Annotated in this window: 60 protein-coding genes and 1 other annotated feature (2 of these 61 running past the window's edge); of the genes, 11 read left to right on the top strand and 49 right to left on the bottom strand. The window is 27.6% G+C overall.

Translation table 11 applies throughout. The features are described 5' to 3' along the window. The 8 genes from J2Z25_RS06275 to J2Z25_RS06240 all read right to left on the bottom strand — a co-directional run. Positions 1 to 91, bottom strand: the beginning of a protein-coding gene (locus J2Z25_RS06275; protein WP_008677058.1) for a hypothetical protein. The gene continues 107 nt to the left of window position 1, outside the view; 91 of the gene's 198 nt are visible here — the first part of the coding sequence; its start codon is at positions 89 to 91; the stop codon falls past the left edge of the window. A gap of 242 nt (positions 92 to 333) precedes the next feature. Continuing rightward, complete coding sequence (locus tag J2Z25_RS06270; RefSeq protein WP_008677056.1) at positions 334 to 507, bottom strand: (2Fe-2S)-binding protein; 174 nt, start codon at positions 505 to 507, stop codon at positions 334 to 336. A gap of 285 nt (positions 508 to 792) precedes the next feature. Further along, positions 793 to 1323, bottom strand: coding sequence for a 2-oxoacid:ferredoxin oxidoreductase subunit gamma family protein (locus J2Z25_RS06265; RefSeq protein ID WP_209739167.1), 531 nt, complete (start codon positions 1321 to 1323; stop codon positions 793 to 795). A 1-nt stretch (position 1324) separates the two neighbouring features. Further along, positions 1325 to 2074, bottom strand: coding sequence for a thiamine pyrophosphate-dependent enzyme (locus J2Z25_RS06260; protein ID WP_209739165.1), 750 nt, complete (start codon positions 2072 to 2074; stop codon positions 1325 to 1327). Position 2075: 1 nt separating this feature from the next. Then, entirely contained in the window at positions 2076 to 3143 is a 1068-nt protein-coding gene (vorB, locus tag J2Z25_RS06255) for a 3-methyl-2-oxobutanoate dehydrogenase subunit VorB (protein WP_209739163.1), read from the bottom strand. A gap of 10 nt (positions 3144 to 3153) precedes the next feature. After that, positions 3154 to 3363 (bottom strand): 4Fe-4S dicluster domain-containing protein, encoded by a 210-nt coding sequence (locus J2Z25_RS06250; RefSeq protein ID WP_209739161.1) that lies wholly within the window; start codon positions 3361 to 3363, stop codon positions 3154 to 3156. A 14-nt stretch (positions 3364 to 3377) separates the two neighbouring features. Then, positions 3378 to 4043 (bottom strand): nucleotide-binding protein, encoded by a 666-nt coding sequence (locus J2Z25_RS06245; protein ID WP_097034424.1) that lies wholly within the window; start codon positions 4041 to 4043, stop codon positions 3378 to 3380. A gap of 114 nt (positions 4044 to 4157) precedes the next feature. Next, positions 4158 to 5072, bottom strand: a complete 915-nt coding sequence (locus J2Z25_RS06240) for an AEC family transporter (protein WP_209739159.1) — start codon at positions 5070 to 5072, stop codon at positions 4158 to 4160. A gap of 511 nt (positions 5073 to 5583) precedes the next feature. On the opposite strand from J2Z25_RS06240, the gene J2Z25_RS06235 reads away from it, so the two are divergent. Then, a complete protein-coding gene (locus tag J2Z25_RS06235) occupies positions 5584 to 6162 on the top strand; it encodes a manganese efflux pump MntP (protein ID WP_008677042.1) in 579 nt (192 codons plus the stop codon). A gap of 175 nt (positions 6163 to 6337) precedes the next feature. On the opposite strand, the gene J2Z25_RS06230 is transcribed toward J2Z25_RS06235, so the two are convergent. From J2Z25_RS06230 to treC, 5 genes are all read right to left on the bottom strand, one after another. After that, a complete protein-coding gene (locus tag J2Z25_RS06230; protein WP_209739157.1) occupies positions 6338 to 6865 on the bottom strand; it encodes a putative immunity protein in 528 nt (175 codons plus the stop codon). Between the two features lie 62 nt (positions 6866 to 6927). Beyond that, the gene (locus J2Z25_RS06225; protein WP_008677038.1) at positions 6928 to 7338 is read right to left on the bottom strand and encodes a peptide deformylase; all 411 of its coding nucleotides are present in this window, start codon (positions 7336 to 7338) and stop codon (positions 6928 to 6930) included. Positions 7339 to 7498: 160 nt separating this feature from the next. Continuing rightward, the gene (locus J2Z25_RS06220) at positions 7499 to 7789 is read right to left on the bottom strand and encodes a DUF3784 domain-containing protein (protein WP_342451342.1); all 291 of its coding nucleotides are present in this window, start codon (positions 7787 to 7789) and stop codon (positions 7499 to 7501) included. Positions 7790 to 8067: 278 nt separating this feature from the next. After that, the gene (locus J2Z25_RS06215; protein WP_111928102.1) at positions 8068 to 9003 is read right to left on the bottom strand and encodes an ROK family glucokinase; all 936 of its coding nucleotides are present in this window, start codon (positions 9001 to 9003) and stop codon (positions 8068 to 8070) included. Positions 9004 to 9036: 33 nt separating this feature from the next. Continuing rightward, positions 9037 to 10686: an alpha,alpha-phosphotrehalase gene (gene treC / locus J2Z25_RS06210; RefSeq protein ID WP_008677032.1), complete on the bottom strand. Its 1650-nt coding sequence runs from the start codon at positions 10684 to 10686 to the stop codon at positions 9037 to 9039. A gap of 424 nt (positions 10687 to 11110) precedes the next feature. Between treC and J2Z25_RS06205 the strand changes: the two genes are divergently transcribed. Then, a complete protein-coding gene (locus J2Z25_RS06205; RefSeq protein WP_235840769.1) occupies positions 11111 to 12802 on the top strand; it encodes an amylo-alpha-1,6-glucosidase in 1692 nt (563 codons plus the stop codon). A gap of 99 nt (positions 12803 to 12901) precedes the next feature. Here the strand turns inward: J2Z25_RS06205 and J2Z25_RS06200 are convergent, their stop codons facing one another. The 3 genes from J2Z25_RS06200 to J2Z25_RS18780 all read right to left on the bottom strand — a co-directional run bounded on the left by J2Z25_RS06200 (position 12902) and on the right by J2Z25_RS18780 (position 15566). Next, a complete protein-coding gene (locus tag J2Z25_RS06200; RefSeq protein WP_008677027.1) occupies positions 12902 to 13627 on the bottom strand; it encodes a UTRA domain-containing protein in 726 nt (241 codons plus the stop codon). Between the two features lie 98 nt (positions 13628 to 13725). Next, entirely contained in the window at positions 13726 to 15144 is a 1419-nt protein-coding gene (locus J2Z25_RS06195) for a PTS transporter subunit EIIC (RefSeq protein WP_235840770.1), read from the bottom strand. 287 nt (positions 15145 to 15431) lie between these two features. After that, on the bottom strand, positions 15432 to 15566 hold the full coding sequence (locus tag J2Z25_RS18780) for a hypothetical protein (RefSeq protein ID WP_280915884.1): 135 nt from the start codon (positions 15564 to 15566) through the stop codon (positions 15432 to 15434). A gap of 125 nt (positions 15567 to 15691) precedes the next feature. Here J2Z25_RS18780 and J2Z25_RS06190 point away from each other — a divergent pair, with 125 nt between their 5' ends. Further along, the gene (locus J2Z25_RS06190; RefSeq protein WP_097034417.1) at positions 15692 to 16267 is read left to right on the top strand and encodes a hypothetical protein; all 576 of its coding nucleotides are present in this window, start codon (positions 15692 to 15694) and stop codon (positions 16265 to 16267) included. 369 nt (positions 16268 to 16636) lie between these two features. Here J2Z25_RS06190 and J2Z25_RS06185 read toward each other — a convergent pair whose 3' ends face one another. The 10 genes from J2Z25_RS06185 to J2Z25_RS06140 all read right to left on the bottom strand — a co-directional run bounded on the left by J2Z25_RS06185 (position 16637) and on the right by J2Z25_RS06140 (position 24559). Next, positions 16637 to 16933, bottom strand: coding sequence for a UbiA prenyltransferase family protein (locus J2Z25_RS06185; protein WP_008677021.1), 297 nt, complete (start codon positions 16931 to 16933; stop codon positions 16637 to 16639). Between the two features lie 323 nt (positions 16934 to 17256). Beyond that, positions 17257 to 17409, bottom strand: a complete 153-nt coding sequence (locus J2Z25_RS18965) for a DUF3784 domain-containing protein (RefSeq protein ID WP_366934909.1) — start codon at positions 17407 to 17409, stop codon at positions 17257 to 17259. Between the two features lie 391 nt (positions 17410 to 17800). Then, positions 17801 to 18694, bottom strand: a complete 894-nt coding sequence (locus J2Z25_RS06175; protein WP_008677018.1) for an AraC family transcriptional regulator — start codon at positions 18692 to 18694, stop codon at positions 17801 to 17803. A gap of 217 nt (positions 18695 to 18911) precedes the next feature. Continuing rightward, positions 18912 to 19754 (bottom strand): aldo/keto reductase, encoded by an 843-nt coding sequence (locus J2Z25_RS06170; protein WP_209739155.1) that lies wholly within the window; start codon positions 19752 to 19754, stop codon positions 18912 to 18914. A 427-nt stretch (positions 19755 to 20181) separates the two neighbouring features. Further along, positions 20182 to 21039 (bottom strand): GNAT family N-acetyltransferase, encoded by an 858-nt coding sequence (locus tag J2Z25_RS06165; RefSeq protein WP_209739152.1) that lies wholly within the window; start codon positions 21037 to 21039, stop codon positions 20182 to 20184. Next, positions 21039 to 21800: a DUF2087 domain-containing protein gene (locus J2Z25_RS06160; protein ID WP_209739150.1), complete on the bottom strand. Its 762-nt coding sequence runs from the start codon at positions 21798 to 21800 to the stop codon at positions 21039 to 21041. Before J2Z25_RS06160 ends, J2Z25_RS06165 begins: the two co-directional genes overlap by 1 nt. Before the next feature lie 164 nt (positions 21801 to 21964). Further along, on the bottom strand, positions 21965 to 22783 hold the full coding sequence (locus tag J2Z25_RS06155; RefSeq protein WP_209739148.1) for an ABC transporter permease subunit: 819 nt from the start codon (positions 22781 to 22783) through the stop codon (positions 21965 to 21967). Continuing rightward, positions 22783 to 23664, bottom strand: a complete 882-nt coding sequence (locus tag J2Z25_RS06150; RefSeq protein ID WP_008677007.1) for an ABC transporter ATP-binding protein — start codon at positions 23662 to 23664, stop codon at positions 22783 to 22785. Before J2Z25_RS06150 ends, J2Z25_RS06155 begins: the two co-directional genes overlap by 1 nt. A gap of 11 nt (positions 23665 to 23675) precedes the next feature. Beyond that, on the bottom strand, positions 23676 to 24107 hold the full coding sequence (locus J2Z25_RS06145) for a DUF3021 family protein (protein ID WP_097034412.1): 432 nt from the start codon (positions 24105 to 24107) through the stop codon (positions 23676 to 23678). 14 nt (positions 24108 to 24121) lie between these two features. After that, entirely contained in the window at positions 24122 to 24559 is a 438-nt protein-coding gene (locus J2Z25_RS06140) for a LytTR family DNA-binding domain-containing protein (protein WP_209739146.1), read from the bottom strand. A 236-nt stretch (positions 24560 to 24795) separates the two neighbouring features. On the opposite strand from J2Z25_RS06140, the gene J2Z25_RS06135 reads away from it, so the two are divergent. Both J2Z25_RS06135 and J2Z25_RS06130 read left to right on the top strand, forming a co-directional pair. After that, entirely contained in the window at positions 24796 to 26148 is a 1353-nt protein-coding gene (locus J2Z25_RS06135) for a [Fe-Fe] hydrogenase large subunit C-terminal domain-containing protein (RefSeq protein ID WP_209739144.1), read from the top strand. A gap of 111 nt (positions 26149 to 26259) precedes the next feature. Then, on the top strand, positions 26260 to 26739 hold the full coding sequence (locus tag J2Z25_RS06130; protein WP_209739142.1) for a flavodoxin family protein: 480 nt from the start codon (positions 26260 to 26262) through the stop codon (positions 26737 to 26739). Positions 26740 to 26862: 123 nt separating this feature from the next. On the opposite strand, the gene J2Z25_RS06125 is transcribed toward J2Z25_RS06130, so the two are convergent. Further along, a complete protein-coding gene (locus tag J2Z25_RS06125) occupies positions 26863 to 28788 on the bottom strand; it encodes a glycosyltransferase (RefSeq protein ID WP_209739139.1) in 1926 nt (641 codons plus the stop codon). A 197-nt stretch (positions 28789 to 28985) separates the two neighbouring features. Between J2Z25_RS06125 and J2Z25_RS06120 the strand changes: the two genes are divergently transcribed. After that, positions 28986 to 29987, top strand: a complete 1002-nt coding sequence (locus J2Z25_RS06120) for a glycosyltransferase (RefSeq protein ID WP_099345986.1) — start codon at positions 28986 to 28988, stop codon at positions 29985 to 29987. Positions 29988 to 30115: 128 nt separating this feature from the next. Here J2Z25_RS06120 and J2Z25_RS06115 read toward each other — a convergent pair whose 3' ends face one another. Further along, positions 30116 to 30364, bottom strand: a complete 249-nt coding sequence (locus J2Z25_RS06115; protein ID WP_008676993.1) for a TIGR04540 family protein — start codon at positions 30362 to 30364, stop codon at positions 30116 to 30118. A 286-nt stretch (positions 30365 to 30650) separates the two neighbouring features. Between J2Z25_RS06115 and ahpC the strand changes: the two genes are divergently transcribed. Further along, complete coding sequence (gene ahpC / locus J2Z25_RS06110) at positions 30651 to 31214, top strand: alkyl hydroperoxide reductase subunit C (RefSeq protein ID WP_209739137.1); 564 nt, start codon at positions 30651 to 30653, stop codon at positions 31212 to 31214. A gap of 145 nt (positions 31215 to 31359) precedes the next feature. Beyond that, positions 31360 to 33030: a thioredoxin-disulfide reductase gene (gene trxB, locus J2Z25_RS06105; RefSeq protein WP_209739135.1), complete on the top strand. Its 1671-nt coding sequence runs from the start codon at positions 31360 to 31362 to the stop codon at positions 33028 to 33030. A gap of 222 nt (positions 33031 to 33252) precedes the next feature. On the opposite strand, the gene J2Z25_RS06100 is transcribed toward trxB, so the two are convergent. From J2Z25_RS06100 to J2Z25_RS06060, 9 genes are all read right to left on the bottom strand, one after another. After that, on the bottom strand, positions 33253 to 34554 hold the full coding sequence (locus J2Z25_RS06100; RefSeq protein WP_008676990.1) for a dicarboxylate/amino acid:cation symporter: 1302 nt from the start codon (positions 34552 to 34554) through the stop codon (positions 33253 to 33255). A gap of 249 nt (positions 34555 to 34803) precedes the next feature. After that, positions 34804 to 35044: a binding site (T-box leader), on the bottom strand. 141 nt (positions 35045 to 35185) lie between these two features. Next, positions 35186 to 36235 (bottom strand): galactose ABC transporter substrate-binding protein, encoded by a 1050-nt coding sequence (locus tag J2Z25_RS06095; protein ID WP_008676988.1) that lies wholly within the window; start codon positions 36233 to 36235, stop codon positions 35186 to 35188. 28 nt (positions 36236 to 36263) lie between these two features. Continuing rightward, entirely contained in the window at positions 36264 to 37235 is a 972-nt protein-coding gene (locus tag J2Z25_RS06090; protein WP_008676985.1) for a substrate-binding domain-containing protein, read from the bottom strand. After that, on the bottom strand, positions 37232 to 39025 hold the full coding sequence (locus tag J2Z25_RS06085) for a sensor histidine kinase (protein ID WP_008676982.1): 1794 nt from the start codon (positions 39023 to 39025) through the stop codon (positions 37232 to 37234). Before J2Z25_RS06085 ends, J2Z25_RS06090 begins: the two co-directional genes overlap by 4 nt. A gap of 10 nt (positions 39026 to 39035) precedes the next feature. Beyond that, positions 39036 to 40646, bottom strand: coding sequence for a response regulator (locus tag J2Z25_RS06080; RefSeq protein WP_209739132.1), 1611 nt, complete (start codon positions 40644 to 40646; stop codon positions 39036 to 39038). A 381-nt stretch (positions 40647 to 41027) separates the two neighbouring features. After that, positions 41028 to 41192 carry a hypothetical protein gene (locus J2Z25_RS06075; protein ID WP_008676978.1) on the bottom strand — a complete coding sequence of 55 codons (165 nt, stop codon included), beginning with the start codon at positions 41190 to 41192 and terminating at the stop codon, positions 41028 to 41030. A gap of 22 nt (positions 41193 to 41214) precedes the next feature. Then, on the bottom strand, positions 41215 to 42237 hold the full coding sequence (gene mglC / locus J2Z25_RS06070) for a galactose/methyl galactoside ABC transporter permease MglC (RefSeq protein WP_008676977.1): 1023 nt from the start codon (positions 42235 to 42237) through the stop codon (positions 41215 to 41217). A gap of 16 nt (positions 42238 to 42253) precedes the next feature. Then, entirely contained in the window at positions 42254 to 43753 is a 1500-nt protein-coding gene (gene mglA, locus J2Z25_RS06065) for a galactose/methyl galactoside ABC transporter ATP-binding protein MglA (protein ID WP_008676975.1), read from the bottom strand. Positions 43754 to 43838: 85 nt separating this feature from the next. Next, entirely contained in the window at positions 43839 to 44885 is a 1047-nt protein-coding gene (locus J2Z25_RS06060) for a galactose ABC transporter substrate-binding protein (RefSeq protein ID WP_097033615.1), read from the bottom strand. A 214-nt stretch (positions 44886 to 45099) separates the two neighbouring features. Here J2Z25_RS06060 and J2Z25_RS06055 point away from each other — a divergent pair, with 214 nt between their 5' ends. From J2Z25_RS06055 to J2Z25_RS06045, 3 genes are all read left to right on the top strand, one after another. Then, positions 45100 to 46002 (top strand): prenyltransferase, encoded by a 903-nt coding sequence (locus J2Z25_RS06055; RefSeq protein ID WP_008676971.1) that lies wholly within the window; start codon positions 45100 to 45102, stop codon positions 46000 to 46002. 93 nt (positions 46003 to 46095) lie between these two features. Beyond that, a complete protein-coding gene (locus J2Z25_RS06050; protein ID WP_008676968.1) occupies positions 46096 to 46665 on the top strand; it encodes a LemA family protein in 570 nt (189 codons plus the stop codon). A gap of 2 nt (positions 46666 to 46667) precedes the next feature. Continuing rightward, positions 46668 to 47471: a TPM domain-containing protein gene (locus J2Z25_RS06045; protein WP_209739130.1), complete on the top strand. Its 804-nt coding sequence runs from the start codon at positions 46668 to 46670 to the stop codon at positions 47469 to 47471. A 94-nt stretch (positions 47472 to 47565) separates the two neighbouring features. Here the strand turns inward: J2Z25_RS06045 and J2Z25_RS06040 are convergent, their stop codons facing one another. The 12 genes from J2Z25_RS06040 to sufB all read right to left on the bottom strand — a co-directional run. Further along, positions 47566 to 48732: an AI-2E family transporter gene (locus tag J2Z25_RS06040; protein ID WP_097033618.1), complete on the bottom strand. Its 1167-nt coding sequence runs from the start codon at positions 48730 to 48732 to the stop codon at positions 47566 to 47568. A 252-nt stretch (positions 48733 to 48984) separates the two neighbouring features. Next, entirely contained in the window at positions 48985 to 49785 is an 801-nt protein-coding gene (zupT, locus tag J2Z25_RS06035; protein ID WP_008676963.1) for a zinc transporter ZupT, read from the bottom strand. Positions 49786 to 49846: 61 nt separating this feature from the next. Next, entirely contained in the window at positions 49847 to 50614 is a 768-nt protein-coding gene (locus J2Z25_RS06030; RefSeq protein WP_209739128.1) for a YwaF family protein, read from the bottom strand. Positions 50615 to 50737: 123 nt separating this feature from the next. Then, positions 50738 to 51439, bottom strand: a complete 702-nt coding sequence (locus tag J2Z25_RS06025; RefSeq protein ID WP_209739126.1) for a FliH/SctL family protein — start codon at positions 51437 to 51439, stop codon at positions 50738 to 50740. A 122-nt stretch (positions 51440 to 51561) separates the two neighbouring features. After that, positions 51562 to 51792: a hypothetical protein gene (locus J2Z25_RS06020; RefSeq protein ID WP_008676960.1), complete on the bottom strand. Its 231-nt coding sequence runs from the start codon at positions 51790 to 51792 to the stop codon at positions 51562 to 51564. Between the two features lie 120 nt (positions 51793 to 51912). Next, positions 51913 to 52149 (bottom strand): DUF1292 domain-containing protein, encoded by a 237-nt coding sequence (locus J2Z25_RS06015; RefSeq protein WP_207747181.1) that lies wholly within the window; start codon positions 52147 to 52149, stop codon positions 51913 to 51915. A gap of 77 nt (positions 52150 to 52226) precedes the next feature. Continuing rightward, positions 52227 to 52667 carry a hypothetical protein gene (locus J2Z25_RS06010; RefSeq protein WP_209739123.1) on the bottom strand — a complete coding sequence of 147 codons (441 nt, stop codon included), beginning with the start codon at positions 52665 to 52667 and terminating at the stop codon, positions 52227 to 52229. A gap of 79 nt (positions 52668 to 52746) precedes the next feature. Then, entirely contained in the window at positions 52747 to 54075 is a 1329-nt protein-coding gene (locus J2Z25_RS06005; RefSeq protein WP_209739120.1) for a hemolysin family protein, read from the bottom strand. A gap of 220 nt (positions 54076 to 54295) precedes the next feature. Beyond that, the gene (sufU, locus tag J2Z25_RS06000) at positions 54296 to 54727 is read right to left on the bottom strand and encodes a Fe-S cluster assembly sulfur transfer protein SufU (protein ID WP_008676955.1); all 432 of its coding nucleotides are present in this window, start codon (positions 54725 to 54727) and stop codon (positions 54296 to 54298) included. Positions 54728 to 54732: 5 nt separating this feature from the next. Continuing rightward, a complete protein-coding gene (locus J2Z25_RS05995) occupies positions 54733 to 55962 on the bottom strand; it encodes a cysteine desulfurase (RefSeq protein WP_209739118.1) in 1230 nt (409 codons plus the stop codon). Next, positions 55955 to 57061 (bottom strand): Fe-S cluster assembly protein SufD, encoded by a 1107-nt coding sequence (gene sufD, locus J2Z25_RS05990; protein ID WP_209739115.1) that lies wholly within the window; start codon positions 57059 to 57061, stop codon positions 55955 to 55957. Before sufD ends, J2Z25_RS05995 begins: the two co-directional genes overlap by 8 nt. Then, a protein-coding gene (sufB, locus tag J2Z25_RS05985) for a Fe-S cluster assembly protein SufB (protein ID WP_280915854.1) crosses the window boundary here: on the bottom strand, positions 57061 to 57671 show its end. 799 nt of this gene lie beyond the right edge of the window; the window shows 611 of its 1410 coding nt (coding positions 800–1410); its start codon lies off the right edge, out of view — the gene reads right to left on this strand; the stop codon is at positions 57061 to 57063. Before sufB ends, sufD begins: the two co-directional genes overlap by 1 nt.

The raw sequence follows: 57671 nt of genomic DNA, 5'->3' as shown, positions 1-57671 counted from the left end.
TTGAATTGTTTATGTTTTGCTTTTTATAAAATAAGTTTCTTATTGACTTATTCAAGCTACAATGTTTATTTATGTCTATACTAGCAACCATATTCTCACCTCCTTAAATTATATTCTACTACTATCATAAGATGATTTATTGTCAATTTCGTTACAAATTATTCTAACTTTAGCATATTTAATGAAATCTTAAGAATTACAGTAAGGATATACCATTTTATAAGTCAATTATTTTAATTTCTAATCTAAAATGATGTATCATACAATTTTATATTTTAAATTAAAGGAGCTGTTCACTAATTAATTAGTGTGACAGCTCCTTTAAATATATTTTTATTTATTTTCCTCTATTAGTGCTTCTATTTTACCTCTGCATCTACTTGCACCGCAAAATCCTGTTCCTGCACCTGTTGCTTCTTGAATTTTTTCAAATGTATCAGCACCATCTTTAATAGCTTGAACTATTACGTCCTTTGATACACCCTTACAAAGACAAATTATATCCATATTATCCACCTCTTTATAACTATATATGTTTCAATTAATAATCTACATAATTAAACCTAATAGTATTAAATATTTATCATACTTATTTAATTAAAATGCCGAAATTGAAATCATATATTATTTTTTATATAAGCTACCAAAATAATAACTTTGATTATATAATAACAATTATTCTCGTATTATACAATTATAATTTTTATTGTAACCTATATATTATCATTAATATTATCTTCAAAAGTTGGATTTTTATTATAAAATCAACGCCTTTGTAGTATTTACCATTATCTATAAATGCATCTTTGCACCTAATTCTATTGCTGATTTATTTAATTCATAATATTCTTTTTTACCATGAATTCTAATAGAGTTTAAAACATCTTCTATAGTAATAATCTTTAATTTTTTAATTAAGAAACCAAGTAATATCATATTTGCATTTCTTTTATCTCCAAGCTCTTCTGCTTTTGATTCAGCATTTATCTTATATACTTCTATATCACCAAAATCAGTTTCATCTTTTACCATATCTGAATCTATTATTAAAGTACCATTATCCTTCATTGATTTACTGAATTTATCTAAAGATGGCTTATTCATAACAACAACTATATCTGCTTCTGATATAATAGGAGATCCAACTTCTTCATCAGAAATTATAACTGAACAATTTGCTGTTCCACCTCTCATTTCAGGACCATAAGATGGTAGCCATGAAACATTTAATCCCTTATCCATTGCTGCATAAGCTAGAAACTTACCCACAGTTAATATTCCTTGCCCACCAAAACCTGCAAATATAATTTCTTTTTTTATCATTCTAATTATCCTCCTTCTTTAAATCCTTTTTAACACCTAAAGGATAATATGGAATCATATTATCTCTAAGCCACTTTAAAGAATCAATTGGAGATAAGCCCCAATTAGTTGGACATGTAGATAAAACTTCTATAAATGAATATCCTAATCCTTTTATTGAATTATCAAAAGATTTTTTAATTGCTTTTTTAGCTTTTGTTAAATTTGCTATATTATCTACACTTACCCTTTCAACATAACATGCACCATCTAAAGTAGATATCATTTCTGATACTCTTATTGGGTAACCCTGAACCTTAACATCTCTTCCATATGGAGATGTCTCTGTAATTTGTCCTTCCAAACTTGTAGGTGCCATTTGCCCACCTGTCATACCATATATGCAATTGTTTACAAAAATAGTTACAATATTTTCTCCTCTTGCTGCTGCATGAACAACTTCTCCGGTTCCTATTGCTATTAAGTCTCCATCTCCTTGATAAGTAAAAACTGCTTTATCTGGGTTAGCTCTTTTAATACCTGTAGCAACTGCTGGAGCTCTTCCATGTGCTGCTTGAAACATATCACAAGCAAAATAATCATATGCAAGTACAGAGCATCCAACTGATGCAACTCCTATAGTTTTATCTAATATTCCTAATTCCTCTATTACTTCTCCAACTAGCTTATGAATTATTCCATGAGTACACCCCGGACAATAATGTGTAGGTACATCTAAAAGCACCTTTGTTGGCTGATAAACAATTCCCATATTACATACCTCCAATAATAGATTTTATATATTTGTATATCTCATCTACTGTTGGTATCATTCCGCCTGTCCTACCATAAAATCTAACTTCTTCTTTTCCATTTACAGAAAGCTTAACGTCTTCAACCATTTGTCCACAATTCATTTCTACAGATAAATATCCATGTTTACTTTTCCCTAAAGTCTTAGTAAAGGCTTCATTAGGAAATGGCCAAGTAGTTATAGGTCTTATTAACCCTAAGTTTATCCCTTCCTTTTTTGCAAGGCTTATAACACTTTTGCATATTCTTGCTGTTATACCATAAGAAACTAATATTAAATCACAAGATTCTTCACAATTATATAATTCATATTTAACTTCATTTTCTTTTATTATCTTATATTTTTCTTGAAACTCCATATTAAGTCCTTCAAGTCTTTCTGGATTTAACTCTAATGAATTTATTATATTATGTTTACTTCTCTTTCCTAAACCGTTGGCAGCCCAAGTTTTTTCTGGTAATTCTCTTTTTTTATTTTCTTTAAATTCAACACCTTCCATCATTTGTCCAATCATTCCATCAGCCATTATCATTACAGGTGTTCGATATAAATCGCTTACATCAAATGCTTCGCAAATTAAATCTATCATTTCTTGAATAGATGCTGGAGCATAAACTGGCACATTAAAATCTCCATGACCTAAACCCTTATTTACAAATAAATAATCCGATTGAGCAGGTTGTATTCCACCAAGTCCTGGCCCACATCTAACTACATCAACTATCACACAAGGTACTTGTGCTGCTGCTAAATATGAAATTCCTTCTGTCATTAAGCTTATTCCAGGGCTAGATGATGAAGTCATACACCTAACTCCAGTTCCTCCACAGCCATATACCATATTAATAGCTGCAATTTCACTTTCTGCTTGCAAAAAGACTCCATTAACCTTTTGCATATTCTTTGCCATATATGCTATTAATTCAGTTTGAGGAGTTATAGGATATCCAAAAAAGCATTTACATCCAGCTCTAATAGCTGCTTCTGCTATAGCTTCATTACCTTTCATTAAGAACTTTTCACCCATAGTTATTCTCCTACCTTTCAATTGTTATTACACAATCAGGACAAATTTTTCCACAAGATGCACAAGCTATACATTGTGCTATAAGATCTTCCTCTATTCCAGCTGGATGATATCCCTTACTATTAAAATTTTCTTTAAAGCTTATAATTTTTTTAGGACATATATTTATACAATGACCACACCCTTTACACCTTTCCTCTTTAAATATAACCTTAGCCATTTAATTCCTCCTCATTATTCCCAAGGCATGTCCATATATAATTCTATAGGTAATATTTCTCCATTAACTTTATCCTTTATTACCTTTTCAAATTTTTTGGTACACACAGTGTATTTGTAAGGAATGCTTAAAAACTTAGATAACTCCAAAGATTCAATATCTCCTTTCAATATATGTTTAGATTCTGTTTCCTTCATCATGTGAGTATTTGATATTATATCAGTAACTTTTAATCTACTTGCTGATTCTATGGATTTTAGATATTTACTTGCCATTCTACAACTTAAGGTTTCTGATCTTGAATTATTTAAAACATAATACATTGAATAGTCTTCATCTTCAAAATACTTATTATATACTCCCAGAACCTTTGCCCCTACATCATCTCCACCAATATCCAATATAACTTCATATGATTTATCATTAAATACAGATAAAATTTCTCCTGATAGCACCATTAGCTCCGCATTAACTAAATCCTTTCTTGTGCTTATAACTCTTATCTTGTAATCACTTTCTAAAGTTTCTTTAATATCTCTTACACAAAAATAAGGATTTATTGTATCCATATCAACTAATGCTACCTTTTTACCTTCCTTAGCCATTTTAATAGCATAATTAATTGCAACTTCTGTCTTACCACTACCAAAGTGTCCAGTAAATATCTTAATCCTACTCACACTAACACTCCCCATTAAACATTCTTACTAAAAGTATACTTTATATTGCATTTATTATGCAATTAAAAGTGCTATAACAAAATTGACATTTTCAAATTTGTTGTAGCACTCTTTTTATAATCCTATTACTTTTACTATTACAGGAATAGTTATTATTGATAATAACGTTGTTACAAACACTACTATCGCCCCATATTCCTTTTCTTTATCAAAATCAGCTGCAAATATTGATGTCATAGCTGCTGCTGGCATAGCTTGAATAACTATAATAGTATCTATTACACTTGAATTATCTTTTATAATTAATTTAATCATATAAATAGCAAGTGGTATTACTATTAATTTTATTAAGGCTCCATAATAAACTGATGCTTCTTTAAATATAGATTTAATTTTAACCTTTGATAATATACTTCCAACTATAATCATCGATATTGGTGCAGTCATATCTCCTACTATCTTAGTTGTATCTAAAATAGATGCTGGTAACTTTATATTAAATATCATTATAGGTATTCCAATATATACTGCAATTATTGAAGGATTTAATAATACCTTTTTTATATTTTCTTTTGATAACTTATCTGAAAATATCATTACTCCATATGTCCATAAAAAAATTGTAAAAACCATATTAAATATAGATGTATAAACTACTCCCTCTACTCCAAATATACTATTTATAATTGGAAATCCAATAAATCCACAGTTAGAAAAGAAATTTGCAAAATGTAATATCTTCTTCTTTTCTCCTTTTAAAGGCTTTAATAAAATATAAGATATTATTCCACCCAAAATCATAAATAAAATGCTATATATAAATGCAGTTATTATATTTCTTCCCATTCCTTCATCAAAAGAAAAGCTAAACGAATTTATAACTAATAGTGGTAATGTGATTTCTAATAATATTCTTCTTAAACCTTTGTTAACATCATCATTTATTATATGTTTTTTAGTTCCATAAACACCTATTAAAATAATTAAAAACAATGCTATTATTTTATTAAAAACTATAATCCTATCCACCCCCTAAACTATCATTTCATCTTATTATATACAATTTATTTATCTAAGGACTACTTTATCTTTATAAAATTTGCAAATATGATTCTATACTTTTCTACTAATAAAGATATTTCTTTATTGTTTATTTAATCATAGTTTAGTTATTATAAAAGTTAAAATCTATTTACTTATTACAGATTTTAATTTATAAATTGAAAAATTAAATTAATTGTTGATATATTACTTATAATTTGGTAATATATATGCTGAAATAAATATATAATATTTAATGTAATATAATTTTTAAGTATAAGGGAGTAGTTAGCTCTATTTTAGAATGAGTTACTAAGTCAACATATTGAACATAGTTCTGGCTTAGTATTGAATAACGAGACTTATGCGTAGCTTTGCTACGTATAAGTCTTTTTTATTTGTTTATTATTTTATTTGCTTATCATCTATAAAAGTCAATAAAATCCTAAATATTAATTTGGATTTTACAATAAATTCTATAATAAAGGAGTTACATATTATGGGTTTCTTTTCAATTTTTATGACAGGAATAGGCTTGTCTATGGATGCCTTTGCTGTTTCTTTAGCTAAAGGTATTTGCTTAAAAGAAGATGAATTTAAATACTCTTTTAGAGTTGCATTATTCTTTGGTGGATTTCAAGCCTTAATGCCTCTAATCGGTTGGTGGGCTGGTAGATATTTTGAAAGCTATATAAAGTCTTTTGATCATTGGATAGCTTTTATACTACTTGGAATTATAGGTGGAAAAATGTTAATAGAATCTATTAAAGAGATTCGTGGTGGAGAGAAAGAGCTAGCTTTAGAATGCGAAAGAGATGAATTTTCTTATAAGAAGCTAACTATATTAGCTATTGCAACTAGTATCGATGCCTTAGCAATTGGAGTTAGTTTTGCATTTCTAAGTGTTAGTATTGTTCCTTCTGTAATAATAATAGGAATAACTACTTTTGTATTAAGTTTTTTTGCTGTTTTTCTTGGGAAAAAGCTTGGAGAGTATGTCCAAAATTATGCTGAAATAATCGGTGGAGTTATTTTAATAGGTATAGGAATTAAGATATTATTTGAACATTTGATGTAAAATATATCAGAGTATAGCTTTTTCTGCTAATTATGAAAATATGATAATTTAAAATTATATGTAAGAAATCAAAGGGGTATCACGTTTCGTGATACCCCTAAACATAGAATTTTTTATATTTAAATTTATTAACTTCTAGATAAATTGAATTTCTTGTTTTTTCATACAACTACATTTAGCAATACCAATTTATTTTTGCTGGATTTGGCTCATCTATTATAGCTACTTTACGTAAAGCCTCCTCCATATTTTTGCACTCTCTTGCTGCAATTTCCTCATAAACATCACTATCAGCATTAACACCAATAGATGTATATGCTATTGCAGCAGCACCATAAAAAGCAAGTCCTAAAGAACTCGTTACAGTGTTAATTGTTGCAGTTGTTGCTCCAATTGCTCTAGCTGAAGCTTGTGCAGCTGAATTTCCTTCTGCTTCTCTTGCTGCTATTTGAACTTCCTTAATAATTTTCTTTGCCTCTGTTAATTTCATATTCCCTTCTAACCATTCATCAACTGCATTCAATGCATTTTTTAAACGTGTATCCTCTGGATAATCTTTTTCATAAATAAGTAAAATATGCTCCCTTGCATAGTCATTGCACCATTTTACGATTGTATTTTTACTTTGTGTTTCTATTAATCTCATAAGAGAAACAATATATGGTGAATCTGCTTTTCCAAGCATTTTTCTTACTTTAGCCATAATAACTCCTTTTTCTTAAATACCTTTTAATTTAATGATCTCATAATATGTAATTTTATTTCTTAAATTATTATACCTTCAAAATGGTCTATTTCATGCTGAATAACCTGTGCAGTAAATCCAGTGAATGTCTGTTTATGCTTTTTAAAATTCCTATCAAGATATTCTACCTCAATTGCTTCATATCTCATTGTTTTTCTGAAGCCACTTAAAGATAAACAGCTTTCTTCTGCTTCATAAACTTTATCTTTCTTTACTATAACCGGATTTACCATAGGAACTATTATATCACCTATACTAAATACCAGTATACGTTTTTTAACTCCTATCATATTAGCGGCCATACCAACACACTGCTCTAAATTTGCCCTTAACGTATCCACTAAATCATCAATAACCGCTACATCTGCTTTTGTTGCATATTCCGATTTCTGTCCTAAGAATAATATATCTTTTACAATTGGTCTTATCATCTTTATTCCCACCTTTTTAATCACATTCTTTAAAGATATAAGTTTGTTAAGAAACCCAACTCCTTTTTATCACTTAGCATAATTTTATAGCCAAGTTTATGTTTGGAACATAAACCATTTAATCTATATCTTATTAAATGAATAACGTAAATAAGATACATTATTCAAATTGATTCTTTGATTTTTTGAAAATTATATCTACGGAAGATAAAACTATTATAACAAGTATGTTAATTCCAAGTACTGTTATAAAAATATAAATAAACCATTCAGATAACTTATTTCTCATAAGTGAAATAATAATTAAAAAAATATCAATAATTCCAAAACATATTCCTATAACTCGGCTTAACTTCTTATATTTTTCTTCTCTTTTTGTAGTACCATATACTTCTATAAGTGAACTTCCTTTGCCCATAAAAAATATAACAGTCAGAAAGGCAAATACTATAGCTAGTATATATACTATTTCAATCGGTACAGTAATTTTTATAACGGTACATCTCCTTAAAAATTCTTATTAAACTATTTAGTATTATAATACAATTTTAATGTAAATTATATATTTAATTATTAGATATTAGTAAAAATCTAATCCATTTATTATACGATTCTCCGTAATAGTAGTAAGTGAAATCTTTTATATAAAAAGAATGACAGTAGATAGCTTTGCATATAATCAAATCTATCTACTGTCTCCGTTCAATAATCTATATATAGTAACATATTTTAAAATAATAATTTTGCTGCTCCATAAATCCCAGCATCATTATCAAGTTTAGCCAATTTAAATTCAACTTTCCTTACAGAATGAAATGCATATATTTCATAATTTTGTTTTACAGTTTCAAGCAGTAATTCTCCTGCCTTAGATACACCGCCTCCAATAACAAATACTTCTGGATCTAATATACACGCAATATTTGCTAAAGCTCTTCCTAAAATTTCTCCAAACTTGTTGATTACTTTTAATGCTAGTCCATCTTCTAATTTTGCCGCATCGAAAATATCTTTAGCCGAAAGTTTTTCTTTATCTATTAATATTGATTCTAATGTTGTATCCAGAATCAATTTTTTTGCTATATTTACTATTCCTGTTGCTGATGCATATTGTTCTAAACAGCCTTTTTTCCCACATCCACAACTTTCAGTTTCTTCTTTACATACATTAATATGCCCAATTTCTCCAGCCGAACCATTAACGCCAGGTAATAGCATTCCATCTATAATAATTCCTCCACCGACGCCAGTTCCTAATGTTATCATAATAATATTTTTATAACCTTCTCCGCCTCCTTTCCACATTTCTCCTAGGGCAGCAACATTTGCATCATTTCCAGCTTTTACAGGTAGTTTAATTAACTCACTTAAATTTTTTTCTATATTAAATACTTTCCAGCCTAAATTCACACAATTTTTAACTATTCCATCATTATTAATAGGTCCTGGTACTCCTAGACCTATCCCCTCTACCATTGATTTATCAATATTTTTCTCTTCTAGCTTATCTTCAATAGATTTCACTATGTCAGCCAGAATATATTTGCCACCTTCATGTTTTCTAGTTGTAATCTCCCACTTTTCTACTAAATCTGCCTTTGGTGTAAACAAACCTAATTTAACTGTTGTTCCTCCAATGTCTACTCCTATTAAATAACTTTTCATAAAAATTCACCTCGATAAGTTCAGTTAATTAAATTAATTTATAAAAGCTATAGATTCATATGGTTTTAAAACCATCTTAGATTCTAATTTTCTATTTTCATAATTAGTAATAACACATTTATAATTTTCAACATAATCAATATCCAATGCTACTTCAACTTCCTTGTCATAAAAGTTGTTTATACTTATCAATGTTTTCTCATTATATTCTCTCTTATAAGCAAACACTGATTCACTATCTTCTAATATTGGTATATATTTCCCATATGCAATACAATCATATTTTTTCCTTAATGATATTAACTTTTTGTAATGATATAAAATAGAACTTTCATCTTTTATACTTTCTTCAACATTTATTTTTTTATAATTATTTATTACACTCAGCCAAGGCTTACCATTACTAAATCCTGCATTTTCTAAACTATTCCATTGCATTGGAGTTCTTGAGTTATCTCTTGAACGTTCTTGTAAAGCTAAATATATTTCTTCTTCACTCATACCCTCTTCTTTTAAAATATTGAAATAGTTTATACTTTCCACATCTACATATTGATTAATATCTGTAAAATATGCATTTGTCATACCTATTTCTTCACCTTGATAAATATAAGGTGTTCCTCTTAATAAGTGTATCATTGTCGCTAACATTTTAGCTGATTCTTTATGATATTTCCTATCATCGCCAAATCTAGAAACTATACGTGGCTGATCATGATTACACCAGAATACAGCATTCCAACCATTTCCTTCTTCCATTCCTATTTGCCATTCATTTAATAATCTTTTTAACTTTGAAAAATCACATTCTTGTAACCCCCACTTATTTTGATTTTTATAATCTACTTTTAAATGATGAAAATTAAAACACATAGATAATTCTTTTTCTTCAGGATTTGAATATCTTATACAATTATCTATACTAGTTGAGGACATTTCTCCTACTGTTAGCATATTATTATCTATCATGCCACTATCCCCAGCCAATTCCTTTAATAATTCATGAACCCTATGGCCATCCGTATAGAATCTTCTACCATCCCCTTCCGTATCATCTTCAAATACTTCAGGTTTAGATATTAAGTTAACTACATCAAATCTGAATCCCTTTATTCCCTTTTCCATCCAAAATCCTAATATTTTTTTCAGTTCTGCTCTTACATTAGGATTTTCCCAATTTAAATCTGCTTGAGTTTTATCAAATAAATGTAAGTAATACTCATCAAATTTTTCTATATACTCCCATGCAGATCCACCAAATTTTGATATCCAATTGGTAGGAGCCGATCCATCAGCCTTAGGCTTCTTAAAAATGTAAAAATCTTTATAATATTGATCACCTTCCAAAGCTTTCTGAAACCATATATGTTCTGTAGATGTATGATTAAACACCATATCATACATTAATCCTATTTCTCTTTTGTTAGCTTCTTTTATTAATTCATCAAGATCATCCATCGTCCCGTATATAGGATCTATATTATAGTAATCAGCTACATCATAGCCATTATCATTTTGTGGTGAAACAAAAAATGGAGTAATCCATAAATAATCTACTCCTAGAAATTTTAAATAATCCAATTTTTCAGTTATTCCTCTTAAATCTCCTGTTCCATTATTTGTAGTATCCTTAAATGATTTAGGATATATTTGATATACCGTGCTTTTTTTAAAGTCTAACATACTCCTCACTCCCAGCTTATTTTTCTCTTGTACTATTTTTAGTATCTAAAAATTCTAAGTCTTATTTAGTACAATAGTGTATATGTTAATCTAATAATAGACCTTCCGCAAACTTGTTTGAACAACTTCATTGTATCACAGTATAATTCATTGTCAATATATTTATAAGACTATATTTAATGCTTTCCCCCCAGTAATAAAACTTAATTTTTTTATCGCTATTTATATAGAAAAAAAGTCTTTGAATGTATCTAACAATATGTAAAGTCTTAAGTATATCTTTATATTTACCACTAACAGTTGATTTTTTTTTATCATTAAAGTATAATAAATCCTAACTTGTATAAACAAGTTTATTATTCTTGAAAGGATTGGTAGGTAAATGAATATTATAAATACTCCTTTTAGTTATTTCGGATCTTATATGTCGATTAAATATGAAAATTCTAATCCATCAAATACTGGATTATTTTTAAAATCTTTAAGAGCAAAATCACGTGGTCACATGAATGTATTAAAAATCATACCATTAAAAAATAATACACCTATTGAATATACTTATTCTGCAGATTACTCTAGCATAATTTTAAGCTTTGATGGTGGAGAAATATCAATCTGTTTCGATACTGATTCAAGAATATTGTTATATGGTAAAGGTGCTGACGTAGGTTTAAGATTAGACACCCAACCAGTTTATAACTTTGAATTTAACTATTATTTAGGAACTGAGGGTAATGAATATTCAATTATTAACAGTTATAAAAACTTAACTAAATTTTTAGTTTTTGCCCCATCTGGAAAAGTAAATTTAACACAAAATATTTTATATGATGATACAGGAAGCACAAGCGAATCTGAAAACGTATCATTTATAGATATAACTTCAAGTAATGCTGAAGACTTTAAATGTGTAATTCAAGATATTCCAACTCATACAGCACTTCCATTTTATAAGGAATATGACTTCGAAGAATGTCGTGCTAATAGCCAAAAAGCTTTCGAAAGCTTTTGTGCACTTCAACCTGTAGTTGATGAAAAATATGCTAAAAGTCTTTTATATGCATCTTATATAAATTGGTCTTCTACTGTTAAACCTGAAGGATATTTAAGAAGATATACAATGTTTGCTTCTAATAATTACTTTTTAGGAGCGTGGAGTTGGGATCATTGCTTCAATGCTTTAGGATTAGCTGGCGTTGATAACAATTTAGCCTTTGATCAAATGGAAGTATTATATGATTATCAAGATGAACTTGGTCAAATTCCTGGTTCAGTAAGTGACTCAACCCTTAGATGGAATTTTACTAAACCTGCTGTTCAGGGATTATTCTATAGTAAGATGATGAAAAAAATGGACTTTACAAAAGAACAATTAGAATCAATCTATAGTCACGTAGAAAAACAAGTACTTTTCTATGAAAAGTATAAAGATTCTAATAATGATGGAATTATTGAATATACCCATGGTAATGATTCTGGTCAAGATAATAGTACTGTTTTTAAGGATGCTATTATAATTGATTCTCCAGACTTAACAGCATTCTTAATCAAATCCATGGACACACTTTCTGATATTGCTAAAAAATTAAATAATGAAGAAGGAAGGCTTTATTGGAATAATAGAGCTGATGAGCTAACAAAGAAATTTATTGATTATTTTATAGTTGATAATCTTCCTGTTGCTCGTGCAACTAGAACTGGTGAAATAATTCACAGTAATGCTCTTCTTCCACTTATGTCTATAGTTTTAGGTAAGAGATTACCTGATGAGATACGAAAATCTATGATAGATTTATTAAGTAGTAAGAAATATCTAACTGATTGGGGCATTGCTTCTGAAGCTATTGATAGTGACTTATATCAAGACGATGCATATTGGCGTGGTCCTATATGGGCTCCAACTACTCTACTATTAGTAGAAGCCTTTGAAGATTGTGGTGAAACTGAATTAGCTATGGATATAGCTAGAAAATATTGTAATCTTATTAATAAAAGTGGCTGTGCAGAAAACTACAATGCAATAACCGGTGAAGCTTTAAGAGATAAATCATTTACTTGGACTGCAAGCACATTTATATACTTAGCTTCTAAATTATATAAATACGAAAATAAATAAACCAATTATCTACTAAAAGCATATCATAAATTACACCTTATTAAATATGATATTTTTCAACAAACTGAAAGGAACTATTTAAAATAGTTCCTTTCTTTTCTATCTTTTTATTCTTTGAGATTGATCATAAAATACAAACTTCTCTGGTACATGTCTAGATTCTGTAAACTCAAACATTACTCCATTAGCATTATATGTATAGTTATTAACTGTAATGACACAATTATATCCATTTAAGTCTAAAAACTGTTCATCTAACTTAGTAGCCATTTTCCCTGTGATCATTCTTTTTGTAGTAATAATATTTTCTTTTAATTCATTTTCCATATATTCATAAATTGAAGTTTCAGCTATCTCTTTAGTAAGACCTTTAGCTATACTTTTTAGAAAATAGTTATGATCTAATATTAAAGGTTTTCCTTCTATAAATCTTAACCTTTGAATATAATATACTTCCTCTCCAACAGGTAGTGATGTCTTCTTACTTACTTTCTCATCTATTACTAATTCTTCAAAATGTATAACTATAGTTTTATTTTCCATTTTATTTCTAATAGCCGATTCCTTAAATGTTTCTGTATAATCTAAAAGGAACTCTGATTTCTTGTATGGTTTATATATTATTACAACGCCCTTACCTTTTATACTTTGAACATAACCTTTTGATGCAAGTTCAGAAATTGCTCTTCTAATAGTATTTCTTGAACAACTATACTCTTCTATTAATGTATATTCAGATGGCATTAATTGTTGGTATCCGTATGTTTCATTTTCAATTTTAGCTTTTAAATCTTTATATATTTCATAATATTTAATTTGTGACATATCCCTATCTCCATATTATAAATTTTACTTTACTATAATAATATAATAGTTTGCTATTATAAACAATAAAAAAGGGGAATTGCTTCCCCTTTTATTAATTATACTTCGTCTTCTACATCTATAAACTTTTTACTTCTTGATAATATAACTGTTAATCCAACTGTTATTACAAAAGTAATAGCCATTCCAGTAAAGTAAATTCCCCATTGTTCTGGATATACTGATAAGAATGAGAATATTCCTCCAACTCCTACTGATGTTGCTTTTATATTGTTGTATGCTAAGAATGCACTTCCTGCAGCACTTCCTAACATAACTGCTATAAACGGATATTTAAATCTAAGATTTACTCCATATATAGCTGGTTCAGTTATACCTAACCATGCAGATATAGTTGAAGTAACTGCTATACTCTTAGATTTTTTGTTCTTAAGTATAAAGAACATTGTTAATGCAGCTGTTCCCATAGCTAATGTAACCGTTTCTCCAATTGGCCATAGTGTTACGTATCCTAATGTACCTGCCATTTGTAGATTAACACCTAAGAATAAGTGATGCATACCTGTTATTATAAGTGGTGGATTTATAAGTCCATATACAGCTCCTGCTAAAACTGGTGCTACATCAAACAAATTAACTACTCCATCTGTTATTAAGTTTGCTCCTGCCATTGTAATAGGTCCTATTGCCATAAAAGTTACTAATCCAGTAAATAGTACTGCTAATGGTGAAACTAAAACTAATTGTATTGTATCTGGTAATATTCTTTTTAAGAAGTTCTCAGTTTTTGCAATAATAAATGCAGCAATTAATACAGGTACAACTTGTCCTTGATATCCAACTTGTGCTACTTCTAATCCAAATATGTTCCATACTGGTGCAGCATCTGGGTTAGCAGCATAATCATATGCTGACATTAATTGTGGATGTACTAATACAAGCCCTAAAACTATACCTAGTACTGGATTCCCACCAAACTTTTTAACTGCAGACCATCCAATTAATGCTGGTAAGAAAGTAAATGCCGTATTTGCTATTAAATTTATAATACCTACAATTCCTGAAATTCCTGGATAAGCTTCTAATACTGATTGTTCAAAGAATATCCCCGGGTTAGATAACATATTATTTAATCCCATTAATAAACCAGATGCTACTATAGCTGGTAAAATCGGAATAAATATATCAGCTAATATCCTTACTCCTCTTTGAAGAATATTATTGTTTTTATTTGTAATCTCTTTAACTTCTTCTCTAGAAACCTCTTTAGCACCTGTTTGTACTACAAATTCCTTGTACACCTTTTCAACAAGGCCAGGTCCAATTATTATTTGAAATTGTCCACTAGAATCAAAGCAACCTTTCACTATTTCTAATTTCTCTAATTCTTTAACATTAACTAACTTTTTATCGTTTAATATAATACGTAAGCGCGTTACACAATGTGTTGCACTATTAACGTTTTCTTTTCCACCAACTAATTTAATAATTTGTGAAACATTTCCTTTAATATCCACTTTGCATTCCCTCCTCATTAGATGTTTAAACAAGTCTCTTGTTTGAACATCTATAGAATATCACTTATTGATATCGATGTCAATATTTTTTTGTTTAAACAAGTGCAAATTGAAATAAACACCTTTAACCGTTTTCATATAGTGATATTAGCTACTTATAAAATACTTTCAATTACTTCTATTGGATATCATTTTAAATCTTTCATTTATTTCTATGAAATATTTCTTAGTACTCTTTCCATATCCTATATATCATCATTTTCACAAAATCTTCTATTAATCTTATATCAACAAACTTTTTCATCTTTAATAATTGTATAAAAAACTACGCTTTTCATTATATATAATTTCTCATAATCTTCTAACATAGCTAACACAAAATCCCCAGATTTATCTTTAATGAAAATATATATAGGCTTCATTATTTATTCTTCTTACTAAATTCTTTAAACTTTTAAAATCACTATTATTAGGTAACATTACTTATAGATACTAATATAATATTAATGATGATGTTTATACCAATATCAATATAAAGGAGTACTATATGTATAATAACCAATTCTTCTCTTATCCCTATCGCATGGATCAATCTGATTATCTCTCCTTCAATTCAATGTGGAGAAACACAGTACAAAAATTTGCAGCCCTTAGTGGTACCGTTACAATGATTGAAGACTTTTACACAGGTCAAGATGATGCATCAACAGGATGTTATAAATTAATATCGATAGAAACAGTTGACATGGGACCTGTAAAATTTATAATTTCTCCAGAAACTTATTTTGTAAATCATGTAGTTATTGATGTAGGAGACGATGTAACTGGATTTTACGATGCAAATGCACCTGTTATGCTTATTTACCCTCCACAATATCGTGCAATTGTTATGGCTAGAAACACAGGAGCTGAAAATGTTACTGTAGACTATTTTAATAATCAACTTTTAAGCAACGATGGAAATTTACAACTACTCATTGGCTCATCTACAGAAGTAATTTTAACAAATGATCAGATTTTTAATATGTACCCTGGAAATAGAAACCTAATTGTTGTTTATGGACCTACAACCTTTAGCATCCCTGCCCAAACTACTCCATATAAAATCATTGTTCTTTGTTAAATCAAAATATGTTATATTAATTCACATAATTTATTTACATCACAGCCTTTCTAAAAATGGGATTACCTTTAAATTCTAAAAAGTTTAATAAAGGCTTCCCGTTTTTTGATAGAAGTTACATGATTGGTAATCTCTTTTTCATTCTTATCCCAAATTACTACTTATTGGTTAAATATTTTTTTAATATTTATTTAATTGAAATTATAAAATAAGCCAATGATACTTATTAATATCATTAGCTTACTTTTAATATCCTAAAAATTTTATTTAATTTTAGCTTTACTTAATTACATAACCAATTAATAGGTTGCCACATATATTGCATTAATTATTACAAAATTCTTTACGGATAATACAAAGGTATCTTTTTTAGATTGTAGTTTTAAAAATGCTATTATGTAACCAGAGTGATACTACAGGTAATAATTTTGTTGCTACTCCTATAACTATAGAAACAACTCCAGTATAATATGTAATTTTATAAACTTGCAATGCTCTTTCTTTACCTATATATATCGGTAATGTGTATCTTTTATTTTCTAAATCATCTTCCATATCACAAATATTATTAGCCAACATTATATTAGATATTTCTAAATTAATTATACTTTGATCATATATATGAATATAAACAACTAAAAATGTAAGTAAAAATCCTTGTGTCATTCCTGAAAAAATCTCTCCAAAGGGAGTTCTTGATATAGGAATAAGTCCAAATGAATATAAATTTCCACTAATTTAAAGAAACTGCTAATTTCTACTTGTTGTTCCCCAATTTTATCTTATAGCTGATTAAATTTTCCTATAATAATTTATTATATTTTTCTTAGAATAACTGGTTTTTACTAGTCATTTTTATTTTCTAAATAGTCTTTTTCATTTCTAAGTGTTAGTATTATCACTTCTATAGTAATAGGATTAACCAATTTTGTATTAAGCTTTTTCTGTTGATTATAAAAATATGATGATTTTAAATTATATGTGGGAAATTAAAAGCAAAGAAAAAAGTGCTCCATCCTCTCAATATTAGCACTTTTTCTAAGATTCATATATTTTTCTTCTTTTTCCATAGTACTATATACTTTTATAAGGGAACTTCCTTTACCTGTCAAAAATATAATAGTCAGAACAGCAAATACTATAATCAGTATATATACTATTTCAATCGGTGCATTAATCTTTATAATAAAACACCTCCTTAAATAAGATTCCTATTACTACAATATTAAAAATTATTATACATATAATTAATTTACATAAAAAAGTTTCAATTAATTTAATTACATTTATAATGCGATAATATAATACTATTCATACGGGTTTTATCTTTTCATCTTCACTTGAATAACTAATATCTATAATTATTACTACTACTTAAAGCTAAAAATACTCTTACCTATGTTTCCAAGGTAAGAGTATTTAATATTATACTATATATTTACAATTTCTATCATTATAAAGTAACCTACATCATTTATATAACCATTCTTCTTAACTACTTTAAACGAGTTTCTTAAGTTTTTACATGAAAATTCATACCCTCTTTTTTAATACTGGTACATAAATATCCATTACAGTACCTATAGTTGGATGGCACCTTTCATCATAGTATTCAAAGTCTAATTTTGTTTCATCAAATACATATCCACTATCTTTAAACCATTCTTCAAATATATATTTCCATGTTTGTTTAATTACATTTGCAAATTCATTATTTTCAATTTCTGTACTTGTATTAACTGGGGGAGTTGTAAATACAGCATAAGTTGCTTCTGGAACCTCTACTGTAATCATATCATCAGTAGCATCGTTAAAATCATTGACTATAACACCAAGCATATAAGTTGCTTCTCCGTTATCCTCACTTGATGGAATACATAATCCCACTTCACCGTGTTTTGGTGGATTTAATATTTGATACATTTTGCTTTCTAAATTTTCGCCATCATAATTAATCCAAAAAGAAGCTACATCTTTTGTATAATTTCCATTAGTTATATTAGTTTTTATACCATAACCTGCAACCTTAAAAGTAGGTTTTTCAATGATAGTTGGCTTCATAAAATCCCCTCCAAATTTTAGTATTAATTCCTTTTCCAAATTTCTATCCATACGCTTTAAATACTGCGTAGGACTAAACCCAAATTCTTTTTTGAAAGCTTTAGAAAAACCATTATGAGTTTGAAATCCATACTCTAAAGCTATATCTATTATTTTCTTATCATCAAACAAATCCTCTGCTGCTAATGAAAGTCTTCTTTTCTTTACATACTCCATTAAAGTTATCCCTTTGTTAATATTAAACACCCTTGAAAAATGAAATGTAGAATAACCACACTCATTAGCTATTAATTCTGGTGATAATTCATTTTTAATATTTTTTTCAATGTAATCAATACATAGTGCTATTGCATCATTATAATTCAAATTCTCACCGCCCCTTTCCCCACGTGGTAACTATAGTATAACATCACAAATATAATAAAACTGTTCCTAATTTGCTAAAATTAAACTATAAAAAATAGTTAGTAATACATATTTATATTACTAACTATTTTTTATAATAATTAATTCGATCTAGTAAATTATCTTTTCATATTCATAATTTTTTAATAGGATATAAAATTCATATTTTATATTATTATTAATCTAATTCAGCAAAAATTTCTACAACATCAGGATCATAATAAGAGAAAAAAGCACTTTTTGCTTTATCTAATTTTACAATCTTCTTCATATCATAATCATCTAGTTTAAAATCAAATATATTAAAATTCTCAATCATTCTTTCTTTATGAACAGACTTAGGAATAACAATAACACCTCTTTGAATTAAATATTTTAATGCAACTTGAGCTATAGATTTATTATATTTATCTCCTACTTCTTTTAGGGTTTTGTTTATAAATATATTATTTCTTCCTTCTGCAAATGGTGCCCAAGATTCAATTTGCACCCCATATTTATCCATAATTTCTTTAGCCCTTACTTGCTGATTAAATGGATGTGTTTCAACTTGATTAATTGCTGGAACTACCTCATTAAATTTAATAAGATCTACTAATCTATCTGGATAAAAATTACTTACTCCTATGGCTCTTATATTACCACCCTTATACATTTCCTCCATAGCTCTATATGTGCCATAATAATCATTGAAAGGTTCATGTATTAATACTAAATCCAAATATTCTAGCTGAAGCTTTTTAAGTGATTCCTCTATAGAAGTTTGCGCCTTTTCATATCCAGCGTTTGATATCCATACTTTAGTTGTAATAAATAATTCTTCTCTTGGAACGTTACACTTCTTAATCGCTCTTCCTACAGCCTCTTCATTACCATATGTCTGAGCAGTATCAATTAAACGATATCCCACTTCAATTGCATCTAATACACATCTCTCACATTCCTTCAAGTCTTCAATTTGATAAACTCCATATCCTAAAATAGGCATTTTCACCCCATTATTTAATGTTACATATTTCATATACTCTCCTATTTCCATGAACTATTTTTCATATATTTATTACTACTATTTTCTATTATTATTTATACCATATTAAAGTTTATTTTTATATTTAAGAACACACTTTTCATGCTATTGAATACTTACTCTAGCTCAGCTACATAATCCTTGTCCCTATTACATGAATCAATCTGTTTATCTCTCCTTCAATCCAATGTAAAGAAAAACAGTATAAAAATTTCAACCTTTAGTGACAAAGTTACAATGATTTAAGTAGTCGAAGAAGTAGCAGAGTTTTACTGTTAAATCAAAATATATTATATTAGTGCATACAATTTATTTACATAATAGCCTTTCTGAAAAATAGGATTGCCTTAAAAACAACTATTTCTGAAAGCAATTTTCACAAATTTTAAAGGAGGTCGCGTTTCGCGACTCCCCTTTAAATTTACATTAATTCTATCCAATCACTTAGTTTATTATAAACCTTAAATCCTCTTTTCTTATACATTTCATAAGCAATACTATTCTTTTCTATTACTGTTAAACAAATTTCTTCTACTTGCTTTTCATTTAAAAATTGTATTGCTGTTTCTAATATTTTTTTACCATAGCCCTTTCCCCTATATTCTTTTATTAATCCTATATCAAAGAAAGCTTTTTTATCTTTAATAATAGTATTTAAAAAGCCTATACTTTCACCCTTATCTAATACAATAAAATAATCTTCATTGTCATTTTTATTTTTCAAATAGCTTTTTGCCTCTTCTATTTCTATATAAGTTCCGTGAGGCATATCCATAAAAGACTTATTATATACATCAACATATTCCTCGATATTTTCCTTTGATAACCTAATCTTATCTAACACATCATTTACTTTTTCTCTATTGCTTAGAACCATATTAAAAGATGAGTAACTTCTTTTTAGTCCAATATCTTGTGCTAACTTAAGCAAATTATCACTTCTTATTCCAAGTAAAACTTTCTTGGCATTATATTTATTAGCAAATACTAATGAATTATTAATTAATTCTCTCAATATTTTTTTATTATAATTTGGACAAACTACTTTATTTATATAGATAGTTTCTAATTTATCTACAACCTCTAGTATAATCGACACCTTACCTACTACTTCATTCTCATCAAAATAAAATAATATACCTTCACCATAATTACATATTTTATCCGTAAGTTCTTTTTCAATTTGGGATAATGATAAATCAGTATTTTCATTTCCCTTTATAAATTCTAATGCTAAAATTTTTTCATCATTATTTAACTCTAAAAAATTCTTTATCATTATTCCTTCACCCAATATTCACTACAATCTTTAGACCTATCTAGGAATCCATATTGAATTAAAGCTCTTCTTATTGTTACATAGTCCTCATATATTCTTTTTAATACTCTATTTATTTCTTTTTCAGAATATTTCTTTCCAACATTAAAGTTTTTAGTTATTTCTTCTAATAATATAATCTTCTTCTTTTCTTTAGATGGATAGCTTTTTAATGCCCCATTTTCATCTACATAAGTTTCTATTACCTTAATTTTTTCTTCCTTTGTTATATTAAATCTATCATCTAAGGTTGTTGCTCCTTTGTGTGCATCACAAATAACATCTTCTTCTAACATATTTATATCTTTATTTGTTTCTTTAACAAGTAAATTCATAGTTGCTAAAAATAGCTTAGCTTGCTTTTCTTTTTCTCTTAATTTATACCTATGATTTCTAATAGTAGAATTTGCAATACCTAACTTTGCTGCTATTTCTTTATCATTAAGTCCTAAAGCTATTAATTCAATTACTGCTTTTTGAGATGACGATATTCCTGTATAAAGTGAATTCATATTTAATAGATAACTTAACATAGAATTATGCTTTTCTTTTATATGAATCTGAGCAGCCTTTTTTGCATCATATAAATTACCACCTATTTCGTATATTCTTCCTTTAATAAATATTTCTTCACACACTATACATTTTATATATTCTTCCGTTTCTACTAGTCCTTTTTCTATTTCATCTATAGACGCTCTCCAAAAAAACTCATTATCCATAACTACCTCCGCCATATTTTCTTAATTAAATTTTACAACCTATTTTATAATTTGTCTATATATAAATAAACTTTATCCAATTTTGTTTGCATTTAATTTTAATAACATTTAATTGTATGAAAAAGGACAGGTTGTAATTTTTAAATTACAACCTGTCCTTTATTTTAATTTATATTCATATCTTTCTTTTTATAAATAACACTAGCAGCAATTAATGATATTATAATAAGTAAAAATCCAATTAAAACAAATTTTAATTCAAATCCATCCTTTATTATATTTGATGGAATTACCCATTCATATGGAGAAAAATATTTTATAAATGAAAACTCTTCTTTTAGCTTAGATATGATACCAATTATATATGTCATAAAAAATAAACTAACTCCTAAACTAGTTGCCATTTTCCCTTTCTTTAAAATTGTTGATATAGCTATCCCAATTGCCATAAATATATATCCTAAAAAGGCCATTCCAATAAACACACTTTTTATATTCATCATAAGATCCATTGTATTTAATTCATTTGGCTTAACTGCAATAGATATACCTATTGTAGAAACTCCAATAACAATTATGAATATACAAAAGTACACAACCCTTGATGATATCTTACTCCAAAGAATTTTACTCCTTGATACTGGTTTAGAATATAAGAATTCTATTGTACCTTCGCTCTCCTCTTCTATTATAGAATTAACTCCAAGCATTGCACCATAAATTCCACAAGCCATTGCAATATATTGAAGACAATATCCAAGAAAATCATTTATATTGCTAAAATCAGTAGTACTTGAAAAATTAAAGGTTTCTAAAATGGCTGGTGGAAGTGAATCTAATTTTGCACCTACTAATTCTTGCATTCCCATATCCTTCATACTTGGGAATAATGCCATAAAAAAAACTATAATTGCAGAAGTTCCTATACTCCAATATATTAATGATTTTATATTTCTTTTAAATTCAAACTTAAATATATTCATTACTTATTCTCTCCTTCATAATAGTTTAAAAAGGCTTCTTCTAATTTAACATCTTCAATTAATAGCTTGTCTAGATTGTATTTAGATAATAAACTTATTAACTCATTTATATTTCCTTTATATATAAACTCAATTTCTTCATCAATATATTTAAAGCTTTCTGATATCTTCTCAATTTCCTTTATATTTATATCATTAGATCTTAAAATTATCCTTTTTCCTAAATCTCTATTCATTTTATTTAAATCTAATATGTCAATTATTTCTCCCTCTTTTATAACCGCAACTCTATCACAAAATTTCTCTATTTCAGAAAGATTATGTGATGATAAAAATATAGTCTTCCCTTTTGCTTTTTCCTTTAACAATATATTAAATAATTTTTGTTGAATTAATGGATCTAACCCATTTGTTGGCTCATCTAAAATTACTATCTTAGGATTGCTTAAAAGAGCTTGAACTATAGCTACCTTCTTTTTATTTCCAAGACTAAGTTCTTCAATTTTCTTATCTAGTTCAACTTCTAATTCACTACAAAGTTCATTTAAATACTGATCATCATAATAATCAAAAAATGAAGCTGCATAATTTAATATATCTTTTACTTTAACATCTGAATAATATCTAACTTCACTTGGTACATAACTTGTAAATTCCTTAATAAGCTTGCTTTCACTTACAATATCTTTTCCTAATATCTTAGCACTACCTGATGTAGGAAAAATAAAATTAAGCAAAGTTTTTATTGTCGTTGACTTTCCTGCTCCATTTGGCCCTATAAAACCATATATTTCTCCTTCTTTAATTTCTAAATTTACATTTTTTATTCCCCTGCTTTTTCCATAACTTTTTGTTAAATTAGTTATATTTATAGCTTCCATTTTTACACCACCTATAAATTCTCTTTATATTTTAATAATTTGTCATTGAACCTTTCTCCTGTTATTTTTTTATAAACATAAAAATTCAAAGTTACAAGTATAAAGTATGCTGTATATATTATGAAAAATATCTTAAAAGATATTCCCCATAGTTCTATCCAATTAAAATATTTAATGAAGATACTTAAAACTCCTAAAAGTATTAAATAATGTGATATTGTTTTTGTTTTTATTGATATCTTCGATAAAAACTTTTCATTATATAAAATAAATTGAATTAATCCAACTATGATCGCTAATAAGATAAATTCCCATAATAACTCTAAAGGCATTATCTTATTTTCAATAAAAAAACTTACTACTCCATAGGTTAATATTATCATCATAAAGAATAATCCTATTAAAGCTTTTACTTCATATCCTATATTATAAAAATTCTTCATTATATCCCCACCTTTTAATAATCTAATTTTGCTTTAAGTATAGGTACATATTGTCTAGAAACTATTAACTTTTCCTTATTTTCAAGCAAAACCTCTACTCTTCCACCAATTACAGTGTTTATAACTAAAATTTTAGATATATTTATTATTGTTGATTTAGATGCTCTAAAAAAATGATATGCTGAAAACTTATCTTCAATTTCATAAAGTCTAAGATTACTTTCATATACCTCTTCATTGGTATATATAAATGTCCTTTTGTCAACAGATTCAAAATATAATACATTTTCTGGTTTTATAATATATACTTTACTATTTTTAACACCAGTAATTATATTTTCATCTTCCCTTAACTTTTCAATTATTTTCACTATATTATCATCAATAACCTTACAATTTATCACTATTTCAACTTCATTATTATTTTCATCTTGATTAATTATTACCTTCATAATATCTCCTCTTAGACTCTTATAATCAAATAGTACTATTTTTAATAAATATATCAATATAATTTTACTAAGATGCTATAAATTGCAAAGCAATTTGTTAGTAAAAAGTTATTCTTCATTCCTCAACTAATCTTCTTACTTTTTCATTCTTTCATTTTTTCATTATTTTCAAGTATTAATAATTAGTAAATTATATATACTAAACTATAGAAAATTTATTATTTGGAGGTATATAAATGCATAATAAATACAATGATCTTTTTGACACTTTAATAAGATCTTATTACGAAGGCAACTTCGATGAAACGCTTTCTAGAATTATGGTATGTCATGAAATTTCACCTCAGGAAACATTTAAAATTATTACATCACTTTGTGGAGTTTCTATAGATTTTGATAATAACTATGTTTATAACATAAAAAAAGCAATTACAAATTATGCTGTTAACAAAAGATTTATAGAAAAGTTAGATAGCTGTAGTATTGATTGTAAACAAGATGCAAATAAAAAATTTAATTGTCAAGCAAGTTGTCCATTTGATGCAATTTTATATGATGGTGATAATAAATCTACATATATAAATTATGATTCATGTGTTGGTTGCGGCTTATGCATAGATGCTTGTAAGGATGGTAAAATTTTAGATAAAGTTGACTTTATTCCTATATTAGATTTAATTAAAAACAATAAGATAGTTATAGCTGCAGTTGCTCCTGCCATCATGGGGCAATTTGGTGAAGATGTATCTATGGATCAACTACGTGCTGCTTTTATTAAAATGGGCTTTACTGATATGATTGAAGTTGCTTTTGCGGCTGATATGATTACTATTAAAGAAGCTGTTGAATTTAACCATCATGTTAATAGTCCTAATGATTTAATGATAACTTCATGTTGTTGTCCTATGTGGGTTGGAATGCTAAAAAAAGTCTATAAAGAACTAGTTCCAGATTTATCTCCATCTGTTTCTCCTATGATTGGAGCTGGAAGAGTTATAAAAAAATTAAATCCAGATGCTAAAGTTGTTTTTATAGGTCCATGTATAGCTAAAAAGGCTGAAGCAAAAGAACCTGACTTAGCAGGAGATATTGATTTTGTTCTAACCTTTCAAGAAATAGATAATATTTTTAAAGCTTTTGAAATTAATCCTAATGAACTTCAAGGAATTCCTTCTAAAGATTATGCATCAAGAGGCGGTAGATTATACGCTCGTACAGGTGGAGTTTCCATTGCAGTTGGCGAAGCTGTTGCTGAGTTATACCCTGAAAAATCTAAGCTATTTAGCTCTGTCAGAGCTGAAGGAGTAAGAGAATGTAAAGAAGTATTAAATAAGGCTTTAAATGGTGAAATTAAAGCAAACTTTGTTGAAGGCATGGGCTGTATTGGTGGATGTGTTGGTGGCCCTAAAGCCATTATCCCTAAAGAGCAAGGAAAAATCGCTGTAGATAACTTTGCTTATCATTCTCCAATAAAGGTAGCAACTCATAGTACTACTATGGATAATGTTTTAGAAAAACTTAATATAACATCTTTGCATGACTTTGAAGATGATACTAAGACAGCAATATTCCATAGAGATTTTAAATAAAAAATTAGTAGCTCTACAATTTTAAATATGGCATTATATATGCACAATAATTATTATATAGTATTTATTCTATAATAATTTAACTATTCTAGCATATGATAAGGAGACACAATGAAATATTCAATAGTTTTTAGCAGTGTAACTGGTAATACAAAAAAATTATCAGAAACAATCAAAAATAAAGTTGATGAGTGTTATTTTGGGAAACCTTGTAATGAAGCACTTGATGCAGATGTTATATTTGTAGGGTTTTGGACAATAGGAAACTCTTGTGGATCAGATATTAAAACATTTATAGAGAAACTTTCTGGCAAGAAGGTATTTATATTTGGAACTGCTGGGTATGATAATACAAAAGAATACTTTAGCGGAATTTTAGGTAGCGTAAAGGATTTAATCCCTCAATCTAATACTATTATAGGAACATATATGTGCCAAGGTAAGGTATCAGATGCTATTCAAAATAAGATAAAAGAAGCTACGCCTGAAAAATTTGAAGCAATTAAAGATAATCTTGTAGAATCATTAAACCACCCAAATGAAAATGATATAAAATTATTAATATCTGAAATTGATAAAATAAACTTATAATGTATTAATTTTTAATTCAAGAGGCTGTAATTTTACATTAAATATCTTTCTGTGACAGCCTCTTATATATTGTATATTAAAATATAACCTATAATAAAGAAACTTATATTTATTAATTGCTCACTATTCTTCCCACTTTTTTAAATTTGGATTTTTATCTAATATAGAATAATACTGTGCAAGAATTCCAAACTTTCCTTCTGGATCTAACTTCATATATCTTTCAAACTTTTCTTCTCTATCCTGTAATCTAGACCATCCGTAATGCTTTAATCGTAAGTTACTTAACTCATATGCTAAGTTATTACAATTATATGGCATCCTTCCACAATGTTGAGGTGTTTCTCTAAACAAATATTTATAATTTTCTTGATATCTTATCATAAATAATCTATAAACGTTATGAGCATTCCATAAACTATCTTCTCTATAATGCTCTTCATCCCAGAAATCATATAGTCTAAACATATAACCATCTACTTCAGTATTCTTCATTAAATCTCTTACACTATATTTAAATTTATTTTCAAATATCTCATCAGCATCTAAAAATATTATCCAATCAGGATTAATCTTCATAGTTTCTTCCCACTGTTGCTTCCTTAAGATAACCTCATTGCTAAATTTTGAATCTTTATTTTTTACTAAGGTATATGGTATATCGACTAGCACTTCTTTTATTATTCCAACAGTATTATCAGTACTCCCATCATCAATTATAACTGCATTATCAATATATTGTTTAGCATCTTCTAACACTCTTTTTAAAAATCTATTTTCTTCATTTTTAACTACCATTGATAAAGTTAGCTTATTATCTTCTTCTTTTACTTTCCTTACCAAAGGCTTATTTGCAAGTTCCATTTTACCCTCAAATATCCATTTAACTACTTTATAATTTTTATCTTTATCCATCTGTAAAATAAATCTACTTTTATTTTCTTCATAATAACTATAGTTATTTCTATATCCTGATTCACTATAAATAACTTTAATAACTATTTCATTAACGTCATCAGTAAATGCTGTTCTATGTCTTATTATATTTATTTTATTTGTTATTCTTTCTTCTAATACTATCCTTCTATCTATTATTAACCCTATTTTCAATCTAGCTTTTTCTTCTTCTCCAAAATACTCTAGATAATTTAAAGGGATATCTTCCTTATAACTATAGCTTCCAATCCCTTCTAAAGCTATCTTCAATATATCATATGCCTTCTCACTATATATTTGAAAATCTCTAATACTGTTTGATGCTTTATATTGACTTACTTTGTCTAAATCCTCATCTCTATATATATGATGAGCAGGATAATAAGTATCTACATATAATTGAATACCAAGTACAGCTGCTCTTATACAGAAGTGCCTATCTTCACCCCAAAAGGAAACATTATAAATAGGATTAAAATTTACTCCTTTTGAAAGTGCTTCTTTTGATATTAAAGTACATGCTCCAAGACCTCCAACCTTATATGTCCCTGGTTTTCTCAGCATATTAATAAAATCTGCTGTTCTTTTTATAACTTCACTTTCACGTAATCTTTCTCCATGTTCAAAATCATATAAAGTGTACATATCCTTTAGCCAAACTTGTGGCTGCTCATAGCTATTTGGTTTCCATCTTGTCCAAAATATATTTGAAACTATTTCTTTATTCAATGATACCAGTCTTTTTAATGTTTTAGGATTCATTACTAAATCAGAATCTACAAGGAAAAGATAATCATAATCTTCTTTTAAAGCTTTTTCTATTATAGTGTTTTTAAAGTTTGATACTTTTCTTATTAAATCGTTTGACCATCTATGAGTATAATCATCACATATATATAAGGATGTATTTTCTTCACTTTTTAAAATAGTAACTTTCTCTATATCTTCTTTAAACTTATTTAAGATTAATGAAGATTCTTCTATATTATTATCATCAATAAAACAATATTCAATATATAAATTTTCTAAATCTAATTCTTTTAATGATAGAAGGAATTCTTTTAAAATGAAAGGCTTTTGATGAATAGGACTCCCAATTAAAATTCTAATCATTGACTTCCTCCAATTATTTATCTTAATACAATATAGTTTATTCCTACTTATCATATTATGCTTATTTTTAATAAAATAACCTTTAATAAGTAGTTTTAAGTAGAATTTGATAGTAATATCTATTTTTCTATTATTAGCATATTTTATTGATTATCATATTCTATAATAAAGCCATTTTGTTTGGAGGTAACTTTTCTTTGGATACTTTAAGCGTTTGTATTATAGCTAGAAATGAAGAGGCAAACTTAACTAGATGTCTTAAAAGTATAAAAAGTATTGCTGATGAAATAATTTTAATTGACACCGGATCCACTGATAATACTATTAATATCGCCCAAGAATTCAATGCAAAGATAATAAAGTTTCCATGGAATGATAACTTTAGCTCTGCAAGAAATAAGGCATTAGAAATTGCATCTAAAGATTGGATTTTATACATTGATTGTGATGAGTCATTGGACAATAGTCAAGTATCTGAATTAAAAGATATGCTAAATGATTCTTTATATTTAGGATTTAGATTGAAACTTATAAATATAATAGATAATAAACCTTATAAAGGTGAATATTTACTTAGGATTATTAGAAATAACTCTGGATTTTATTTTTCTGGAAAGCTAAATGAAAAACTTAATAATTCTTTATATAATGATTCGTATTTGAATAAAATTTTTAATTTAGAATTTTTATTATATAACTTTGGATATGATTATAGTAAAAAGCAATTAGTAGATAGATGTAATAGAAATCTTTCAATATATTTATCCTATGATGATGAGGAAAAAAATTATTTATATTACTATAACATTGCAAATGAATATTTCCTTTTAAATAAATATAATATAGCAATAGACAACTATATTAAAGCAATTAAACTAAATGATAACTATTATATAAATAGCTATATTTCTTTTTTAATTGTAAAAACTTATTATAAAGCAAAAAAATATAAAAATGCAATTCTTAACGGCGAAAGCTATGTATTTAAAAATGATGCTTTTAGGGAAATTTATTTATTAATTAGTTTATGTTATAAGAAATTAAATAATCTAGAAAAATCAAGAGAAAATCTAAAATTATATCTAGAGCTTTATAATGAAAACTTTCCATATTGTTTTAGCTTAGATTATATAAACTTTAAAAACTTTATTCCAGAAATGCTTGGCTTTAATTTAGAAAACTTAAAAAAGCTTAATTAAAAAAGAAGGATAAGTATTTCTACTTGTCCTTCTTGTCAATTTTTAATTATAAATAATAAGATTATTAGTGGAACCATTTAAAGTTTTACAAATATAAATTATTAAATAATAGCTTTATTAGGTTATTATCACCTTTTTTTCTTTAAAATTTGTTCTAATACATTTAATCTTGTTTTCCCCAAAATTTGTTTTGGTTTCTTAGCTATTTCATCATCTTTATAGAATTTAGCCTTATTAGCTTCTATTACCATAAATATTTTTTCTTCTAAAGCTTCATCCTCTATGTTACCTTCAAAATAATCGTCTATGTAGTCTCTTAACGCATAGCTAAGTTCTTCCTGATTTTTATAATATAATCTAATTCCACCCTTGTTCAAGAAATTATCCTCCCTAAAAATCTACTTTTTAAAATCCACTTTTTATATATATTTTATACTAAATAATCCTTTAAAACAATATGTATTAAAATTCTTAATTTTTATTTAATTATTATGTGTAAATATTATTCTCATTTTGGAAATAATACTATATTTTTCTGTATAATTGCAACAAAAAATCAAATGATAAAAATTATCAATTAATTTAAAATATCTATTGACATTTTATTAAATAATAATTATTATTAATACATAGTAACTTTTAAAAACGAGGAGGAAAAAGTTTATGTCATTAATAGGAAGAAAAATCGAAGAATTTAAAGTTCAAGCTTACCACAATGGTAACTTTAAGGAAGTATCAAAGGAAAATGTTTTAGGTAAATGGTCAATCTTCTTCTTCTACCCAGCAGACTTTACATTTGTTTGCCCAACTGAATTAGGAGACTTAGCTGATCATTATGAAGAATTCAAAAAAATTGGTGCTGAAATATACTCAGTATCTGAAGATACTCACTTTGTTCACAAAGCATGGGCTGATGCAACAGAAACAATAGGAAAAATTCAATACCCAATGTTAGCTGACCCTACTGGAAAGCTAGCAAGAATGTTTGAAGTTCTTATTGAAGAAGAAGGTTTAGCTTTAAGAGGAACATTCATAGTTAATCCAGAAGGAGAAATCCAAGCTTATGAAGTTCACCAAAACGGAATTGGAAGAAATGCAGAAGAATTATTAAGAAAAGTTCAAGCTGCTCAATTCGTAGCTGAACATGGCGATCAAGTTTGCCCTGCAAACTGGACTCCAGGTGAAGAAACTTTAGTACCAAGCTTAGATTTAGTTGGTAAACTTTAATATAAAACATAAGGAGGGTTATTCTCTCCTCACTATATATTAATCATACATTAAAAAATTAGCGAGGCAACTCGCTATTTTTTTAATAAACTAATCAATAATTATTATTATTTAATAATAGAATTGAAATCTTAAGGAGGAATTTATGAATAAAATATACGATTTAATTATAATTGGTGGTGGTCCTGCTGGTTTATCTGCTGGTTTATATGCTGGCAGAGCAAGACTTAATACTTTAATAATTGAAAAAGAACATACTGGTGGTCAAATTAATAGTACTGCTGAAATTGTAAACTATCCTGGTATTGTAAAAACAACTGGCCCTAATTTAACTTCAGATATGAGAACTCAAGCTGAAAACTTCGGTGTTAAATTCCAAACAGCTGATGTAATTGATGTTGATTTTTCTGGAGAAGTAAAAATTATCAAAACAAATAATGGTGAAATCCAAGGTAGAGCTATAATTATAGCAACAGGTGCTTCACCAAGAAAATTAGGTTTCCCAGGAGAAATCGAATACGGTGGTAGAGGTGTTGCTTACTGTGCTACTTGCGATGGAGAATTCTTTAAGGACTTAGAAGTTCTTGTAATAGGTGCAGGTTATGCTGCTGCTGAAGAAGCCATCTACTTAACTAGGTTTGCTAAAAAAGTAATTATAGTTGCAAGAGAACCTGAGTTTACTTGTGCTAAATCTATAGGTGATAAGGTAAAAGCTAATAAAAATATAGAAATAAGATTTAATACTGAAGTTGTAGAAGCTATTGGTGATGATGTTTTAAGATCTGTAAAGCTTATTAATAATGTTACTAATGAAAGATCAGAATACTTCCCTCCTAAAGAAGATGGAACATTTGGTATCTTTGTATTTGTTGGTTATGAACCACAAACTAAAGTATTTAAAGATAAGATAGAAATGGATAGATACGGATATATCTTAACAAATGAAAATATGGAAACTAATATTAAAGGTGTTTATGCCGCTGGTGACTTAAGACCTAAACTATTAAGACAAGTTGTAACAGCTGTAGCTGATGGTGCTATTGCAGCAACAGATGCTGAAAGATATGTTGCATCTGAAAAAGAAAGACTTGGAATAATTGAAGAAGAAGTTATTGAAGAAAAAGTGGAAACTAAAAATGAAGTACCTACTTCTAATAATAAGGCTTTATCTGGAAGAAGTAATTTATTAAACGACACTTTAAGAAACCAATTAAAAGGTATATTATCTAAAATAGAAAATAACATTTCATTAGTATCAATAGTTGATGAAAGTAACAAAAAATCAATTGAATTAAGAGATTTAGTTTTAGATATATCTGATTTGAGTGATAAAATTTCTGCTGTAATCTATAAAAAAGGTGAAAACCTTGAAATGGAATCTAAAATTCATACAGATAAATATCCTGTAGTTGCTTTATTAAATAAAGATAGTAACTACAGTGGAGTTAAATTCCATGGAGTTCCTGGAGGACATGAATTAAATTCATTCATATTAGCTATTTATAATTTAGCTGGTCCAGGTCAAGCACTAAATGAAGATTTACTAAATGAAATTAAATCACTGTCACTGGATAAGAAAACTAACATTAAAGTTGCAGTATCTCTTTCCTGCCATGTTTGTCCTGAAGTTGTAACTGCCGCTCAAAGAATAGCTATAGAAAATCCTAATATAGAAACAGAAATGCTAGATTTATCAAACTTCAAAGATATTAAAGATAAACATAAAATAATGAGTGTTCCAGCCTTGATAATAAACGATTCTAAAGTTTATTTTGGTGGTAAGAAACTTGAAGATATAGTTCAATTACTTAAATAATAAATATTATTTTTTTAAAGGTATTGCAGAAGATAACAATTATCTATGTGGTACCTATTTTTTTATAAATAATAACCCCTTCCACTAACCAAAATCTATGATATATATAAAATTCTAAAATATATTTTTAACTATTTAATTTTAAAAATATATAGCCCCATTAAACTCTTTATTTTTAGTTTAATAGGGCTAAAACTTATTTCAGAATCTATTTTTAGCTAATTATTTAGATTCAAGTGCTACATGGGCACTTCCTTTTCTTTTTTCGGTTTCATCAACCACTAAAGCTGCTACTGCAGAACCTGTAACATTAGTTGCTGTTCTCATCATATCGATTATAGCATCTACAGCCATTACCATTGCCATACCTTCTATAGGTAATCCTAAAGTTGATAAAACAACTGTTGTTGACATAGTGGCTGCTCCAGGAACTCCCGCTATACCTATTGAAGATATAACTGTTGTTAATACTATTAAGAAATAATGATACATAGTCATATCCACATTAAATACATTTGCTACAAAAATTGCAACTATTGCTGGATATAATCCACCACAAGCATTCATTCCAATAGTTGATCCAAGTGGTGCTACAAAGCTTGCTATATTTTCAGAAACTTTAGCATTTTCTACTAAACTCTTAATTGTTACAGGCAATGTTCCATAACTACTTTGACTTGTAAAAGCTATAACTTGAGCTGGAAAAATATCCTTAAAGAACTTTAATGGATTTTTTCTTGCAACAAATGCTATTAAAGGAGTATGGACTAAGACAATTTGTAATATACAAGCTATATATACTGCTAATATAACATTAATTAATGATTTTATCGTATCCATACCATTTGTAGCTGCAGCTGTTGTAATTAATGCAAATACTCCATATGGTATAAATTTCAATACTATTCTTGTTATACTTAATACTAATTCATAAGTTGATAAAATGAAATCTTTAAATGGCTTAACCTTCTCTGGATTTTTATTATCTTCAATTACTAAAGCTATTGCTATGAAAAGTGAAAATATTACTATTGGAATTATTTGATTATTAACAACTGATGCCACTGGATTGGATGGTAAAAAGTCTAATAATACCTTTGAAAATGATGGTATTTCCCTAGCTTTAAAACCTTCTGCTCCTACAAAGCTTAACCCTTGTCCTAATTTAAAGATCTTACCAATAATAATTCCTATTATTGCTGCTACACCTGTTGTACCAAGTAATATTCCTAGTGTTTTAATACCAATTGATTTTAAAGTATCTAAATTTTTAAGTCTAATTATACTTGTTATTATTGATACCATAACTAAAGGAACTACTATCATTTTTATTAATGATATATACCCTTTTCCTACTACTTCAAGGAACTTAATATTTTCTTTAAATATTGCACCTAGTATTAACCCTATTGTTAATGCAGTTAACGTTGAATAAGAAAACTTTCCTGTTTTTGATTTTACTAAATAAATTATATAAAGTGCTGCTATTGATAATATAATAGCTAATATTAAATTAATATTCATTTTGTATCCTCCTAATATTTATTTTAGATGATTTAATATTTAGTTAAATATTTATTTGCTGGCCTGCAAATTTCTTAAGATAATTCTTTAAATATTGTATTTTTAAAATTTTATCTAATAAGTTGATTTTAGATTATCTATACAAGAATTCATATCTTCTAATTAATCTATGAATAGTTTATACACTAATTAATAAATATATTAATTAAATCTGTTGTATAAATAAAAAAAACCTACTACCACTGTTTGCACAGAGGCAGAAGGTAAACTTCCACGGTTCCACTCTGATTAGATATAATCAAATATCCATCTCTTTTTAGGTACTTATAATACCTTATCTCTATAATGGGAGAACCCATAAGCCCCTACTTTTCATATTCAGGCCTTCGACTCCAAGGTGCACTTCATTAATAAAATTATGGGTTATCTCAGCAACTAACCTTCTCTGTTATAATTATTATTAATTACTTTTCCTCTTCATAATCTTTAATTCATATCGGATTACTATGATTTAATTATAGCATTATTTTATCTATTGTCAATATATTAATTATATATTTAATTTATATATTTATAAGGTATTTTTAACTAAAATGAAAAGGCTGTCGCAGACAGCCCTTTAATGTAAAATTTACTTTTCATTCTCCATATACAAGTCTACATTGCTTTTAGTTACTTTTGTATGTGGTACTTTTATATATTTATTATTTTCAAGCTCCTCTATATCTTGTATATCATTTCCTTTTGCTAATGCTATTGCAATATCAAATATTGCTTGAGCTTGAGCTTTAGAATCACTAATAACAGTACCAATCATTTCACCCTTTTTAACTGATTCCATTGCTTCCTTTATACCATCTATCCCAACAACCGTAGGTTTTTTAGTAAATACATCGCTAGAATTAATTGCATGTATAGCACCAAGTGCCATTACATCATTATTGCTAAATACAACTTCAATTTTATCTCCGAACTCTTTAATCCATTGATTCATTTTACTTATAGCTTGATCACTTTGCCAATTAGCACTGTCATCTGCTAGTTTTTCTAGTTGAACTCCTTTTTCAGTAATAGACTTTATACAATATTCTGTCCTTATTGAAGAATCTTGATGTCCTGGTTCTCCTTCAAGCATTACATATTGAATCTTATTATCTTTATTCTTATCTACTATATCCTTTTTGGAAAGCCATTCATCAAGTACTATCTCTGCTTGTAATCTTGCAGATTGTTCTGCTTGTGCTCCAACATAATATAGCTTATCCCATCTATTCATATCCTCTTCTACTGGTTCTCTATTAAAAAATATTAATGGAATATCTGCTGATTTAGCTTTATCAATTATAGTTGATGCTGCTGTTCTATCTACTAAATTTACACATATAACATCATAATCTTGATTTATAAACTTATCCACTTGATTTCCTTGATTTATCGTACTTCCTTTTGCATCAACAAAGTCAAGTATTATTTTTGATTTATCAACACTTTCATTTTCTTTAACTATTTCTTCTAAATTCTTACTGATTGTAGATATGAAAGTATCATCTTGCTTATAAAGTGTTACCCCTATTTTAATTTCTTTTTTAAATTTAATATTGCTTTCTTTATTACAGCCTACAATAAGAGTAGATATTAGCATTAAGCTAAAAATATTAATTATTCTTTTACCCTTTTTCACCCTAACCTCCTATAAAGCATTAAATTTATCACCTTACAAAGGGAAATAACATCCTTTGATTTTCTTTAGAGTACATATTTCTACTATTGATTATAGTTGATGTTATTATGCTATCATCAATTGATTTTTCTTCAATTTGTGAAACAGAAGCCTTTACACTTAAATATCCAACATTAAATTCATTTTGCATAGCTATTGAATTTATTACATTTTCTTCAATTAAAGATATTATTAAGCTTGTACTACCTGTCCCATATAATTCAACATTATATTTTAAATTGTTAGTACTTAATACATACTTCTTAGCTTTTCCTATACTCTCTAAAATATTTGGCTCAAATGTAATTATTACATCAGTTTCATTATTCTCTATAATTTCTCTAACTTTATTATAAAGTTGTACTTCATCCCTTGGTAATTCTAAGAATTCATAAGTATTTTTACTTTTCTCTATTTCATCTACAAATCCTAAATATCTTTCATTTATGCTACTACAGTTTAAATCACTTTTTATAATAGAAACTTTACTTCTCGTATTTCCATTTCTCACTATTTCCTCTGCTAGACTCTGCCCCAATTCATAATTATCGCATGATATATATGGTATATTTTGCTTAGTTTCTATATTAGATTCAAATAAAACTACAGGTACCTTTTTTCTCACGTTCTCTATAGTACTTGCCATAGCATTATAATCTGTTGGAGATATAAGTATTGCATCTGTGCCATCATTTAATTCTCTCTCTATTAATTCAGTTTGCTCCTTAATACTATTTTCCTCTAAAAGTGTTAAAAATCTTATATTTACGTTCATCTCAGAAGCTGCTTGCTCCATCCCCTCTTTTATTATCCTCCACCCTTCACTATTTTTCCCTCTAATTATTACTGAAAAATTATAAACCTTAACGTCCTTTTTTTTACCTTCATTTAATAATACTAAAAAGGAAGAAATAAGCATTATAAATAAAATTATGAAAACTAATTTCTTTTTTATCTTCACTTTTTATCCTCCTTAATACTATAAAAATCTATAGATGGCATATGAATTCTTATTGTGGTACCTTCATCAGGTTCACTATATATCTCTAATCCATAGCTATCTCCAAAGTATAATTTTATTCTCTCATGAACGTTTCTAAGTCCTATTCCTGAACCTTTCTTTTGAACTCCATTTTCATTAGTTAGTAATTTATCTGCAACCTCTTGAGGCATTCCAAGCCCATTATCAATAATATCTATATATAATTCATCATTCTTCAAATAAGCTTGTACGAGAATATCTCCATCACCACTCATATATTCCATACCATGATAAATAGCATTTTCAATCAGTGGCTGAATTATTAATTTAATACTAGTGAGATTTAAAACCTCTTCTTCTGCTTTAATATCATAAGTGAACTTATTTTTATAACGTATATTTTGTATTGTTAAGTAATATCTAGCATGCTCTAACTCATCCTTAACAGTTATTACATTTTTACCCTTGCTCAAACTTATTCTAAAAAATCTTGCTAGGGCTGTAACCATTACTATAGCACCATCATAATTTTCATTTTCTATCATCCATATAATAGAATCTAAAGTATTATATAAAAAATGTGGATTTATTTGCGCTTGCAATGCATTTAATTCACTTTTTCGCTTTGCCTCTTGTTCATTCATTATATTTTCCATTAACATATTCATTTGTTTTACCATTGACTTAATTGCTTTTCCTAAATGTTGAATTTCATAAGAACCACTTTCTGATATATTTAAATTAACTACTCCGTTTTCAAATTCGTTAACTGACTTTTCTAATTCTTTTATAGGATTTGCTATTCTTGATGATACAAACATATTTATTGAAATTAATGTAAATATAGCAAAAAACATCATAAATATAGCAAATACCCTAATTTCATAATAATCAGCTGTAATATCTGTCATTGGTGATATAGCAACTATCTTCCATCCAGTATATCCAACTGTTTTCACTGTTACTAATCTTTTATCACCTTCAAATTTTTCAACGTGATTCCCATCCTCATATTTTGCTGCTTCATAATTATTTTCTTTTATTAAATCAGAATATATTAATTGCTGTCTTGGGTGATATATTATTTCTCCATCTCTATCTATAAGATAAACATATCCATTTTTCCCCATATCAACATTTTTACATATTTGTTCTATACCACTAAAGTTCATATCTACTAAAAGAACTCCACCATTAATTCTACCACTTTCAGTAATTTCAACTGCTCTACTTAAAGATACTACCCAAGTGTATTTATAATTAGGATCATAAAATAAATTTTGCACATGTGGAGTAGAAAAATGTAAATTTTCTCTCTTGCTTATTGCACTTTGAAACCATTCACTTTCTCTAGGGTCAATGTTATTTTTTAATTGTTGTAATGGATACGAAGCTATTACTTCACCATAATCCGAAAATAAGCTAATACTTATTAAATAATCTTTATTGGCTTCATAAATTAAGTCCATTTCTTTATCTATATTTTCATCTGATAAATCTGTTTTCTTTATAGCTCTATAATATATAGTATCTGATATCTTCATCATTTTTCTTAAGTAGCTATCTAAGTTTAAGTTTACTTGCTCTAATATAGATTTATTATTTTTTAAAACCATTTCTTCTGTTGAGTTAGTAAATCTTAAGTAAAGAGCTCCACCTACAACTATCATTCCAATAACAGCTACTATTGTAAAAGATATAGATATTATATATTGAATACTAGCTTTTTTATAATAACCGATTATTTTACTCTTAATAGAATTTAGCATATTAACTCACTCAGTTCTTTCTATATCTTGATGGCGCTATTCCAAATTTCTTTTTAAATACATAACTAAAATAATTTGCTTCTTGATATCCTACCTTTGTAGCAATCATATATGTTTTATCATCAGTAGTATTTAGTAATTTCACAGCTTCTTCTAGTCGTACTGAAGTAAGATAGTTTACAAAGCTCATATCAGTTTCCTTTTTAAATATAGTAGAAAAATAAGTTGGACTCACATGTAATTCTGAGCATAATTTTTCAACTGATATTTCAAAATCATTGTAATTTTCCTTTATATAACTTTTGGCCTTTTCCACTAAAAGCATTGAGGAATTAACACGTTCCTTCTTTATAAGCTTATTCAGTTTAATAGACTTATTTATAAACCATCCTTTTATTTCTTCTATAGAATCTAAACGGTCTAATCCCATATAACAATTAAAATTTTCACCAAATACGTCGTTAATTTCTATATTATATGTTTGCGTTAACTTAAGCATAGATGTCAGTATCTCCATTATATAAATTCTATACTTTTCCAATGGTATACAAGATTCTTCAACTACTTTAAATATACCATTTACAACTTCTTGTATTTCACTCTCTGTAGATAATTTTATAGTATTTAAAAATTTAACTTCATCTTGCTCATCAAATTGTAATTGAATTGAATTGTCTGGTTCAACATCATCAATATATATAGTTTTTCCATTACCCAATATCGGTCTATAATTTAATGCACTTTGAGCTGTGCTATAAGAAAATCTTATTTTTGATATATCATCACATATCCTACCTACCCCTGCAGATATAGTACCTCCAAATACACATTCAAAAACTTTACAAACTTCATTTAACCCTTTTATAAAGTTCATTATGTTATCCTTTTCATTGAAACTACTCAAAACTACAACCTTATCTAAATATGGAAAACTTATAAACTTGCAATAATTCTCCATCGTTTCATCTACTATATTTTTTATTGATATAGATAATAAACCAATATCATTTTGTAATTCTAAATCTTCTTCATTAGAGCTTATATTTCCATCAACACCTATTATTGCAACTGATAGATACTTTTCTATAAAATCTAATCCTAACTTTTTCTCATCTTCTATCCACTTTTCTCTAGTTATTCTTCCTTCTAAGGCTCCAATAAGAAACTGCTCTCTTATTACAGGAATACTTTCTACATAATGATTCCTTAATGTTTCCACATTTCTTTTTGCATCATATTCCTTGTCCAATTTTTCTTTTAATCTCTTTAGAACTTCTATAAGCTCAATTGAATTAATTGGCTTTAAAACATACTCAACTACATTTATCTTTATTGCCTTATGTGCATATTCCAAATCATCAGAGCCAGAAAAAATTATTATTTTTGTAGAAGGCATTATATCCGTAACTTTTCTACCTAACTCTAACCCATCCATAAAAGGCATTTTTATATCTGTCATTATTACATCTGGATGTAACTTTTCTGCCATTTCTAAAGCATCTTGTCCATTTTCAGCATCACCTACAACAATAAATCCATGTTCTTCCCAATTAATTTTTTTTATAACTCCAAGTCTTATCTCCTCTTCATCATCTACAATCATCAGTTTATATAACCCCATAAATAATCCTCCTATATAAAAACTATAAGTTTCTAAAAGAATAAATTTGACTAACAGTATCTCTTTAGCAATAGTTTTAATAATTATAATTTTAAATCCCCTTTATACCTATTTAATAATTATTATACCTAAGATTAATATAACACCTTATGCAAATAATTAAATATGTATGCACATTTTTATAATTTCAACTCTTATATAATAAAATCAAATTTACATTTTCAAAAAAATTGGTAATTCAAAGTTAAACCTAAATTTTCTAAATCTTAAAATTAATTATAACATATTTTTGTAATAATTTTCATGTAAATATTCTCAAACAACAAAAATAGGATGAGATATGTTTATTCTCATCCTATTTCTATGATTAATATTATATTTTTATACTAACGCTCCTATTATCAATGATAATGCTAATAATACAAATAATACTGCAATAACTCTATCCATTGTTTTAACTGATACATCTAAATTTCCATATAATGTATCCCTCATATTTTTCTTAGGAACTTCATCTACTTTTTCCTTTACAGCTTCATTTTCCATTTAACATCATTTCCTTTTTAAATTATTTTTTAGCTATATATTTTCTTACGTCTAATGAAACAGCTACTATTATTATTAAACCTCTTATTATATATTGCCAATAAGCATTTACTCCAATGAAGTTTAATCCATAGTTTATAACTTGAAGTAATACAGTACCTATAAGAACTCCTGGGATTGTACCAATACCACCTGTAAAGGATACCCCACCAACAACACAAGCTGAAATTGCATCTAATTCATAATTAAATCCGGTACTTGTTGTTGTAGATCCTGCTCTAGCTGCTTCTAGGAATCCAGCTAATCCATAAAGTACACCTGATATTACAAATATAATCATAATATTCTTAACTAAGTTAACACCTGAAACTGCTGCTGCTTCTGGATTTCCCCCAATAGCAAACATATTTTTACCAAGCTTTGTTTTATTCCATACAAACCACATAATAGCTGCAACTATTGCAAGATAGAATACTAAATATGGAATTTCCACACTACCTAACTTTAAGTAACCATTAACAAACCTTGTATATCTTTCATCTAAGTTAGCAACTGGTTGAGCTCCTAGTGGAGGTCTATCAATATATAAACATGATGCTCCATAAGCTATAAGTTGAGTACCCAAAGTAATAATAAATGCATGGACCTTGAGCTTCGCTACCCCGAATCCATTTATTGCACCAAATATACCACCTATAACTATTGCTAAAAGCATTGGTAATATTAGTGGTAATGCTGGTAGATCTGGATACATTCTAGCAGCATATGTTGTTGATTGTAATAATGATGCTGATATTATAGCTGTAAAGCCTAATATACGTCCTGCTGAAAGGTCTGTACCTTGAAGTACTATAAGTCCTGCTACCCCTAATGCAAGGATACCACGTGTTGATGCTTGACTTAAAATATTAGTAAAATTCTTCAATGAAAGGAACCCTGGTTCCTTTATAACAAAGAACACTATCATTATAAACAATACTATATATAGTGCATAATTTAGTAGGAAATTTTGTAAAGACTCTTTATTAAATTTAACTTTGTTCATAAGTTACACCTCTATCCTAAATATATTTAGCAGCCATAGCCATAATATCTTCTTGTGACAATTTATCTGCCTCACCTATCCCTGCTACTCTTCCGTTTGACATTACAAGTATTCTATCACATATTCCTAATAATTCTGGCATTTCAGAGGATACAACTATAACCCCTTTGCCTTTATTAGCTAAATCTATAATAAGTTGATAAATTTCATATTTAGCTCCAACATCTATTCCTCTTGTTGGCTCATCCAATAGTAGTATTTCTGGATTAGTTAAAAGCCATCTTCCTATGATTACTTTTTGTTGGTTACCTCCTGAAAGAGTTCTAATAGCCGTCTTTTGACTTGGAGTTTTTACCTTCATACTATCTATTGTCCATTTAGTATCTTCAGTCATCTTTTTATTATCTAATACACCAAATTTACTATATCCATCTATATTAGCAATCATTGTATTAAATTTTATATCAAGTTGTCCAAATATTCCTGTTGATCTACGTTCTTCTGTCAACAATGCAAATCCATTTTTTATTGCTCTTCTTGAATCTGTATTTTCAACTTTCTTACCATGTAATATTACTTCGCCTTCATTATGACGAGCTATTCCAAATATAGTTTCTAATAATTCCGTTCTTTTTGATCCAACAAGTCCAGCAACCCCTAAAATTTCTCCTTTTTTAAGTTCAAAAGATACATCCTTTATAGATGGTTGATATGTACCAGTTAGATTTTTCACTTCTAATATTACCTCTCCTGGCTTATTTGTCTTTGGTGGGAATCTATTAGTTAAATCACGACCAACCATTAACTTAATTATTTTATCAGTTGTAAGATCTTTTGCAGGAATTGTATCTATCCATTTACCATCACGCATTATTGTAACGTCATCGGAAATTTCAAGAATCTCCTCCATTTTATGAGAAATATATATAATACCGCAGCCTTTAGCCTTTAATTTATTAATTATTCTAAATAAATGCTTAACCTCTTCTGTAGTTAATGATGATGTTGGTTCATCTAAAACTAGTATTTTTGCATTATATGAAACTGCTTTTGCAATTTCAACCATTTGTCTTTGCGAAACAGATAATTTTGCCATTTTAACCTTTGGATTAACATCTATTTCAAGTTCATCTAATATTTTTTTAGTTTCTTCATACATTACTTTTTCGCTTACAATTCCAGCATTTCCTGGATATCTTCCAAGCCATATATTATCCATAACATTTCTTTGTAAAACTTGGTTTAATTCTTGGTGAACCATAGCAACGCCATTATCCATTGCTTGCTTTGGATTAGAAAACTTGCTTTTTTCACCATCTATTAAAATTTCTCCACCATCTTCAATATAAACACCGAATAAACATTTCATTAAAGTAGATTTACCTGCTCCATTTTCACCCATTAAAGCATGTACAGTTCCTGGTCTTACTTTTAATTGGACATTATCTAGCGCTTTAACCCCTGGAAATTCTTTACATATATCTGTCATTTCAAGAACATATTTTGTATCTGCCATAACTTACTTCACCACTTTTCTATTATTTATTAAACTGCATAGTGAAAATACACTATGCAGTTTAGAGGAAATTTATTTGTTTATATTATTTAACATATTCTTGATATGGAATACGTACAGCAACTCCTGTATCATCAAATTTATATGAAGTACCTTCTACAGCACTCTTTCCACCAGCTAAGTTCATTCCAGTTTCATATAATGCTTTTGCCATTCCTTCTGCATCTTGAAGAACTGATCCTAACATAAATCCTTTTCCAATTAAGTCTTGTGCTGCTGCTGTAGCATCAACACCTACAACTGGGATAGTTTTTGCAGCATCACCATTGTTATAACCTTGAGCTTGTAATGCAGCTATAGCACCTTGAGCCATACCATCATTATTAGCAATTACAGCTTCAATCTTGTCACCAAATTTTGAGAACCATGCTTCAGTAGCATTTTGTGCTAATGCTTGGTCCCAGTTACAAACTTGAAGTGCTAATTCTTCTGTCTTAACTCCTTTATCATTTAAAGTTGAAACAGAATATTGAGTTCTTGCAACTGCTTCTGGATTATCAGGTTCACCTTTTAGCATTACATATTGTAATACTCCATCTCCATTCTTATCTATAGCAGCTTTATCTTTTTCCCATACCTTTGACAGTATTTCTCCTTGCATAACTCCAGCTTCTTTTGCATTTGTTCCAACAAATATAGCCTTGTCATATGCCTTTATTGAATCTGCTGATGGTTCTCTATTGAATAGTACTACAGGTTTCTCTGCAGTTTTAATCTTATCAATTACTGTAGGTGCAGCTCCTGTATCTACTAAGTTAACTAATAAAAGATCTACATCTTTTTGAAGTAATGTATCTATACTGTCATTTTGAGTAGCTTGGTCACCTTTTCCATCATAGAAAGTGAACTCAACTTTATCTGGATTTTCAGATTGTATTTTTTCTAAACTTTGACGAACTGTAGAAATATAAGTATCATCGAATTTGTATAAACATACTCCAACCTTAACCTTGTCTCCTTTTGAAGTATCTCCACCATTAGAACCTCCACTATTTCCACCACAGCCAACTAATGAAGCTGTAACCATAACAGTAGCCATTGCCATTGTAAGTAATTTTTTAACCTTTTTCATATTAACCCTCCACCTTTTATAAAATCGTTAACACTTAATTGATTTCGTTTACATCTATTATTATAAATTTATCTTGTAATAACTTCCATACGAAAAACTTAACACTTCTATCGAAATTCTTAGATAATACTTTTATATATATTTTAATAATTTGAAAGAACTATCCTTTTATGATAAAATTTAAAATTGCAATTAAATATATGAGGTGATTAACGTGGATATAGAGTATCTATCGAAATTTATTAAGGATTCTTGGAAAGCATTCCGTCCCTTTTCATTAACATTAGCAATTGGATCTACCACTCTTGGTATTATTGCAGCTGATAAAATGGGATATATTAATTGGGCTAGTAATAATGATATTTTTTTGGTTATCATAATAACAGTAGCTGGGCTTCTAGCTCAATCAGGAGCTAACCTAGTAAATGATTATTTTGAAGGAAGTTTTAGATATTATAGGCCAAGCGGTAGAAAAGTTAATTTTTTAGGTGTGACTAGGACTTATTTTGATATTTATGTTTTTCTTTGGGCAATGTGCTGTTTTGCATTAGCTTCTTTAATTGGATTATATCTTATATACATAACTGATTTTAAAATGTTTATTATAGGTTTGATAGGAATATTTGGTGCTTACGCTTATACAGGAGAACCCTTTGTATTTAAAAGAAAAGGACTCGGAGTTCCAATTTCCTTTATAACCATGGGTCCTCTAATGGTATTAGGTGCATCTTATCCTTTTACTAAATCTATAAGCATATACCCTATACTACTTTCATTACCTGCTTCATTTCTTATTCCAGCGCTAATGATAAGTAATGAAATGAGAGATTTTAAAAGAGATGCTAATTTAAGTCTTGGAACGTTAAGTGTTAGGATTGGTAGTAAATATAGTACATATATCTATAGATTTTTAGTTTTTGGTTCATATTTTTTAACTTTAATATATGTTATATCAGGATTTTATCCTATTACTTCTTTATTAGTATTTTTAACATTTCCAATAGCACTAAAAGCTCATAGATCAGTTTGTAAATTTGAAAAGCTTGGAATCCCTTATACAAATAATTTACATTGGACATTTACTCTTATTTTAATATTAGCATTATTTTTAGGATAACTCTTATTAATCCAGATTATACAGTAAATCTTTAATAATACATCTTCTTTTTACATATAATAATTTATATATAGAAAGGAGATGTATTTTTATATGAAAAAAGGAACAAAAGTATTAATAGCTGTACTTGTAGTTATTGCAATATTAGTCTTTCCTATAATATCTAGCTACAATAATTTAGTATCTCTAGAGCAGCTTGTTAGTACATCAGAATCTAATATAGATACTCAATTACAAAGGAGATCTGACTTGATACCTAATTTAGTTAATACAGTTAAGGGATACGCATCTCAGGAAAAGGATATATTCACTGATATAGCTAATGCTAGAAGTAAACTTTCAGGTGCAGCAAACATATCAGAACAAGCAAATGCAGATAGCCAATTGTCAAATGCTCTTTCTAGATTATTAGTTGTTGTTGAAAGATACCCTGATTTAAAATCTAATCAAAACTTTCAGGACTTAAGTATTCAGCTAGAAGGAACTGAAAATAGAATAGCTGTTGCAAGGCAAGATTATAATACAGCTGTAACTAATTATAATACTAAAAGGAGAAGATTCCCTACTAATATAATTGCTTCATTATTTGGATTTCAAGAAAAACCACTTTATAAAGCAAGTGATGGTGCTAGTGAAGTACCTTCAGTTGATTTCTCCAGATAAATATGAATATTAGTGCTAAATTCAAAAAATTTTTAATATCTTCTCTATTATTAATACTAAGTTTTTCATTACCAGTTTCAGCAGCTACTAATTATCCTTATCCTACAAATTATAAATATGTAAATGACTATGTAGGTATATTAAAATCAAATGAAATAGAAACAATTATATCATTAGGTAAAGAACTTGAAGATAAAACTGGAGCTCAATCTATTGTTGTAATCGTAGATACTACAGATGATATTCCAATTGAAAATTATGCTATAAATTTATTTCGCTCTTGGGGAATTGGACAGAAAAATAAAGATAATGGTTTATTAATTCTAGTTTCCATAAATGATAGAAATTGGCGAGTTGAAGTTGGAAGAGGTTTAGAAGGTGCTATTCCCGATGCCCTAAGTAACAGAGTTATGCAATCTTTAGCTAAGGATGATTTTAAAGATGAAAATTATGGTTCTGGTATAATAAAGAGCTATAGTGCTTTTACTGATTTAATTGCTAAAGAATATGGAGTTACTTTAAGTAAATCTTTAAATATATCAATTCCAAAGGAAGCACAAGAAACATCACATAACTTTGCAGGAAATATTTTAATAGTAATAATAGTCATTTCTTTCTTGTTAGATTTATTTTTTAACCGTGGTCGAGTTTCCTCTTCACTACTTCAAATTATCTTTTGGAGTAATATAGGAAGAAGAGGTGGTCCTCGTGGTGGAGGTGGCGGCTTCGGTGGAGGTGGCTCTGGTGGATTTGGAGGTTTTGGCGGAGGCTCTTCTAATGGAGGCGGCTCCTCTGGAAGCTGGTAAATTAGAATCTACTATAATAAATTATTAGATAAAATAGAAAAATCATGTATATAGAATATTTAATTCCTATATACATGATTTTTTATTTGCTTTTTTATTTCATATATTCCTTTGTCTCTGTTTTTAATCCTTTTTTTCTTAATTTACTTTCTATAAACTCCTTAACTATAGAGTAGAAAATAGCAAATAGAGGAACTCCTATTATCATTCCAACTATACCTAATAATTTTCCTGCAACTAATATAGAAAATAATATCCAAAAAGCTGAGATACCTATTGAATCTCCTAAAATCTTTGGTCCTATTACATTTCCATCTAATTGTTGTATAAATAATATTATTAATAAGAACCATAAAGCTTGAACAGGTGATACAAATAATATTATTATGAATGATGGTATTGCACCTATAAATGGTCCAAAGAAAGGTATTATGTTAGTTATACCAACTATAACTGAAACCAGTATCGTGTATGGCATTTTAAATATAGTTAATATTATAAATGTTAATACTCCTATAATTAAAGAATCTATTATCTTTCCCACAAGAAATCTTCCAAATGTATAGTTACTTCTATCAACTAGTTTTATAATTTCATCTGCATATGATTCCGGAAATAATCCATAAGTTATTTTTTTGCTTAATGCACATAACTTTTCTTTATCTATTAATAAGTATACTGATACTATTATACCTAAAATCACATTCCATATACTTGATGCAACACTTGCTAAAAATCCTCCTAATGCAGGAATTAAATTTGTTGCAAATCTAATTATATAATTAACTAAGCTATTAAAGTTATCCATTAAAACCTGAGAATACTGATCTTCTATATTTAATTTCATTATTATTTCATTTACAAAGTTTGTAGTGTTAGTTATATATGAAGGTATATCATTTACTAATCCAACAACACTATCAATTAATTGAGGTAATAAGAATTTAACAAACATACTAATTATAAAAAAAGTAGTTATATAAGAAAATAAAATAGCTAATCCTCTTTTTGATTTTAACTTTATCTTTTTTATGTATTTTGTTTCAAAAACCTTATTTTCATAAAAGTTCAATAAAAAATTTACTATATATGCAATTGAAAATCCAATTATAAATGGCTGCATAACAACTAATATAGAATCTAGCTTATCAGTAAAAATAGTTACTTGCGATATGGCTAAATAAAATAATATAACTGAAATTGCAACTATAAATGAATATATTGCTATGGTTGTGTATTTACTATTCCAATTTACTTTCATTATATACCTCTCTTTACTATAATTTTTTTATGTTAAGACTTTTTAATACAATTATAATGTATTTAGGCTTAAAATTGTCAAATTTAATGAAATTTAATTAATTATTCATTATTATAATATTAATCTCATGTAAAATTATAATATATGTTACTCATAATCTACACTTTATACTTATATTTTTATTTTGAATGTATTAATTTTTATAAAACTATAAATATCAAAAGGGTTGCCTAAAAATAGACAACCTTCTTATTAAATAAATAATAGCAAGCTCACTGCCATTACTATCATTCCTAAAATTAATCCATATATAGATAGGTGATGCTCACCATATTCCTTAGCTGCTGGTAATAATTCATCTAGTGATATAAATACCATTATTCCGGCTACCATAGCAAATATTATTCCGAATGTTAAATCATTAAAGTAATTTCTTAAAAATACATATCCTACAATTGCTCCAATTGGTTCTGACATTCCTGATAAAAAGGAATATATAAATGCTTTTTTCTTATCTCCTGTAGCATAGTAAATTGGTACTGAAACTGATATTCCTTCTGGAATATTATGAATTGCTATAGCTACTGCTATAGGTATTGCTATTTTCATATCTCCTAACGCAGATACAAATGTAGCTAGTCCTTCTGGAAAATTATGAATACCTATTGCTAATGCAGTAAATACTCCTGTTCTTAAAAGTCCACTAGTATTCTTTTCATTACTTCCTTCTGTTGGAAGCGACTTAACTTCATGTGGATTTTCTCCACTAGGTACAAATTTATCTATTATTGCAATTAGAAACATCCCTACAAAAAATGAAATTACAGTTAAATAATTTCCTGATCTTTCTCCTAATGCTAATACTAATGAATCTTTTGCCTTTGGGAATATCTCTATCATTGATACATATATCATAACTCCAGCTGAGAAACCTAAACTTATGGATAAAAATTTCTTATTTGTATTCCTTGCTAAGAACGCTATTAAACTTCCTATACCAGTGGCAAGTCCAGCAAATAATGTTATCAAAAATGCTATTGTTACATTACTCATATTTTACCCTTTCAAATTAATATATTCTATATATTAATTTTACACTAAATGATAATATTTTTCAATTGAAATTATATTTATTTTCTAAATATTCGTAAATGTTTTTCATTTTTTTATTAAAAATTCTTGCTAATATATATATTGATATTGTATATATTGTTACCAATACCTCTAAATTTATAAAATAATTATATCCTTCCCCTAGAACCTCAAGAATAGTCCCTTTCGCTGCTAAATTTGAATTAAACAATATAAAAAAATAATTAGTATTAAATTTATGATTAAATATTCCAATTATAATACCCATTATCTGTAATAATATATATACTTTTATTACTTTAGATTCCTTTAGATAATATCTATGTATCAATAAAAAGTATATTGGAATTACTATTATTGAAATATGCGATACCATAAACTGATAATATTTAAAGTACATACTTGATAAGGACGTATCCATAGATATTAAACTAGCTATTCCCCCTATAGCACCATAACAAATAACAAAGTCATATATTTTTTTACTTTTAGTAAATCCAAGAATAATACATAAAATATTTGCAATATAGCAAAGATGTAGAGGTAAATTATCTACTTCTATTCCATTAATCAACCATGTGATCAAATAATAAAATATAAATATAATTGAAGATAAACCTGTTAATATATATCTTATTATTTTTTCAACCTTATAATTTTTTCTTATTTCATTTCTATAAACTATTATTAATATTATTATTAATATCATTATTATTATTGGAGTAAATTGCTCACTATTATTCATTTGATAGCTTTTATTTGGCCTTTGCAATGTAAAAAAATCCTTCATATATATCTCTCTCCCCTAATCTATCAATATGTCATAAAGAATAAAATAATTCTAAAAAAATAGGCCAGTATAGCAACTGCTATACTGGTCTTATTAGCCTCTTTAAATTACTTTATTTTTATATTAACAAGATCTCCAACAACCATTGTTATTTGTATTATTATTGTTATTTGTATTATTATTTCCTTCGCTTAAACAATTTAAGAATCTCATTACTTCTCTAATTACTTGTTCACGGCCTCTTCTAACTCCAGCCCTAAATCCTCTTTGAAAACCTACTCTGCAACCTTCTCTAAATCCTCTTTCAAATCCTTGTCTAAAGCCTTGCCTAAAGCCTTGTCTAAGACCTCTTTCAAAACTAGCTCTTGCTAATTCTTCTGCCCTAGAAACACCACTTCTGAATCCATCTCTAAATCCTTGTGAATAGCCTTCACGTCTTCCTTGCTCTCTCCCCTTACATAATCCGCATCTAAAGCCTCTTCTAAATCCTCGTTCTAGTCCTTCTCTTAATCCTCTTTCAAAACATCGACGACAATTTACTATTCCATTATTATTACCACATGCAGAACGTAATTCTTCATTACTTAGTCCCTCAAGACCTTCTTCACCTTGAAAATCATTATTTAAATTATCGATATTTCCATCAAAATTCGCTAAATCTGCAAAATTATCATTTTCAAAGAATGCATTATTTTCTACTGAATTGTTTTCTACTGGATTATTTCCTATTGAATTTTCTCCTACAAATTGGTTTGCTTCTTCATTTTGAATTCTTCTCATTATTTCTTCAAAATTATCACTATTGAATTCATAATTTGTTTCCATCTTTTTTATCTCCTTGTATAATACTCATAATACATAATATATGAATGGTTTCTCCTTTTGGTTAATACTTTTTATAATATTTACTATTTATCTTATTAGGTATAATAAATAACTTAATAAGCTTATTCATTTAATAATGAATAAACTTCTCTAACAAGTTTTTTTACCCTATCTGGAAGTTTTGATATAGCTTTTTCTCTTTTTTTCTCATCTTCTATTTGTGCTATTCTCATAACTTCTTGTTGAACTCCTGGAATGCTATTAAACTCTGATACTATTCTATTAAACCTATCAGCAAATCTTGGATCTTGCATTTTCGCTTGGAGTTTCATGATTAAATTATAACTATTCATTATTTATTGCTCCTAGAATTATTTTACTTCATCTTATTCATTAACATTTTCATTTGTTACCGCGATTTTTAATTATAAAATAAGCCAGAATAGAATTATCTATTCTGGCTTATTTTATAATTAAAATTTTAAGCTTGAAACTTCCTTAAACATATTTATTTCTTTTTCTGACTCTACTTCACTTAAGCTCTCATTCCAGTTCTTATCAAATTTTATTTTATATATTTCAATATGTGATTTATCTTTAACTGGTGCCATTGCAACATATTCACTTCCACATATTAATTTTTGTTCTAGTATTGCATAATCTACTTTATTTCCATTTTCATCACTAAAAGACATTATTTTTTCACTCATAATATACACTCCTTTACCTTACTAAATTTATTTTGCTTTAATCTAATAAATTTATTCATATATCGATTAATTTAACTTTATTGAAGCTTTAATAAATATTCTTGCATATCCTTTATTAGTTTCGCATATTCATCTGATACTTCTATTAAACTTTTCTTTAAATGTTCATGTATATCATTGTCTTTTATTAGAAAATCTAAAATAGCTTTAAATCCCATTTCTGTACCTTTAATAGATGTTTGTAGTATTTCCTTATCAGTATCTATATTTATTTCCTTAAAACTATTAAAAAGCTCTACTATCTTGCCCCACATGCCTTCATCATATGTAACTTTAGCACCTAATTCTTCAATTTCTTTTACTACTAAATCTTTATTTTTTTGAACTGTTATTAATACCTTATCTAGAAGTTCTACAACCTTATAATCCATAGCTTTATCTTTTAATTTTGCTATTTCATTTTCTCCCATTATAATTCCTTCTAGTTCCTTATTAAGTTCCTTTATATTTTTATTCATGTTTTCACACTCCTTTATACTATTGTTTATTTTATAAAGGAGCATTATTCATTTTAAATGATTTAATGATTAATTTATTTTATTCTTCATTTAATTCTTCTGTTTTCTTATCTTTATTGTTTATAATTAAATGAATCCTATCAATTCTTCTATCATCTAGTTTTACTAACCTTAATGTTATATTGTCTGATAATACTTCGCAATTTTTAGTTGTAGTTGGAATTTCTCCAAGCTTTTCAATGAAGAATCCCCCTATGGTATCAGCAACTTCTGACTCTAATTCTATATCTAAATAATCATTTAAATCTGATAAAGTCATTAATCCACTGACAACATAATTTTTATCATCTATTTTTTCAACATCTAAGTTATCGTCATACTCATCTAGGATTTCTCCCATTACCTCTTCTATGATATCTTCCATTGTTACTATACCTGAAAAACCACCATACTCATCTATTAAAATAGCTATATAAGCTTTTTTATCTTTTAATTCTTTAAATAAGTCATCTATGCTTTTTGTTTCAATAAAGAAACATGGATCTTTTATTATATCTCTTATTTTTACATTATCTATACCTTTTTCAACAATACTTGCAAATAAATCCTTCATGTGTAATATTCCTATAACATTATCTATTTCATCTTCATATATAGGTATTCTTGAAAAATTTTCATCTAGAATAGTTTTTATACAATCTCTTATATCATCATTTACATCTAGTAAAAATGTTTCTGTTCTTGGTGTCATTATCTTTTTAGCTGTGGTATCATCAAATTCAATTATTCCATCTATCATTTCTCTTTCAACTTGATTTATAGCTCCATTTTCTTCACCGATTTCTATAAGGCTTCTAATTTCTTCTCTAGATATTTGTTCTTCAATTCCTTCTGTTTTAAATCCCAAAATCTTAAGAATAATATTAGTTGAAAATGATAAAAACCATACAAATGGCTTAGTTATTTTTGATATTAGAATTATTGTTTTTATAGAAAACATTGCAACTTTTTCAGAATTTTGAAGTGCTATTCTCTTAGGTACTAATTCTCCAAGAACTAGTGTTAAATATGAAATAGCTAATGTTGTTAAAACTAATGCAATACTTTCGCTATACGGAATATTAACTTCCTTTAATATGTTTGCAAACCCAACTGAAATTGAAGTTGCAGCTGATGCTGATGCAAAGAAACCTGCAAATGTTATTCCAACCTGTATTGTAGATAAAAAATTATTAGGTTCTTTTAATATGTTTCTTAATAGTATTGCTTTCTTATTTCCTTCTTCTGCTAATATGTTTATTTTTGTTTTATTTAATGATACTATTGCCATTTCTGCTGATGCAAAAAATGCATTAACTACTACCAATATTAAAATTAATATAAAACTACTCCCGGGACTTCCTTCCATTTATTTATTCTCCTTAAATTTAAAATATAGTGGAATAATTCTATCATATAAAAGCTTATTCTTTCAAATACGTATTTTTAATGCTACAGATTAAATAGTCTTAATTTTTTTAATTATTGTAAAATACTTATCTATATTGAGCTATATCTTCTAAAAACTAATGATTGTTACATATATCTATAATAAAAGGTTAGGAAATCAAAAGTTTCCTAACCTTTTATTAGTTTTCTTCACCAAAAGCTTCTTTTAAAGTATGCCATGCAAGAACAGCACATTTTACCCTAGCTGGCATATTTGATATATTCTTTAGAACTATGGCATCTTCTAAATCTTCAAGTTCATCTTCATCATTTATTTCTCTTTTTATCATTCCAATAAATGTTTCCACAAGCTTTAATGCTTCTTCTTTATCTTTACCTTTTATAAGATCGATCATCATTGAAGTTGATGCTTGAGATATTGCACAACCTTGCCCAGTAAATGCTAAATCTTCTATGATATCTCCATTCATCTTTAATTCTAATGTTATTTCATCTCCACAACTTGGATTATGGCCCTTTTCAGATAAATCTGGATTATCTAGCTTTCTTCTGTTATGTCTTGAAGTACTGTGCTCCATTATAAGTTCTGTATATATAGCGTTTAAATCCATTAATATTACCTCCATTTTGCAAACATATCATATGTTTGCTTTACTGCTTCTATTAATCTATCAACATCTTCTTTTGTATTATAGAAATATAAACTCGCTCTAGATGTTGAATTTATTCCCATATATCTCATTAGAGGTTGTGCACAGTGATTACCTGCTCTTATACAGACTCCAAAAGTATCAAATATTGAGGCTACATCATGTGGATGAACTCCATCTATTTCAAATGATAAAACTCCGCCTCTTTTTTCAATATCTTTTGGTCCATATATTTTCACATATTCAAGCTTACTCATTTCTTCATATGCATAAGTCATTAGTTCTTTTTCAATTTTTTCTATGTTATCCATACCTATTTCATTTAAGTAATCTATTGCTTTTGATAATCCAACTGCACCTTCAACATTTTGAGTACCTGCTTCAAATTTATATGGTAATACATTAAATGTAGTTTCTTGCTCATATACATACTCTACCATATCTCCGCCAAACATTAAAGGTGGCATTTTTTCTAGTAGTTCTTTTTTACCGTATAATACACCTATACCCATAGGTGCTAATAGCTTATGGCCTGCAATTACTAAAAAATCTGCATCTATGTCCCTTACATCTACCTTCATATGTGGAACACTTTGTGCCCCATCAACTATAACTATAGCACCTTTTGAATGCGCATATTCAGCAATTTCTTTTACAGGATTTATTGTTCCTAAAGCATTAGATACATGTGTTATACTTACAATCTTTGTTTTTTCAGTAATTTTACTTCTTACTTCTTCTTCTGTAAGTTCACCATTTTCATCAGTGTACATATACTTAAGAATTGCACCTCTAGCTTTTGCTACTTGTTGCCATGGAATTAAATTTGAGTGATGTTCTGCAATTGAAATAACTATTTCATCACCTTCATTTATATAAGTCATTCCATATGACATAGCTAAAAGGTTAAATGATTCTGTTGCATTTTTAGTAAATATTATTTCTTCTCTATATTTTGCATTTATAAATTTCCTAACCTTTTCTCTTGCTTCGTCATAAGCTTCTGTTGCAAGTACACTTAATTCATAAGCACCCCTATGAGGATTTGCATTAGATTGTTCATAATAATTTTTTATTGAATTTATAACAGAAATAGGCTTTTGTGTTGTTGCAGCACTATCTAAATAAACTATTCTCTTTCCATCTCTCTCTTTATTTAATGTAGGAAAATCTTTCAAAAAATCTCTATTATTCATTATCTAAACATTCCTTTATAGAAGCTAATATCGCTTCTCTTATATTCTCATTATCTATTTTGTCTATTATTGGATTAAAGGCTCCTTCTATGATTACTCTTCTAGCATCATTATAGCTTAGGCCTCTACTCATTAAGTAGAATAGTTTTGCTTCATCTATTTTACCTGAAGCTGCTGCATGTTCTCCAGATACATCATCTTCTTCACAAAGTAGTAGTGGAAGAGCTTTTCCCTTAACCTTTGGAGATAGTATCATACAATATTCATCTTCTACTCCAACACTTCTTGAAGCTCCTCTCTTGAAATCAAGAGTTCCTCTGAATATTTTGTTTGCTTCTCCCTTTAAGGCTCCCTTAGTTGTTATTTCTGACTTACTTCTTCTTCCTTTGTGAGTCATAACATAATTCATATCTATAACTTTCTTATCTCCACCTAAGTAAATTGAACTAAGTGTTGATTCAGAATTATCTTCAAGTAAATCACCATGATAATTTGTAATACTATTTTTTCCACCTAAGTCTATTGAAACAAAATCAACTTTACCATTGTATCCAACATCTGAAAGGTTTGAATCTAAATTCATTGTATTTTTATTTAATAAATTTACTTTAACAACTTGAATGTTGCTATTATTTTTACTAAATATCTTACAGACACCATTATGATATCCTTCACTATCATCTAATGAATTATATTTTATAATTACTTTAGCATTAGAATCTTCTTCTGCAACTATTAATATATTATCTACTAAAGTATTATTTTCCTTATCCATATTAAATTCTATAACTATTGGCTCTTCTATCTTAGCATTTTTATCTATATTTATTACATATCCTTTATTAAAATCAAATTCGCCTTGATTTACTATTTCATCTGAAACTCCATAGATAAACTTTTTATTTAATGGAAATACATTTCCTTTATTAAGTTTTTCTATTGTAACTCCTTCTAAATCATTACCAGTTATTTTATCATTATTAAAGATTCCTATTTCAGGAGCTTTATAATCTCTCAATGTTATATCATTAACATTTAACCAGCTTTTAGTTCTTACAGGAGTCTTATTTAAATTATTAAAATTTAAATTATTATTCATTATCCAATGCTCCCTTCTAATTCAAGCTTAATTAAATTATTCATTTCTACCGCATATTCTAGTGGTAATTCTTTTGATATAGGCTCAACGAATCCTCTTACTATCATTGACTTAGCTTCTTCTTCACTTATTCCTCTACTCATTAGATAGAATATAGCTTCATCACTAATTTTACCTATTTTAGCTTCATGCCCTATTTCAACATCATCATTCATTAAATCTATAACTGGTATAGTATCAGATTTAGATAAATTATCTAACATTAATGATTCACATGATACTACTGACTTTGAGTTATAAGCATTTGCATTTACTCTTACAACTCCTCTATAAGTAGCTGCTCCTCCATTTTTAGAAATAGACTTTGAGTTTATTGTTGAAGAAGTATTTGGCGCTGCATGTATTATTTTTGCTCCAGTATCTAAGTTTTGACCTTTACCAGCAAAAGATACTCCTGTAAATTCTGCTCTTGCACCTTCTCCTTTTAAAATACTCATAGGATAAAGCATTGATATCTTTGATCCAAATGATCCTGATACCCATTCTATTCTTCCGTTCTTTTCAACTATTGCTCTCTTTGTATTTAAGTTAAGCATATTCTTTGACCAGT

Origin of the sequence: Clostridium tertium, assembly GCF_017873245.1 — a bacterium.
Classification (GTDB): domain Bacteria; phylum Bacillota; class Clostridia; order Clostridiales; family Clostridiaceae; genus Clostridium; species Clostridium tertium.
This window is presented reverse-complemented; position numbering and strand designations above follow the sequence as displayed.

Coding starts and splice junctions, on each gene's coding strand:
- J2Z25_RS06005 (WP_209739120.1), bottom strand. CDS start 54,075: ATGGAAGGAAGTCCCGGGAGTAGTTTTATATTAATTTTAATATTGGTA.
- J2Z25_RS06145 (WP_097034412.1), bottom strand. CDS start 24,107: ATGAAGAATTTTTATAATATAGGATATGAAGTAAAAGCTTTAATAGGA.
- J2Z25_RS06270 (WP_008677056.1), bottom strand. CDS start 507: ATGGATATAATTTGTCTTTGTAAGGGTGTATCAAAGGACGTAATAGTT.
- J2Z25_RS06050 (WP_008676968.1), top strand. CDS start 46,096: ATGAAAAAAGGAACAAAAGTATTAATAGCTGTACTTGTAGTTATTGCA.
- sufU (WP_008676955.1), bottom strand. CDS start 54,727: ATGGATTTAAACGCTATATATACAGAACTTATAATGGAGCACAGTACT.
- J2Z25_RS06265 (WP_209739167.1), bottom strand. CDS start 1,323: ATGATAAAAAAAGAAATTATATTTGCAGGTTTTGGTGGGCAAGGAATA.
- J2Z25_RS06085 (WP_008676982.1), bottom strand. CDS start 39,025: ATGCTAAATTCTATTAAGAGTAAAATAATCGGTTATTATAAAAAAGCT.
- J2Z25_RS06075 (WP_008676978.1), bottom strand. CDS start 41,192: ATGGAAAATGAAGCTGTAAAGGAAAAAGTAGATGAAGTTCCTAAGAAA.
- J2Z25_RS06215 (WP_111928102.1), bottom strand. CDS start 9,003: ATGAAAAGTTATTTAATAGGAGTAGACATTGGAGGAACAACAGTTAAA.
- J2Z25_RS05995 (WP_209739118.1), bottom strand. CDS start 55,962: ATGAATAATAGAGATTTTTTGAAAGATTTTCCTACATTAAATAAAGAG.
- J2Z25_RS18780 (WP_280915884.1), bottom strand. CDS start 15,566: ATGAAGCCTATATATATTTTCATTAAAGATAAATCTGGGGATTTTGTG.
- J2Z25_RS06025 (WP_209739126.1), bottom strand. CDS start 51,439: ATGGAAACAAATTATGAATTCAATAGTGATAATTTTGAAGAAATAATG.
- J2Z25_RS06155 (WP_209739148.1), bottom strand. CDS start 22,783: ATGAATATATTTAAGTTTGAATTTAAAAGAAATATAAAATCATTAATA.
- J2Z25_RS06080 (WP_209739132.1), bottom strand. CDS start 40,646: ATGGGGTTATATAAACTGATGATTGTAGATGATGAAGAGGAGATAAGA.
- J2Z25_RS06225 (WP_008677038.1), bottom strand. CDS start 7,338: ATGATAAGACCAATTGTAAAAGATATATTATTCTTAGGACAGAAATCG.
- J2Z25_RS06100 (WP_008676990.1), bottom strand. CDS start 34,554: ATGAATATTAATTTAATATTAGCTATTATATTATCAATAGCAGCACTT.
- J2Z25_RS06135 (WP_209739144.1), top strand. CDS start 24,796: ATGCATAATAAATACAATGATCTTTTTGACACTTTAATAAGATCTTAT.
- mglA (WP_008676975.1), bottom strand. CDS start 43,753: ATGGCAGATACAAAATATGTTCTTGAAATGACAGATATATGTAAAGAA.
- ahpC (WP_209739137.1), top strand. CDS start 30,651: ATGTCATTAATAGGAAGAAAAATCGAAGAATTTAAAGTTCAAGCTTAC.
- J2Z25_RS06230 (WP_209739157.1), bottom strand. CDS start 6,865: ATGGCTAAAGTAAGAAAAATGCTTGGAAAAGCAGATTCACCATATATT.
- J2Z25_RS06260 (WP_209739165.1), bottom strand. CDS start 2,074: ATGGGAATTGTTTATCAGCCAACAAAGGTGCTTTTAGATGTACCTACA.
- sufD (WP_209739115.1), bottom strand. CDS start 57,061: ATGAATAATAATTTAAATTTTAATAATTTAAATAAGACTCCTGTAAGA.
- mglC (WP_008676977.1), bottom strand. CDS start 42,237: ATGAACAAAGTTAAATTTAATAAAGAGTCTTTACAAAATTTCCTACTA.
- vorB (WP_209739163.1), bottom strand. CDS start 3,143: ATGGGTGAAAAGTTCTTAATGAAAGGTAATGAAGCTATAGCAGAAGCA.
- J2Z25_RS06150 (WP_008677007.1), bottom strand. CDS start 23,664: ATGGAAGCTATAAATATAACTAATTTAACAAAAAGTTATGGAAAAAGC.
- J2Z25_RS06015 (WP_207747181.1), bottom strand. CDS start 52,149: ATGAGTGAAAAAATAATGTCTTTTAGTGATGAAAATGGAAATAAAGTA.
- J2Z25_RS06125 (WP_209739139.1), bottom strand. CDS start 28,788: ATGATTAGAATTTTAATTGGGAGTCCTATTCATCAAAAGCCTTTCATT.
- J2Z25_RS06235 (WP_008677042.1), top strand. CDS start 5,584: ATGGGTTTCTTTTCAATTTTTATGACAGGAATAGGCTTGTCTATGGAT.
- J2Z25_RS06200 (WP_008677027.1), bottom strand. CDS start 13,627: ATGTCACAAATTAAATATTATGAAATATATAAAGATTTAAAAGCTAAA.
- J2Z25_RS06205 (WP_235840769.1), top strand. CDS start 11,111: ATGTCGATTAAATATGAAAATTCTAATCCATCAAATACTGGATTATTT.
- trxB (WP_209739135.1), top strand. CDS start 31,360: ATGAATAAAATATACGATTTAATTATAATTGGTGGTGGTCCTGCTGGT.
- J2Z25_RS06165 (WP_209739152.1), bottom strand. CDS start 21,039: ATGATAAAGAATTTTTTAGAGTTAAATAATGATGAAAAAATTTTAGCA.
- J2Z25_RS06130 (WP_209739142.1), top strand. CDS start 26,260: ATGAAATATTCAATAGTTTTTAGCAGTGTAACTGGTAATACAAAAAAA.
- treC (WP_008677032.1), bottom strand. CDS start 10,686: ATGTTAGACTTTAAAAAAAGCACGGTATATCAAATATATCCTAAATCA.
- zupT (WP_008676963.1), bottom strand. CDS start 49,785: ATGAGTAATGTAACAATAGCATTTTTGATAACATTATTTGCTGGACTT.
- J2Z25_RS06040 (WP_097033618.1), bottom strand. CDS start 48,732: ATGAAAGTAAATTGGAATAGTAAATACACAACCATAGCAATATATTCA.
- J2Z25_RS06185 (WP_008677021.1), bottom strand. CDS start 16,933: ATGACACAAGGATTTTTACTTACATTTTTAGTTGTTTATATTCATATA.
- J2Z25_RS06020 (WP_008676960.1), bottom strand. CDS start 51,792: ATGAATAGTTATAATTTAATCATGAAACTCCAAGCGAAAATGCAAGAT.
- J2Z25_RS06140 (WP_209739146.1), bottom strand. CDS start 24,559: ATGAAGGTAATAATTAATCAAGATGAAAATAATAATGAAGTTGAAATA.
- J2Z25_RS06160 (WP_209739150.1), bottom strand. CDS start 21,800: ATGGATAATGAGTTTTTTTGGAGAGCGTCTATAGATGAAATAGAAAAA.
- J2Z25_RS06190 (WP_097034417.1), top strand. CDS start 15,692: ATGTATAATAACCAATTCTTCTCTTATCCCTATCGCATGGATCAATCT.
- J2Z25_RS06250 (WP_209739161.1), bottom strand. CDS start 3,363: ATGGCTAAGGTTATATTTAAAGAGGAAAGGTGTAAAGGGTGTGGTCAT.
- J2Z25_RS06060 (WP_097033615.1), bottom strand. CDS start 44,885: ATGAAAAAGGTTAAAAAATTACTTACAATGGCAATGGCTACTGTTATG.
- J2Z25_RS06170 (WP_209739155.1), bottom strand. CDS start 19,754: ATGAAATATGTAACATTAAATAATGGGGTGAAAATGCCTATTTTAGGA.
- J2Z25_RS06045 (WP_209739130.1), top strand. CDS start 46,668: ATGAATATTAGTGCTAAATTCAAAAAATTTTTAATATCTTCTCTATTA.
- J2Z25_RS06010 (WP_209739123.1), bottom strand. CDS start 52,667: ATGAATAAAAATATAAAGGAACTTAATAAGGAACTAGAAGGAATTATA.
- J2Z25_RS06030 (WP_209739128.1), bottom strand. CDS start 50,614: ATGAAGGATTTTTTTACATTGCAAAGGCCAAATAAAAGCTATCAAATG.